Origin of the sequence: Rubripirellula obstinata (assembly GCF_001642955.1) — a bacterium.
GTDB lineage: Bacteria > Planctomycetota > Planctomycetia > Pirellulales > Pirellulaceae > Rubripirellula > Rubripirellula obstinata.
Genome location: NZ_LWSK01000006.1, coordinates 57,672 through 113,743 on the forward strand (window position 1 = coordinate 57,672; position 56,072 = coordinate 113,743).

Genomic DNA, 56,072 nt, shown 5'->3' on the forward strand with positions numbered 1-56,072 from the left:
TTCTGGTGCCGCGTGGGGTTCTGGTGCCGCGTGGGATTCTGGTGCCGCGTGGGATTCTGGTGCCGCGTGGGATTCTGGTGCCTCAGTTGCCCGAGGCCTCACGGCCAGCGGCTCACCATTTTCGCCCTCGAATTGCCCGCCCTCGAATTGCCCAGGAGCGTCTTGGCCAGTTTGCTCGACGGCACCGCGAATCAGCTCGATCAGGTCGTACCCGAACTGCTCGATCGTCGCCGAACCAATTCCAGACACCAATTCCAGCTCGCCCGTCGTGGTTGGTTTCGCATCCGCCAACCGCTCGATCGTCGCGTTGGTCAAAATCCGATATGCCGGAATCCCCAACGCCGCTGACGATTTGCTGCGCCAACGCTTGATCACATCGATCAGCTCTGACAAAGCTTGATCGTCCTGCGAAAGCGGCGCATCGGGCTGGGCATTATCAGTACCCGCCGATTCCGTTTGCACATCAGCGGCTTCCAGTTTAGCCACCGACATCGCCAACTTTTTCGCCAGCGGAAACGACATGCGAATCGAAGCAGGCAACTCCGTTCCCTCCAACATCAGTTGACGACCGGCCGCCGTGACATGCAACGTCGGCCGCCGATCATCCACCTCTTTCTGTTCCAACATTCCACCTTCGGCAATCGCCTCCATCACCGAAACCACTTCGCTTTGCCTCAAACCCGAAAGCAGCCCGTAAGTGCTTAGCTGATTCAATCGCCATTGCTGCAACTTTTTGTTCTTCGACCCACACAACATTTGCGCCACAAGCGTTTTCCCAAACCGTCCATGCATCCGAGTCACGCCGCTCAGCACCACCCGGACTCCTCGCAACAGCGCGGCGTTGTCCACGCCTTTCAGCGGAGTTCCCAAGGAGACATCTGACCCGCGACCTAAACTTCCGTCAGCCGGTTTGCATCGATCGCAAGTACCGCAGTTGTCTGAATCGGTTTCGCCAAAGTAATCCAGGATGACGCGTTGACGACAGCCGGGCGTATTGGCCAGCCCAATCACGGCTTCCAACTTTCCAAATTCAGCTTTTTTGCGTCGTTCCAGTTCCTCGAAATCGATGTCCAGTTCGTCAAACGAACGCTCGCGATCGATAAAGTGAACGGCTCGACCGCGAAACGGCGGAACGTAATCAAACGATCGTAACCGCCGCAATTCTCGCAGCGTTCGCGCCAATTGTTCGCGATCAACATCCGCCAACTGCATCAACCGTTTCGGTTGGACATAGACATCTTCATTTCGACGACGGCCGACGACTTTTTCAATCGCCAGCATGACTCGGCGTCGCACCCGAGCTTCTTTGGGCAGAAAATCCAGCAGCGTCGGTGCCTTGGAATCAATTCGCACCATTGCCTTGCCGGCACTGGAATCGAGTCGCCGAATCACGCCCGCACGCGCCAGCAAGGTTTCCGCTGTTCCGACCGCTTCGCTGCCCTCTTTTAAGCCTGCTCCTTCCTTGACCTGATCGAGCGTCAATTCAATCGGATCTTCTTCGCGAGAGAGTAAATACTGATGCACCAAACGAACTGCTTCCCGCGATGGATAGCGATTTTCGATAAAGAACTCTTGCACGTAGCGATCTTGGTATGAAAACAGTAACTCACAATCGCTGTTCTTTCCGTCACGCCCTGCCCTGCCCGCTTCTTGATAGTACGCTTCCAAACTGCCGGGCATGTTGTAGTGAACGACGAACCGAATGTCAGATTTGTCGATGCCCATTCCAAAAGCATTGGTCGCGACGATCGCCGACAACTTGCCCGACATGAACGCTTCTTGGACTTGATGCCGTCCCACCTGATCCAATCCAGCGTGATAGACGCCGATCGGCTTATCCACTTTCTCTGGCAGCCATTCACCAATTTCCTCGCATCGTTTTCGAGTCGCGGCGTAAATAATTCCAGCACCCGTTTTTCCATCCGCGTTGTGCGAGTTGATGATGGAAATCAATCGTTCTTGCTTGGCCGAATCCGTTTTGGCGTGCGTGACACTGAATCGCAAATTGGTTCTTGCGAAACCAGTCACGAAGGTTGCAGGTTTCTTCAAATTCAAAAGCGAGATAATGTCATCGCGAACGACCGGTGTTGCTGTTGCGGTCAAGGCAATCGTTTGGACGTCGTTCAAATACCGCTGACGAAACAGTCCCAATCGCGAATAGTCGGGCCGGAAGTCGTGGCCCCATTCGCTGACGCAGTGGGCCTCGTCAACGGCAAGCAAACTGATGTTGGCGGACTCGGTGGCTTCTAAAAATCGGCTGTTGCGAAGCCGCTCGGGCGCGACGTAAACCAAATCCAATTGACCGGACGCCATTTCTGACATGACCGCGGATTGTTCGCTCGCGGACAGGCTGCTGTTGATCAGTTTTGCGTTAATCCCTAGCGCTCGTAGCGTATCGACTTGGTCCTTCATCAACGCGATCAGCGGCGAAACTACGATCGTGGTCCCCTCACGAGCCAAACTGGGCAACTGATAGCATAAACTTTTACCGCCGCCGGTCGGCATCACGCACATCACGTCCGCACCGCTGGCAACCGCTTCGATCACGTCACCCTGGCCGGGGCGAAAGGACTGCAAACCAAACCGCGACAAAAAAGTTGCCGGGTCGGCCGCAGTAGATTGCTTGGTGTGGTCAGCCATGACGTTACACTGATGCAAGAGGAGAACGAAGAACGGGAAACCGAGTGCCGGTTTTTACTCAAAACGAAACGTCAGTATAGGTTCCGTATCATGCAAGACGAAGTGACCTACATTTGCGACGCCTGCGGCGAAGAAATCGTCATCCCAGTCGATCCAGCCGGCGGAAAAACGCAAAAATACACCGAAGACTGCCCTGTCTGCTGCAATCCAAGTGTCATCCATGTTGACTGGGACGAAGACGAACCAAGAGCCTGGGCTGAGGCTGAACAAGATCGGTTCTAACATCGCAAAGCGGAAATCAAGCCTTCCAAAAATGAATTTCAAGAAACCGCAACCGCCATCGCCACAGCAGGTTCGCGAGAATATGCAGCGGTGGTACGTCGCGATGGAATCGTCACACGAAATGTTGATGGCCGGGCTGCGTCACAAAATCGGCCCCGATGGCGACCTGGGCGAGGCCTACCGCCAATGGAATGCGGACCGACGCGAAAGAAAGATTCGCGAATACGAAGAAGCCTACCGCAGACGTCAGCAACGCGGGGCTAACAATGCCTCCTAGCGTTCTAATGCGCTCGCTCCAAAAAATCTGGCCCCAAATTGACGCTGCCGGCATCCCCGTTGCGATCGCTGGTGGAATCGCCATGTCGTTTTGGGGACATCCGCGAAGCACGCAAGACATCAACTTACTCTCCGTCTGCGCTGACTCAGAAAACCTAACCAACTTGCTGCGAAAGATTGGATTGAAAAAACTTTCACCCGCGGCGAAAGACCTGGGGCTTTGCCAATTGTCAACTTGGTCTCTGTCGATGGACGAAGATTACATGGATGTTGAAATCGACACGTTGACTGGCAATTCGATCTACTACCACAACCTGGTGAAGCGATTTGTTGAAGCTAATATCGATGGAATGCAAACAACCAGTCGCGTGATTTCTCGAGAAGACTTGATTCTTCATAAGCTCTATGCCGAACGTTTAATCGACCAAGCGGATGTTATCAGCCTGACCGAGAGCCACGGGGCTGAATTGGATCAAGTTTATTTGTCTAAGTGGATCGAGGAACTTGGACTGCAAGAAAACTGGAACGAAATCCAACGACGCATGGGCTGACGCTTCCTTGATTCACCCCCGCCGGTTTTATTGCCCATGTTTATTCACCAATCCAAGCTTCCGCATGTTCTGCTGCCGGAACACTACTGGTCAGCAGAACTTTTTGACCAGGAACAGGCAAAGCTTTTTCGGCCCCAGTGGCATTGGGTTGGCAGTCTAGCGGATCTGCCCGGTGAAGGAGATTTCTTGACCAAGGACGTCATGGGCACGCCGGTTTTGATTCGCAAATCGAGCGGGACCGTCCATTGTTATTTGAACGTTTGCCCACACCGTCACAGCATGCTGTCGCATCAGCCCAGCGGCAATTGCGAAACGATCAAATGCCAATACCACGGCTGGGAATTCACCGAGTCCGGCAAAACGGGAAAGATCCCGGATGCGAAAAGCTTTCGCCCCATGCCCGGTGGTCCGGAGTGTTTGACGAAGTTCAAAACATCGCTTATCGGTCCATTGATCTTTGTCAACTTGGCCCCTGATCCCGATCCGATTGCAAACCAATTAGGCGTCACCCAAGCTGTCCTGGAACAATACGCGGCCGACCGTTGGCGTCGCGTTGACCACTGGGATTTCGACTTTCCCGCGAATTGGAAAATCGTCGCCGAGAATACGGTTGAATCGTATCACTTGGATTCGGTGCATTCCCAAACGTTGCAGGCGGCCGCGTGCGAAGAAGACATCGAACACGAAATCCACGACAGCGGAACGGTCATGCGATCAACGACAATCGCACCCGCGTTCTACAAGCGATTGGCCGACTTTGTTCTGCCCAGACTGCAACCCGGATGCGACCATCAGTATCAACTGCATCATTGTTTCCCCGGTTTGTTTGTGATTCGCATCGACGCGATGCTGCAAGTCATGTCACTGACACCGATCACCGCCACGTCATGCCACATGGATGTTTCCGTTTTCATTCTTCGCGCTGAAAAGGAAACCGCGTTTACGCGTTTGCTAACGACGATGTGGGGACGACTGAAATCTTCCGTCATCAGAAAAATTTTAGCCGAAGACGCAGCCATCTATCCTGACCTACAACGCGGCATGGAAAACAGCCCCTTCAAGGGAAGCATCAGCACACGCGAGGAGCTGGTGTTTGCGTTACAAGAATACGTGGCCCGAAATTGCGGACTCGATCATCTGATCGACAAAACAGATGCATGAATCGGAGTCACAAACTGCCATTCAAGAGCTTCGTGAATCTCGACTTGGCAAGTCATTCTTTCAGGCGACTTGTGAACAGGTCGCAGAACGATTGACATTTCTCGGTGAACGCCACCATTTAGGTTCCTGTAAGTTGCACCCAGAGCGTATTTCCCGAGGTATCCCACCCAACGCCGTGAAGGGTTTTTAACTGTTTAACCGCGTGAGCATCGCCCCGCGCGTTCGGGGCCGGGGGACGCGCGACGCGCGGGGCGATGCCCAACGCCGTGAAGAGTTTTGGTCCAGTAAAACACGGATTAGTTCGTTTAGCCGCGTGGGCATCGCCCCGCGCGTTACGCCCCGCATGGACGCGCGGGGCGATGCCCACGCGGTTAAACGATTTAGAAACCCTTCACGGCGTTGGGCGATGCCCACGCGGCTAAACGAACGAACACGTGTTTTCCGGGACCAAAACCATTCAAGGCGTTGGGTACAGCTTCTGGTGGACTGAACCCTGGCGGGCCCAGCTACGAAAGGATTCGCCAAAGACGGAACTTGTTCAGGACAGTTCCTCTAGTAGGGCCTACTTCCTAAAACTGCCAACCACTGATGTCTAACTGTCCGCCAAACGGCACTTCGTTCAGAATGGGAACGTCGCCGAATCCTTCGATTTGTTTGGCGTTGGAAAGGCAAGAATCATGGACTTCATCGCTCGCTTGATTTAGCACGATGCCGGACAAACTGATACTGCCCTGCTTTGCCGCCGCGATGGTGGCTAGCGTTTGATGAATCGTGCCCAGTCGGTTGGCCGACACCAAGATCACGGCGTCGGCTGCGATCTGTTTGGCAAAATCGATGTTCAGGATCGAGTCGGCTAAGGGGCTCATCAGTCCGCCAGCACCTTCGACGATGCAGACATCGAAATCGGCATCCGTCCAAACTTTCAGTCCGTCGATCATTGCCTGAGCATCAACCGATGTGTTTTCGGCGCGGGCGGCTTCGTTGGGCGCGAGCGGGGCCAGGAATCTTTGCGGACAAACTTCGTTGAGCGTCCGCGGACGACCGGCGGCTTCCCAAAGTGCGACTGCATCGCTCGCGATTCGGACGCCGTCTTTGTCACGGCAATCGCTGGCAACCGGTTTGTAGACGCCGACTCGTAAACCCGATTCTCGAAAGCTCTTTGCGGCCAACGCGGCGATGTAGGTTTTGCCAACATCCGTGTCGGTGCCTGCAAAGAAGATGACTTTTGTCTTAGGATTAAGCTGGGGCTTTTGTTTAGGCTGGGTGTCGGAAATCATGATCAGGCGTAAATCGGAAAAAGGTAATGACTGTGGCTCGAAATGTTCGCGTATCCGTAGTGCAAATGAAAGATGCCGGCAGCGGCGTGTCAGCCGATGGAGTCGTTGATCCGAATTGTCGGCAAAAGAATGTCGATGCGGCGATCGGTTGGATTGAAAAGGCCGCCGCCGATGGGGCTCAGGTCATTTGTTTGCAGGAATTGTTCACCGGGCCGTATCCCTGCCAAGCCGAAGACCATCGGATTTTTGATCTGGCCGAAGCGATTCCCGGTCCATCGACTGATCAACTTTGCGAGGTCGCGAAGAAGCACGAAGTCGTCATCGTCGCACCGTTGTTTGAGCGTCGCGCGGCGGGTTTGTATCACAATTCCGCGGCCGTGATTGACGCCGACGGCAGTATCGCGGGGATCTATCGAAAGATGCACATTCCCGACGATCCGTTGTTCTACGAGAAGTTTTATTTCTCGCCCGGCGATCTCGGTTTTCAACCCATTCAAACACGCTACGCAAAATTGGGCGTCGGCATTTGTTGGGACCAGTGGTATCCCGAAGCCGCTCGTTTGTTCGCGCTGGCCGGTGCGGAGATTCTGTTTTACCCGACCGCGATCGGTTGGATCGACGAAGAGAAAGACGAATTCGGGGCCGGCCAGCAAGACGCTTGGCAAACGACCATGCGGGCTCACGCGATCGCCAACGGAATCTGGTTGGCGGCTCCCAATCGCGTCGGCGTGGAAGGTCGGCTGGAATTTTGGGGATCTTCGTTCATCGTTTCGCCGCGTGGCGAAGTTGTCCAGCAAGCCGACGCGGCTAGCGAGTGCGTTGTTTCGGCCGACTGTTCGATCGACGAGATTGATGTCGTGCGAACTCATTGGCCTTTCTTTCGCGACCGCCGAATCGACGCGTATGACGGGCTGACGAAGCGTTGGATTGATTGAGAAATCGCCCGAAATTGTCGCGAGATAACTTCACGAGGTTGGACTACACCCGAATCCCAACCCGAACGCGTAAGCGAGTGATTTCGGCGTTAAACAAGATCCCTCGCTTACGCGTTCGGGTTGGGAAACCGGGAAGTTGTTTCGGGACCGTTCCTTGGGCCGAAGGTTTGGCAAACCTGATCGGTGGTGGTGATTGTGAGGCCGGGAATGAAATCGGTCACTTTTGCTAGCAATGCGGGCCGATAACACTTTGGCAGGTGCGTTCGGTTCCCCTTCCCAAGTTCAATAGAAACAGCTCAAAAGAAACCATTCTTATGTGGCGATCCATTTTTCTTGCGCTCGGCATCATGGCAATTGTCATCGGTGCTGAATGTCTGATCATCGATAGTGCGAGTCTGTATTCGGCGGCAGAAACGCGGGCATCCAGCTTTATGAACCCGGCGGGCGACCCGTCCGCAAACTCGCGGGTTTGGCGTCCAAAAGAGCATCTGCCTTGGCTTTTGATGGCGGCTGGCACGATCACCGTTCTGTACTCATTTACACTGCCTCAGCGGTTTCGCCGCCGTGAAATGGCCTGAAATAGCGTGAAATAGCCTGATCGGGTGTGACGAACGCCGATCTGACTGAGCTGACTCTTGACCTATCCGCGGGCAGACTCTAACCTGCGATTGATGGATTTTATTCTAGGGAAGGGATTATTAGGCCTGCTAATGCTGGTCGCAGCGTTTTTCTCGCCGGGTTCTCAGATTGCAGCTCCGAACACTCGAACTTTTCTGCACGATCGCCGAGCAGCGTAGCTTTTCCAAGGCTGCGGCGGTTCACGATATGACACAGAGTGCCGCCAGCCAGGCGATGCAGCAGCTTGAGGATTCACTTGGTGTTTCGCTGATCGATCGGTCCAAGCGACCGTTGGTTTTGACTACCGAAGGCGAAGCGTACTTGCGTGGTGTGCGGGGCGTTTTGAAAAGCTATGAACGGATCGAAGAAGAGGTCCGCGGTATCGGTAATCGATTGAGCGGGCAGATCACGATCGCCAGCATCGTTTCGGTCGGACTCAGCTACATGCCGGCGGCGACGGAAGCTTTTCAGCGACTGCAACCCCAGGTCGATGTTCGTTCTCAATTCGGTCCGGTGGACCGAGTGGTGGAGATGGTGGCCGAGGGTGAAGTTGATTTTGGTCTGGTCAGTTTTCCAAAGAACACCAAATCAATTCAGTGCATCGATTGGCAACGCGAACCAATGAGATTGGTCTGTTCGGCGGATCATCCGTTGGCCAGCCAGAACGAAGTGAGTTTGAATCAGTTGCGAGGGATGGAAATGATCGGTTTTGATCGTCGCCTGACCTTGCGGCAAGAAATTGATCGGACAATGGCCGCAGCAGGCGTGGACGTGGATGTTCGGATGGAATTTGACAACGCAGATTCGATGATCCGTGCAATTCAGGCCAACCGCGGCATTGGAATTGTTCCCGAGGCAGCGGTTCGCCGCGAAACGGCAACGGGTTCGCTGAGAGTCGTGGCGTGTCGCGAATTACGAATGACCCGTCCGCTGGGGATTATTTTCCGGCGACCTGGTCGGTTGAGTCAAGCAGCGAGCGAGTTCGCTTCACTGCTGCTTGGCAAATCTGTCAATTTTGAAACGAAAAACCGATCCGGCAATCGCAAGCTAATGGTCGAGACAAACACAGGCATCAGTCAGTCATCGCCGATTCACGCTTGATGCAGACTGAAAATAGAAACAGATACCAAGACAGCAAAGCTAGGAAAATAAAACTATGACATTGAATCAGTATCATCTGCCGCCAAAGCAAGGCTTGTACGATCCCGAGTTCGAGAAAGAGAACTGCGGCGTCGGCTTCATTGCCCACATCAAGGGCAAACCAAGTCACCAAAATGTGCTGGACGCGTGCGAGATCCTGATCGCAATGGATCACCGCGGCGCTTGCGGTTGCGAACCCAACACGGGCGACGGCAGCGGAATCATGTGTGGGCTTCCGCACAAGTTTTTGAAGAAGGTTGCCAAGCGTGACTTAGGCATCGATCTACCCGAACCAGGTAAGTTCGCCGCCGGCAACGTGTTCCTGCCGCCCGATGACGCAGAACGGGCTCATTGCAAAGAAAAGATTGAGCAGTTGATTGCCGAATCGGGACAAACGCTGCTCGGTTGGCGTGACGTTCCGCAAATGACAGATGCGGCTGATGTCGGACCGACGGCTCGGAACAGCGAACCGGTCATGGAGCAATTGTTTGTCGCAGCCAACGGTGTCGAAGGCGATGCGTTCGAGCGCAAGCTTTACATGATTCACAAGCAGGCCAGTCACGCACTGCGCGGCAGCGAGACTCTGACGCAAGCGTTGGTTTTTTACATTTGTTCGCTCAGTACCAAGGTCATTATTTACAAGGGAATGCTGACGCCCGATCAGGTGCTTCCTTATTATCCCGACTTGCAAGACGAAGATTTCGAGACGCACTTGGCGATGGTTCACAGTCGGTTTTCGACAAACACGTTCCCAAGCTGGGACCGCGCGCAACCGCTTCGGTTTATGAGCCACAACGGTGAAATCAACACGCTGCGCGGCAACAAAAACTGGATGCGAGCCCGTGAAGGGTCCGCGTCTAGCGAGTTGTTTGGCGACGATTTGCAGAAGCTGTTCCCCGTCGTAGAACCGCATTGCAGCGATAGCGGCACGTTCGACAACGTGCTGGAATTCCTGCTGATGAATGGGCGAACGTTGCAGGAAGCCATCATGATGATGGTCCCTGAAGCGTGGCAGAAACACGAAACGATGGACGAAGCCAAGCGAGCGTTCTACGAGTATTTTTCCTGCATGATGGAACCTTGGGACGGCCCAGCGTCGATCGTCTTTACTGATGGTCAATGCATCGGCGCGACGTTGGATCGAAACGGTCTGCGACCGAGTCGTTTTTACATCACCAACGACGATCGAGTAATCATGGGTTCGGAAGTCGGCGTGTTGCCGGTCGATCCAAGCATTGTGGTTTCCAAGGGGCGCTTGCAGCCTGGCAAAATGTTCTTGATCGATTTTGAACAAGGACGACTGATCCCCGACGAAGAACTGAAAAGCACGTTTGCATCAAAGCGTCCGTACGCTCAGTGGCTAAAAGAGAACCGAATTCGTTTGTCGGATTTGAATCCGGAATCTGAACCCCATGGTTTCGATCCAGACACGTTGCTGCCGCGGATGCAAGCGTTTGGTTACACAGTCGAAACGATGAAGTTCATGCTGCGACCGTTGGTCGAACAATTGCGTGATCCAGTCGGTTCGATGGGCAACGACAGTGCGCTGGCATGTTTGTCTGACAAGCCGCGGATGATTTACGATTACTTCAAGCAGTTATTTGCCCAGGTGACCAATCCGTCGATCGATTCGATCCGCGAAGAAGTCATCATGTCGCTGGAATGTTACATCGGTCCAGAGCAAAACCTGTTGGCGGCAACGCCCGAGCATTGCCATCGTTTGATGGTGGACCACCCGATTTTGACCAACGAAGAAGTCGCGGCGCTGAAGCACATTAACTACACCGGTTGGCATAGCAAGACGATCGACATCACGTTTGACCGCAGCGAGGGGAAAGCTGGCCTGCAAAAAACGCTCGATCGAATTTGTGCCGAGGCCGAACAGGCCGCTGACGAAGGCATTCAAATTGTCGTCTTGAGCGATCGGGAAGTTAGCCACGATCGCGTTCCCGTTTCCGCGCTGCTTGCGACCGGTGCCGTTCACCATCACTTGGTCAGCAAAGCCAAGCGAACTCAAATCGGTTTGGTCTTGGAAACCGGCGAAGCTCGCGAAGTTCATCATCATTGTTTGTTGGTCGGGTACGGTGTCGATGCGATCAACCCCTACTTGGCATTCGAGGCGCTTTGGCAGGCACATGAAGACGGTTTGCTGCCCGAAGAGATGACCGACGACAAGGTGGTTGCTGCCTACCGCAAGGGTGTCGCCAAGGGCATGTTGAAAGTCATGGCCAAGATGGGCATCAGCACGCTGCGTTCGTACAAGGGTGCTCAGATCTTTGAAGCGTTGGGGCTCCGCGATGAGGTCATTGCGAAATGCTTTGTTGGAACCGCGAGCCGGATTCAGGGCGTTTCCTTTGATGTGATCGCCGAAGAAGCCATGCGTCGTCATTCGCTGGGTTTCCCGGAAAAGAAAAGCGACCAACTTCCGCAGCTTCCAAACCTGGGTGAATACCACTGGCGTGCCGAAGGCGAAAAACACACGTGGACACCGGAGTCGCTTTCCAGCTTGCAAACGGCAGCTCGAAACAACGACGAAGACGCGTATTGGAAGTTTGCCCACACGATCAACGAGGACAATAAAAACCGTTGCACGCTACGCGGATTGCTGGAATTCGATGAAGACGATACTAAGTCGATTCCGTTGGACGAAGTTCAACCTGCCAAGGAAATCGTCAAGCGTTTTTGCACCGGTGCAATGTCACTGGGCAGCATCAGTGCGGAATCGCATGAGACGCTCGCGATCGCGATGAATCGTTTGGGCGGAAAGAGTAATACCGGCGAAGGTGGCGAAGATCCGGTTCGTTTTAAGCCTATGGAAAACGGCGATTCCAAGCGAAGTGCGATCAAGCAAGTCGCGTCGGGCCGGTTCGGTGTGACGATCGAGTATCTGACCAATGCCGACGAGATTCAAATCAAGATTTCGCAGGGTGCGAAGCCTGGCGAAGGTGGCGAATTGCCCGGTAAGAAGGTCGATGATTACATCGCCAGCATCCGTTACAGCACGCCAGGTGTTGGACTGATTAGCCCGCCGCCTCACCACGACATTTATTCGATTGAGGATCTAGCGCAACTGATCCACGATTTGAAGAACGCCAACCGTGCGGCCAGGATTAGCGTCAAGCTGGTTTCCGAAGTCGGCGTGGGCGTGATCGCATCGGGTGTGGCGAAGGCTCACGCGGATCACATTCTGATCGCGGGTGACACCGGCGGTACGGGTGCATCGCCGCTGACCAGCATCAAGCATGCTGGTTTGCCATGGGAATTGGGCATCGCTGAAACGCATCAAGTGTTGGTGCTGAACGATTTGCGCAGCCGCGTTGTCTTGCAAACCGATGGCGGTCTAAAGACTGGTCGTGACGTCGTGATTGCCGCGTTGCTGGGTGCCGAAGAGTTTGGTTTCTCAACCGCGCCGCTGATCACACTCGGGTGCATCATGATGCGTAAGTGTCACTTGAACACTTGCCCGGTCGGCATCGCGACTCAGGACCCTGCGCTACGTAAGATGTTCAAGGGGAAACCTGAACACGTCGTCAATTATCTGTTCATGGTGGCCGAGGATGCTCGTCGAATCATGGCCAAGTTGGGCTTCCGTTCGATCGACGAAATGGTCGGGCACAGCGAAAGGCTTAAGACTGATTTGGCGATCAAGCACTGGAAGTCAGACGGCTTGGATTTGACCAGCGTGTTGATGCCAGCGAAGCGGCCTCATGAAAACGTCGGCGTCATTTGTGGCATGGACCAAGATCACGGGTTGGAAAAATCGTTGGACATGACGGTGCTTTTGGACGCCGCCAAACCTGCTCTTGAAAACGGTGAAAAGGTGACGATCAAATCGCCTGTCATCAACATCAACCGAACCGTTGGCACAATTCTTAGTAATGAAGTCGCCAAGCGATACGGACAAACCGGATTGCCCGACGACACGATCAACATCGAACTCACCGGTTCGGCTGGTCAAAGCTTGGGTGCGTTTTTAGCTCATGGGATTACGATCCGATTGAGCGGCGACGCAAATGATTACGTCGGCAAGGGTTTGTCGGGTGGCCGCATTGTGATTGCACCGCCGCCGGTTAGCTCGTTTGCGTCCGAAGACAACATCCTGGTCGGTAACGTGTGTTTGTATGGTGCGACCAGCGGTGAAGCGTTCCTGCGAGGCCGTGCGGCGGAGCGGTTCTGTGTTCGCAATAGTGGTGCCAATACGGTGATCGAAGGCGTGGGTGATCACGGCTGCGAATACATGACGGGCGGACGTGTTGTTTGTCTCGGCCGAACCGGCCGCAACTTTGCCGCCGGTATGTCGGGCGGGATTGCTTACATCTTGGATGAAGACGGCGACTTCAATCTGAACTGCAATTTGGCGACGGTCGAATTGGAAAAGATCGATTCGCCTGAAGAAGAAGCTCTTGTGAAGTCGCTGATTCAAAAGCACCACGATCACACCGGCAGCGTGGTCGCGGCAAACGCACTCGCCGATTGGAACGGGTTCCTATCCAAGTGCGTCAAGGTGATGCCAACCGATTACAAGCGAGTGCTTAACCAACAGAAGGCACAGTTGGCCGCTGTTTGATTGTCACTGCTACGAAAAACATACCACTACAACACCCTCAAATTATCAGGCATCATCATGGGTAAGCCCACCGGATTCAAAGAGTACGATCGCAAAAAAGTGCCATGGCGTTTGCCAGTGGTTCGCGTCAACGACTACGACGAAATCTACACCGAACCTCGCGTCGAGCAGTTGAAAGAACAGGGTGCGCGTTGCATGGATTGTGGTGTTCCGTTTTGTCAGTCATCCACCGGTTGTCCGATCGATAACTTGATTCCTGAATGGAACGACTTGGTTTACAACAATCGCTGGAAGGAAGCGAACGAGCGATTGCACAAGACCAACAACTTCCCCGAATTCACCGGACGCGTCTGCCCCGCCCCGTGCGAAGGTTCATGCGTGCTGGGGATCACCAGTCCACCGGTCACGATCAAGAATATCGAAAACGCGATCGTTGACCGTGCTTGGGCCGAAGGTTGGATCGTTCCCGAACCACCGGAAACTCGTACTGATAAAAAAATCGCGATCGTCGGTAGCGGTCCTGCTGGATTGACGGCCGCGGATCAGTTGAACAAAGTTGGTCACACCGTGACGGTGTTTGAACGCGCCAGTCGCATTGGCGGGCTGCTGCAGTACGGCATTCCAAACATGAAATTGTCCAAGGAAGCGATCCAGCGTCGTATCGACAAAATGACTGCCGAGGGCATCATTTTCAAGACGAACGTTGATGTCGGCAAAGACATTCTGCCCGCTGATCTGCAAAAGGATTTTGATGCGGTGTTGTTGGCGTGCGGGGCGACGAAGCCACGCGATTTGCCGATTGAAAATCGTGATGCAAAGGGCGTCCATTTTGCGATGGAGTTTCTAACCGCGAATACTCAGCAAATGGTCCACTCGGATTCGCTTGGTGATGATTTCATCAGCGCCGAAGGCAAAGATGTGATCGTGATCGGTGGTGGTGATACGGGCACCGATTGCATCGGCACGTCGCTTCGTCACGGTTGCCGCAGCTTGGTGAACTTTGAATTGTTACCCAAACCGCCCGCCGAACGTGCCGACGAAAATCCTTGGCCGGAATGGCCGCGTGTCTTCCGCGTCGATTACGGTCACGAAGAAGCGGAGGCAAAGTTCGGTAAGGATCCGCGTGAGTATCAAGTCCTGAGCAAGGGTTTCTTGAAAGACGAACAAGGAAACTTGTCGGGCATCAAGACCGTTCATGTTCGCTGGGAAAAGAACAGCGATGGTGGCTGGGCAATGACCGAGGTCGAAGGCAGCGAGAAGGAATGGCCAGCGCAGTTGATTCTGCTGTCGATGGGATTCTTGGGGCCGGAACAGTACGTCGCTGAATCGTTGAAGCTGGAAGTCGATCCGCGTAGTAATTACCAAGCGGTCCACGGAAAGTACACGACCAACATCGAGGGTGTTTTTGCCGCCGGTGATTGTCGTCGCGGACAAAGTTTGGTTGTGTGGGCGATCAACGAAGGCCGCGGTGCAGCCAGGGCGATCGATACTTTCCTGGAAGGTCACAGCAATTTGCCAGCACCAGGTCAGACCCAGGGAACGTCCATGGAAATGGCCTGGTCGTAGTTGCTTGCGGTCGAAAAGTAGAAAAGTGGGCCGGAGCATGCGAAGCGCAGTTCCGGCAATCCAAGGCTGGACATTGCAATTGCCGGAACTGCGTTTCGCTTGTTCCGGCCTACATCTACATCAACATTTCCGACGGGCGGTCACTGTTCATCGACCCATAGGATATCGCCATGCGAATCGATGCTAACTTCATTTTGCCGTGGTGCGGGTGACACCGTCACCATCGGTGGCCACCAATCGTTTTGGCGATGGTCCGCAAATTGATCGCTACCCAAAACGAACAGCCCGGTTGCACACGCGTCGGCATCGGTCGCGCTGTTCATGATCACGGTCAACGAAAGCAGGTCTCCAGCGGGCCAACCGCTGCGTGGATCGATGACGTGCCCGAAACGTTTTCCACGGTGGTGAAAGAACTGTTTCCCTGACCCGCTCGTGGCCAGCGACTGGTTCTTCAGCCAAACGCCAGCGATTCGGTCTTTCGGTTTGGTCGGGTGGGCAATTCCCACCGCCCAGCCTGGATTGGTTTCGTCCGTTAGCTCATCTTCAAACTGGCTGCCGTGGAATTGATTTCCGTGCGCGATCACACTGCTGTTTCCGCCATGGATCAAGAAGTGTTCCACGCCTGCGTGCAGCAGATACCGCTTCAATGAATCCAGTGCGTCGCCTTTCCCGATCGCGCCCAGGTTGATCGACATCCCCGGTCGATGGAAACAAACCGTGCGGTCTTCGGCCGATAATTCGATGTGTTGGAATCCGACCCGCGACAGCGCTTGATCGATCTCGGCCTGAGTCGGTTTGCGTCCGGACCGCTCGGTGAATCCCCAGGCCTCGACCAGCGGGCCCGCCGAAATGTCAAAGGCTCCGCTGGTTCGCTCGGACCATGCCAGCGCCCGCTCCAGGACTCGAAACGTGTTGGTGGAAACTCGCACGGGCCCGTTCGCAGCCTCGCGATTGATCTTCGACACTTCGCTGCTGGGGCGGTAAACCGTTAACCGAGATTCGATTTCATCGAGACTCTCCAGAGCCTCCATCACCGTTTCGACGCGGTCGGCCTGATGAGCGGGCAACAGAACCACAAAATCGGTCGCCATCGCTCGATGCGACACATGCGTCACGAGAGAATCCTTGGCGGATTGACCAGCGATGTGAGCCCCAGGAGACGCGATACTTTTTTGAAAATCAGGCATGTTTAGAAAACATTCTAGGTCCATTGTCCCCAATTGATAACACGATCGCATCGGCCGCCGCAGAGACAATTGGCCAGCACCAAAAAGACCGTGAACCGGAGAGTCCTAAAACGGGTCAATAAACGCGAAAAGTCGTGGGTTGCGTTGAAGCGATGTTTCTAGCACAATCTCGGCTCGAGCAATGACTGGGCCTGATTTTCAGGGCCAGCCACGGAGCGGTGGCTGAGTGGTCGAAAGCGCCGGATTGCTAATTCGGTGATGGGGTCAAACCTATCCGCAGGTTCAAATCCTGTCCGCTCCGCTTTTCTAGACTTCTTGGTTGACTCGGTCGCCGTTTTACGGTTTCCAGGTTAACCAACCGAGGGTGTAGCTCAGTCGGTAGAGCATTCGACTTTTAATCGAATGGTCCAGGGTTCAAGTCCCTGCACCCTCACTTCTTTTTTACGGGGTTTTCAGAGACGCCGCCATTTGCGGCTTGGTCTGTTTTACCCCAGAATGGACTGAGTTTCGTACCGAGTGGAAACTTGGGTTTTTGCTTCTGTATCCCGCCAGTGTCTAACGGCCGAGCCAGTCGCTTAAAAATTGACTTTCTAGGTGTTTCGTGCCAGGGTAAACTGTTGAAAACGAAATCCTTGGAGCATCTATGAATCTTGATTTGCCACCGTCCACCGAAGAGGTGTTACGCGAGCAAGCTTTTGCATTGGGCATGAGCCTTGAGGAATTCACTGTTAAGACTCTCACCGAGATGGCTAAGACCGCCACTCCGGTAAGTAAGCCTCATCGCGATCATAAGACGTGGATGAATGATGTGCGGGAGTGGTCCGAGAGCCATCCTGACACCTCCCATTTTGTTGACGATAGCCGTGACAGCATCTACGAAGATCGTGGCTTGTGAGGGTATTGCTCGACACCAGTGTTGTCGTCCGGCTTGCCCAGCCGACGACACCTTCGTGCAAGGCTGTTCTCAACACGCTTGATGAATTAGGTCAGCAAGGATACGAGTTTTGCATTGTCCCGCAGGTGATATACGAATACTGGGTTGTGGTGACGAGACCGCTTGCGAATAACGGACTCGCTTTCTCAGCAGACGACACCACACTCGAAATTGCTAAACTTGCTAGCCTGTTTACGGTGCTGCGTGATGAGCGCACTGTATTCGAGCATTGGCAACAGCTTGTGACGAGTTATAAAGTCATTGGGAAGAATGCTCATGATGCACGTATCGTCGCGGCTATGCATCGTCACGGAATCAACGACTTGCTCACACTCAACCCAAAAGACTTTCGGCGTTACGCCAAAATCAACCTGCTTGGTGTCTTGCCAACCACAGGCAACTAACCTCGGTTACATCGGCCGATGCACACCAAGTATCGGAATTTCCCACCACCGTTGCAGATTTTGAATTGCTTGCTTGTTGACAAAAGTTTCCAGGTTCTCATGGCCAGCCCACTGTAACCGTCCAACAGAACCGTTGTAGACGCGTGGTTTAGCGTGGTGGGTTTTGTTTCGTTTCCCCTAAACGGAGAAAGCCCAAGTCGCAATCTGAAGCCGCTCAGCGTTGGGAAGAGCGATTGCAGCGTTTTGAAAGTTCCCCATGCACCGTCGCTCAGTTTTGTAGCGAAGTAGGTGTCTCGCAGCCCACCCGTTACAAGTGGAGGCGAATGCTGCGCGGGCCGGCCAAGCCGAAAGGTCCATCGGCGAGGTTCCTTCCGGTGGCGCTGGATCCCATTCCCGGTCCTCAGCCCGATCGACCGCAACCGGGAATCACAACGCGATCCGCCCCGTACCACCATCGATCTGCCCGGCGGAGATCACACGTTTGAGAACCGCGAGGAAACTGACAGTGTTGAGATTGTTGTCTCGTTTCTTCCGATGGCTGGTTCATTGCGAACGTCCCACGTTCCGGAGACACTAAGGCGAAATACGTCCTTAAATGCCAAAGCTGTTCAGCCAGTCTTGTTCGTGGCGTGACTCGTGTGCCGATAGCTGAGCATGAAGCTGACCACAAAATAATTATCCCTTTAACGCGTGGACAAAGCAAAGTTTTTTCAAGGAAGAATGAAACCTGCTTACTTTCAGTTCTCTGTACAGATAGGACAGCGGCGGCGTCCTTAAAGGACACTTAGCCGTGTGTTCGTAACTAGGCCCCGACGAGTTCGGTGACGCGGACGCAGAAGTTGTCGTTCAGCACCAGAACCTCCGCTCGCGCAATCAAACGCCCGTTCACGAAGACATCAACAGGGTCGCCAGCCAGCTTGTCCAAAGCGACAACGGATCCGCTTCTAAGTTTCAGCACATCTTCCAGGAGCATGACCGTTCTTCCTAGCTCGATTCGCAGGTCCAACTCGACTTCGCCTAGCAAATCGATCGGCTGGCTTCCGCCTTCTTCGGCCGAAAGTTCCTGCAGGTTAAAAGCGGATGCGCCATTTGCGGAAGAAGCTTCGGCACTGGTGGCCTGATTGAGCGAATCGGTGGCCTGATCCAGTAATGCTTCAATGTCGTCAGTTTTCAGCGGACCTTCCTCGGTCGCCTTCGCTGCATCAGCCGCCATCGCCGCGGCCATTTCCTTTTCGATGTCGTCAGCCCCCGATTCGGCGGATGTCGCTGCATCTGAAGCCATGGCAGCAGCCATCTCCTTTTCCATGTCGAGATTTTCGTCGTCAGCCATGCTGATGTCCTGCGGGGACCAATTTTTGTTGTAGTGATCGATGAATCATCCGCAAACACGATGGTTTCCAGCAAGCCCAAAACATTTGATGTCTAGCGGACGAGTGGACACAGAAAATTGTGCGGCATAGGCGGCGCATCGTCGCCGCATCGTCGCTGTGGAGCCTTTGGCCGAATCGAGCCGCCGGAACTTTGGGACTGTCCCGAAACAACTTCCCGGTTTTTCCTGTCGCTGGGCCCGCCAGAGTTCAGTCCATCCGGACCTGTACCCGACGCCGTGAAGAGATTTGGTCCAGCAAAAACCATTGATTTGTTAAGCCGCGTGGGCATCGCCCCGCGAGTTTCGCCCCGCGTGGACGCGCGGGGCGATGCCCACGCGGTTAAACAATTTAGAAACTCTTCACGGCGTTGAAATGTACCCGACTGAACCCTGGCGGGCCCAGCTACGAAAGATCTCGCTAAATACAGAACTTGTTTCAGAACCGTTCCTTAGATCATCAAGCAGCTTCGATATCCAAACGAGCCGAGCGTGCGTCCAGGGCTAGAAACGTTGTCATCAAAAGCGTTGCTAAACAACTGATCGCAAGCAGTCCGGTCAGGAACACGGACCACCCGTAGTGCTCGGCGATCGAACCGCCAAAGAAATTGAATAGCATCGCGCCGCAGTAGCCGAACACGTCGATCAGGGAAACGAGCATGCCAGAATGCTTGCCGCCAAAGCGGACCGAAAACACGCTCATCGGAACGTAGTAAGCGGGCGAGATACTCAGTCCCAATAAAAACAAGACCGCGATCGCAACCGGGCTTCGAATCGATTCCGAAACGAAAGCCAGATTGCTAAGCGCGATCACGCAGCCACACCCCAGCGTCAGCATTCCGCCCAGAGCCCAAACCAACGTACGCTTGGAAAGATTGTCGTAGACGAAGCTGGTCAGCAACAAAGCGGCGAACATGCCTGCGGGAAACGAACTGCCAGCCATCGACGCCGCACTGCCGCTGATGCCCAGCGATTCGGAAAGGTAGATCGGGATGAAGACAAGGAAGTCCATCATGATCGTCAAAAAAACAATCCCGAATCCGATCGACCAAAACCGTCCGCTTCGCGCGAACGCTGTTAACGCCTCGTGCCAGTTCGCTGAATCCAACACATGGTCTGCACGCGAAGCGTTTGCGTCGTCGCCCAGTGACTTTGGTTCGGCAAGCCGGGACTTTGGTTCGGCAAGCCGGGACTTTGGTTCGGCAAGCCGGGACTTTGGTTCGGCAAGCCGGGACGTTGGTTCGGCAAGCGGGGGCGTTGGTTCAGCAAGCGGGGGCAAGCCAACGTCGGACGGTTCCTCTTTTAGAAAGAAGAATAGAACGGCAACGACCACCAGCGTGATCGCCGCGGAAAGCAAAAAGATCGATCGCCAGGAAACTAAACTGAGTGCGAATCCGAGGACCAGCCCCGCGCCGATCGTTCCCACGCGAGAACTCGTGCTGATCAGACTCCACACTTGGCCGTAGCGGTGCTCGGGATACCAACTGCCCACCATCTTGGTCATCGCGGGCCAACCGCCCGATTTCGCAAACTGTCCCAAGAAGTTCATCAAGGCAAAGACGGCGAACGAACCACCAAAAGCAAAACCGACGTTCGCCATCGCAGTCAGCGAAAGTGCCAGCAGGAACATTCGGCGACCACCAAGCCAATCGGCACCGGGACCGGTGACCAGCTTTCCCGCGATCGCGCCAGCGGAATGCCAACTCATCAAATGCCCAAAGGACTCCTTGTCCAGATCCAAGCTAGGGTCCAGCATCATCGCGGCGCTGGACGAGATTAGCGTGTTGCGGCACAGCATGAATGCGGCGTAGCCGGCATACATCGATGCCAGTATCGTTAACTGCCACTCGACGAATCGTTTGGTCTTCGATGGTGATTCATCCGCGGTGAACTCCGGTTCAACCATCGGAGTTCGCCATTGGCATATTCACTTCGACCGCTGCGGGGAATTCGATCTCCAGCATTTCGTGCATTTGACGATTCACCGCCGTCATGACCGGATCTTCGTCCGACCCTCGGGTTCGCTTGGGGCTCACCTCAATCGCCTCGCCAACCTGGATCGTTGCCGACATCGGGCGGTGGATTCGGCATTGGTCGGTTAGGTCTTCCTCGAACCGTTCGATGGTTTCGAGTAAACGTTCGGGCGTGGGATCGGATCGAATGTAGTCGGGCGGGTAATGACTGATCTGCTGGGCGATGTACATGTCCGCCAAGTGCCGCCAGCGACGCGAGCGCTCCGTTTCGTCGATGTCGCCATTGATCATGTCCTGCAGAATTTCAGTTCGCAAACGCTTCACTCTTGCAACGACATTTCCCTCGCCCGGTTCGCCAAGCCATTCTCTTTCCAGCGGCAACAAAATCCCGTCCAGAAGATTGGCCACACGCGGGGCGATCTCCCCTTGATGGACCTCGCCGAAGTATTCCATTTCCTTTAACCCCAGCAGCGTTTCGCCCACTCGCCGAATCCGGTCGCGGATGTCCGCATCGCGACGAGGTTGCCACGAAAGTCGCTGCTCGATCTGGTCGAGCGTTTGGTGGATCGCTTCCTCGATGTCACCGTGGAAGTGGTACCGGATCGCGATTGGATGCACGACGACTTTCCCGCCGGATGAACTAGTCTGGTTGGTTGAGCTGTCTTTTTTAGCCGCCCGTTTTTTTGCAGCGGAGCGAGCGATAAAGGACACGCCTTCCATCATCGCAATCAATCGATCGTTGGTCCGCGTGATGACTCCCTCGGGGAACACGACCAAGGGGCGTTTGCCTGCCTGCAAAATGTCGATCGCTGCCTGCAATGATTGGCGGTCGAGTCCCTCGCGATAGACGCTGAACGCACCTAAACGCCTAAGCAAGAATCGTTGCCATTTGCTTTGCATGAAAATATGCCAGCTCGCCATCGTGAACGGCACCACACCGACTTGGCGACACAGTTCATTGACGATGGCAGGATCCGTCGGTCGGCAATGATTGGGTGCCAGTAAGACTGAATGTCCCGCCGACATCGAATCACGCAACCGGTCCAGGTTTTCAAAGTGGAGTGATTCGATTCCATACTCACGTCTCAATTGCCGTCGAATCAGACGTTGCAACGCAGAAGGCCAAAGACGCCCGTGATAAGGAGGCACGAACTGGTAGGGCTGATCGATAACGACCGAATGCATAGATACGAAACGCTTTGCAAGGAAATCAGGCTGACAGTAAAAGAGCTGACAGCAAACAGGCTAACAGTGTAACGGAGCCCGTCGCTTAGGAGCCATCGCGAGTATAATCTTTCGCGAGCGTCCGCTACTTAGGAACGAGCGACCTTTTATAGTCGCCTTTCGCTCCGCGAAAGCAGCGGATTCGCTACTTTCGCGGAGCGAAAAGCGACACTAATTTCCCGCTCGCCACTTATTGTTCGGGCGTTCCCCGTTTTGTTGCCAGGAAATCCAGTGCTTTGGTGTGAGCCATCGAGCGAAGCTGGTCGTTCTCGAACCCGAGGCTGTAGTCACGGAATCGTAGTAGTGGATCGGCTTCCAGGTAGTTGAATCCGAATTGGCGTGGGTCTTGGTCGGCTTGGTTTAGCATCAAGGCGATCGCGACATCACGAACTTGGGTTTGAATCTTGATCTTGCGATCCGCGATCAATTGCCAGACGTGTGCTGTTCGATTGTCGTCGACAAAATCACTCAACTTCTGACTGGTTTGGTTTAGCTTTGCTACGACCAACATTGCCGTGACGGTTGATGCGGCTGGACTGTCCGGGACGCTCAACACGTTTTCAGCAATCGCCAAAGCGGTTTGATCACAATCGTAGCGAAGGGCCACGCGAATCGCTGTTCGACGATCGATAATTGTGTCGTGTTTCGCGAGCCAGCGGGTGACCAAACGGCTGAAGATCGTCCCGCATCCATCCGATCGATCCGCCACCGCATGCAGATCAAGCCCCATCGTTGGTTGGCTCAGCGACATTGCGATGCGAGAACTTTGCGTTGCGGCTTGAGTGTCGAATTCATTTCCAGAATTGGGGGAATTTAGTTCGGACAACAGCAGCAGAACCCAGCCAACACCATCGTCGGTGTTGATTTGAAATGGATTGGTGAATTCAGCGTGTGCGTTGCTGACGGATTTGATCGATGACAATCCTGTGGGATGCCTGCGACACAGGGCAACAAAGGCGCGCCGTGCTTCCATATCGTTTCCTGCTACTAACGAAAACTCTTTCCAACCGGTTGAGGTCAGTTCGTCGCTCGGTACGTTCGGGTTAGAAACTTGTTGCAGTTGGTCGCCGAATTCTTGTTGACGAATCATCCCCAGTATTTCGGCGACCGTCGATCGGACTTCCAACGAGGGATGTTTGAGCCCTTCACGCAATGAATCGGCACTGCCCGAATTCGCCAACGTAATCAGATCTGCTTTGGCTGCTTGCCGAGCGTGATATTGATCGCTATTTAGCTGATCAATCAAGTCGTCGATCGACTGGGATACCGCGACCTGGTTGCATAGCCCGGCAATGATCAACGAGAACAGAACGTTGGATAGATTCATAAAACGGCAATAAGAAAGGCTTGGTTTTCGCTGGCTGATCGAAATTAAGTGAACATCCAGCCTAGTTCGCGACTCGTGAATCCAGGCGTCATGAATCTGAATCGAGTGGGCTGAGATTGGTTGGCAAAAACGATTAAACTGAACAACCGTTACGACCCGACGCCACGCGAACCCCGCCACCGCGACTATTTCCCATGCCGATGACCATCATTGCCTTTGAAGATTCCAAGGCGTCTGATTTGCACCCCATCACGATCGGCCGTCCTGCGTACGCGATCACGTGTGCTGGGCTTCGGTTGGTGGATTGGTTGACGCGATTGAGCGAATCGACTGGCAGCGGGCTGCGGGGACAGATTCGGCCTCACCTAAAACTGATTCAGAAGCTTGATTTTGAAATCGAGTCGTTGCCGCCCACATTCGACGACGAAGATTGGAACGATTACGAAGACGGATTGCTGCTGGTCAATGCTCGATTGAGTCCAACGGTTTCAGTGGGAGAAGCGTTGTTGCAGGCCGCCAAACACGGTCAGTCCGGTGTCATCATCGATCAGCAGGATCAATCGATCTTGGTCGCTCGGGTGACTGGCAAAGATCTGCATGCGATTCGCCAAGCGGCAATGGCGAACGCAAACCCTGACGCAAGCCCAGACGCAGGTACAACCGGCCGTGATGCCTTTGAAGTTGTCTTGGAAGCTGCCGCGAAGTTCAGCCCGATCGGCGAAGCGGTCAACAGCAAACAAATCGGTGTGTTCCGATGGCCGCACGATGTGGTGAAGTGCCACATGACTCAAATGGAGTCTTCGATGAATCATCGTCTGACGTTGGCGGATTACACCGAAACGTCCGATGGCGTTTTTGTTGGAAAGAATGTCAAGATTGGACAGTATGCGGTGATCAACACTGACGATGGCCCGATCATCTTTGAAGACAACTGCAGCATCGGGCCGTTTTGTTATCTATCGGGTCCGATCTATGCCGGGGCGAACGCCAGAGTGATTGAACACTCGGCATTGAAGGACGGAGTGGCTTTGGGGCACACTACCAAGACTGGCGGCGAGGTCGAGGCGTCCGTCATCGAGCCCTACACCAACAAACAGCACCATGGATTCTTGGGACACAGTTATCTAGGCAGTTGGATCAACCTGGGGGCGGGGACGTGCAACAGTGATTTGAAGAACACGTACGGAAAGATCAATATCAACTACGGCGATGAAAAAGTTGCGACTGACATGCAGTTCTTAGGCTGCTTTATTGGCGACTATTCCAAGACTGCGATCAACACCAGTATCTTCACTGGGAAAGTCATCGGCGTTTGCAGCATGATGTACGGATTCGTAACGTCCAACGTTCCAAGCTACGTCAACTATGCTCGGCTGTTCGGACAGACATCCTTGTTGCCGACCGATGTGATGATCAACACTCAAAAGCGAATGTTTGCACGCCGGAAAGTCCAGCAGCGTGAATGCGACATGCAACTGATTCGCGACATGTATCAAATCACTGCCGCCGAACGTAGCGCTGAACCCGACATTTTGTAAAACCACCTCTGTTCGATTGAATATGAAAACGAATCCACCTATTCGCGTTGGCATCATCGGTGCCACCGGTTACACGGCGTTGGAAGCTGCAAGGTTATTGCAATCGCACCCCGGTGCCGAACTGGTTGCCGCAACCAGCCGCGCTGATGAAGGAAAGCCGCTAGCCGAAATTCATCCATCATTGGCTGGGCGATGCAGCGTCGCGATTGAGACCTTTGACGCGGAATCAATCGCGGCCAAGTGCGACGTTGTGATGTGCTGCTTGCCGCATGGTGCATCCGCTGAAACTGTCCGCCAGTTGGTTGATACGGGAGTTCGCGTGATCGATTTCAGTGCGGATTTCCGGCTTTCCAGTTTGGAAGTTTACGAGAAGTGGTACGGCGTGAAGCATCCGTGGCCCGAGCGGATTGGAAACGTGGCCTATGGCATGCCCGAGTTCTTTGCGGCGGAGATTGCCAAGGCTGATGTGGTCGCCAATCCGGGCTGTTATCCAACGTCAGCGATCTTGCCGCTTGCGCCGTTGGTCAAAGCGGGTTTGGTCGAGTGCGACGACATCATCATCGATTCAAAAAGCGGTGTCAGTGGCGCGGGGCGAAGTGCGAAGGTGGCAACGCTTTACTGCGAAACGAATGAATCGATCGCGGCTTATGGTGTGGGAACGCATCGCCACGGTCCTGAAATTGATGATCTTGTACACCGGATCGCGGGTTCAGAAGTTTCAACGATCTTTACGCCGCATTTGACTCCGATGGATCGCGGGATTTTGTCGACGATTTATGTTCGTCCTAAATCGGCGTCCGCTGATGCTGTGATGCAGTGCTGGCAGGAAGCGTATCGCGATCATCCGTTTGTATCGCCGGTCGATCACTTGCCAGCGACCAAGCATGTGGCGGGAACCAATTTTGTGCAGATGTCAGTTCGCGTTAGCGGAGATCGACTGGTCCTGGTTTGCGTAATCGATAACTTGGCTAAAGGAGCCAGTGGAGCGGCGATTCAAAATATGAATGTGATGTTTGGTTTGGAGCAAACGATCGGTTTGAATTAAGAGTTGTCTCGTCAGGCGAATTTTGGACAAAACGATGGAGGGGCAAAAGCGATGGAGGGGCAAAAACGATGATGCGCGGTCGGTTGAGGCGAACCAAAAATCGTTTTGCCGCTGCATCGTTTTGCCCATCTTCAGCATGGAAATTAGCTTGATGGATTTGTGCTCGCGTTATAGTGGGTTTTGCGTTTTGTATAATTTGTTTCTTGTTGTTTGAGCGGGCTGATTGATGGAAGAGCCAAATCCATATGCGAATTTCGACGCGCCGCAGCCTGAAATGCCGCAGCCTGTCGAGATTTTGCCAACGCCGCGATATCGGTTGTGGACCGTGTTTGCGATTGTGCTCGCGTCAATCGCGACGTTCTTTTTTGCCAGCGTGGTATTCACCTTCGTCGCGATCTTTGTCGTTCACGGCGAACTGAGCTTGGAATTGCTGGGCGATACGTCGAAAATCTTGGAAGTGTCGCGTGATCGTCTGGGGTTGTTCATTATGGTTGTGCTGCCGCAGTTTGCCTTGGTGCTTCCTGCGATCATTGCCGCCCGGTTATCGCCGACACCGTTGATGCAGCGGCTATCGTTGGTCCGTGGGCATTGGCCGATCTGGGTTTGGTTTGCCGCGGCATTGGCAACGCCGCTGGTCGGGTTGGTGTCCAGCATGGTGTGCGGGATGTTTTTGAATGAGAGCGAGAGCCTGAAAGAGATGAGTCAGATTTTTCGCGACCACGGTGCGTCCGGATTTCTGATCCCGCTATCGATGATGATCGGTTTGACACCTGCGGTTTGCGAGGAATTGCTTTTCCGTGGCTACATTCAAACTCGATTGGTTAAGGCCTGGCATCCGATTATCGGAATTCTGATTGCATCGTTCCTGTTCGCGATCTTTCACATGGATTTGGTGCATGTGATTGCGGTCTTTCCCATGGGCGTTTTTCTGGGGTGGGTCAGTTGGCGAAGTGGTTCGCTGATCCCCGCGATGATGGGTCACTTCGTTAATAATGTCATCAGCGTGGTTGCGGTCGTGATGGCACCGGAAGGTGAAGCCGACGTGTTGGCCGCGCCGGTGATTGCAGTCTCGTTGGCAATCATTGCCTTGGGGATCGCGGGCATGTCGGCGACCGTCACAGCATCGATTGCATTTGGGCCACCACCGGCAGACGAATCGGCTGGCGTTGTGGCAGAACCGGCGGTAGTTTGAGCGAGCTGGCATTTGATAGACTGTAGGTAGGGCCGGTACCCAACGGCCGATGACAGATTGGCTGGCACAAACTGGCCGGTGAGAACCGAACCTACGAGAATTTCAATGACGCCTTATCGCCTCGGTTTTGATCATCCGGCTTATCTTTGGTTGCTTGCTGCACTGCCATTGATTTGGTGGGTTGGGTTTTCTCGGTTGGCGGCGCTCGGGAATTTCCGACGCGTGGCGGCTCTTTTGTTTCGCACGGCAGTATGGTCGGCGATTGTGTTTGCGCTGGCGGGTGTGCAATTGGTCCGCGTCAGCGATCGGGTGACGGTGATGTACTTGCTGGATCAAAGCGAGAGCATTCCGCAGGCAAAGCGTCAGGTGATGTTGGACTTTGTCATTCGCAACGTTCGCCGGCATCGCGATCGGACGCGTGAAGATCGCGCGGGCATCGTGGTGTTTGGTCGTGACGCGGCGATCGAAATCCCGCCTTTTGATGATGACATTCCTGCACTGCGTCGGCTGGAGAGTTTGGGCGGCCGTTTGGACGCGACCAATTTGGAATCCGCCATCGATCTGGCCAAAGCGTCGATGCCAGAGGACACGTCGCGGCGGATCGTGATCGTGACCGACGGGAACGAGAACATTGGTACCGCCAGCGGCATTGCGACGCAGGTTGCCAAGTCGGGGATCGGGATCGATGTGGTTCCGGTGTTGTTGGAAGCACAGAGCGAAGTGTTGGTCGAAAAAATCGACCTGCCCAACAACATTCGCAAAGGGCAACCGTTCGAGGCTAGGATTGTGGTCAACAATTACTCGGACGCTGAAAAAACGGAATCTGTCCGAGGAAAGTTGCGAGTCAAACAGCAAGTCGGTGGCGAAGAAACGTTGTTGCTGGAAGAAGACATCACGCTGGATGCTGGAAAGAACGTCTTTCCGTTGCGGCACCAAATCGAACAACCAGCGGCCTACGTCTATGAAGCTGAGTTTGTCCCTGACACCGACGACGATGACGGGTTGTCGCAAAACAATCAAGCGACCGCTTACACCTACGTTCGCGGGAAGGGACGTGTGTTGTTGGTGGAGGAGCGATCTCGCAATGGTGACTTTGATTTAATGATCGAGGCGCTGCGGGACAACAACATCGAAGTCGTCACGCAGCCGAGTGATGAACTGTTTGGATCGCTGGCGGAACTGCAAGCTTACGACGCGGTCATCTTGGCGGGCGTTCCCAGGGTGTCTGGTGAAACGAGCGATCAGATTACTTCGTTTTCGGATCAGCAAATTGACATGTTGGTCAGCAATACCCGGCAATTGGGCGCTGGGTTGTTGATGATCGGTGGACCCGAAGCGTTTGGTGCCGGTGGATGGACCGGGACCAAGGTTGAAGAAGCGATGCCGGTGGATTTCAAGATCAAGAACACCAAAATTCAAGCCGTCGGGGCGTTGGCGTTGATCATGCACGCCAGCGAAATGGCGGATGGAAACTATTGGCAAAAAGTGATTGCCAAGTCCGCGATCGAACAACTTGGCCCAGCAGATTATGCCGGTGTTTTGCACTGGACCATGCGAGGCGATGCGTGGATGTGGGGTGGCCGAAATGGGTTGCTGGAGGTCGGTACCAACCGCAAGGCAATGCTGGCGGCATTGGGCCGAATGTCGCCCGGCGATATGCCGCAATTTGATCCGGCGATGCGAATGGCGGTTACGGGGCTGACGCGAACGCCCGCGTCAGTAAAGCACTGCGTCATCATCAGCGACGGCGATCCAACCGCGCCGTCGCCGTCAACGATTAGCGATTTCAAAAAGAACAATATCACGATCAGTACCGTCGCCGTGGCGTCCCACGGCTTGTCGGATTCACAGCGACTACGACAGATCGCAACCACGACTGGCGGCAAGTATTACGCAGTTGCCAGCGGGCGTGCATTGCCAAAGATTTTTCAGCGGGAAGCTCGTCGAGTCGCCAAGCCGTTGGTTTATGAACCGCCTGGTGGAGCGATTCCCGAGGTCGTGTTTCCGCATGCTTTGCTGGATGGAGTCGATCGGGTTCTGCCCAACGTCAACGGCTTCGTTTTGACTCAGGTCAAGGACAGTCCGTTGTCGCAGGTTTTGATTCAGTCGCCCAAGCCGGAATCACCTGAAAATGCAACCATCTTGGCTGTGTGGACTTACGGTTTGGGACGCACCGCGGTGCTAACAACGGACAGTGGTGCCAGGTGGGCAGGGGATTGGAACGAGTGGGCGGGCTACGACAAGTTTTATTCTCAGTTGGTGCGTTGGTTGATGAGACCGACTGGTGATACGGGGAAGTTTTCCATCGCGACTTCGGTTCGTGAAGGAGAAGTCCAGGTTGTGGTCAACGCGCTCAGCCAAGACGACGCGTTTTTGAACTTCTTGGATATGAACGCGACAGCGTTGGGACCGGATTTGAAACCAATCCCGCTGCGGATGAAGCAAGCAGCGCCGGGACGCTATGTCGGTTCGTTCCCCGGTGACCAAGCCGGAAGCTACTTTGTCAACGTGCTGCCCGCCGCCGGCGAAACTCCGCTGACAACCGGTGTTACGGTTCCCTACAGCGAAGAATACCGAGTGCGTGAGAGCAACGAAGCGTTGATGCAATCGCTGGTGTCTTTGAAACCAGACGGTGGTGAAGCAGGAATGATGACGCCGCCGCTGAGATCGCAGCCGTCCGAAGAATTGATCGATTCCGATTCGTTCCGCGGTGGTTTGCCGCTGGCACGCAGCATTCGTGACGCCTGGCCCTGGTTCGTGCTGCTCGGCTGCGTCACTTTTCTCGGCGATGTCTTTGTGCGGCGGGTTTCGGTGGACTTGGGTTGGTTAGGAAAGGCAGTCGAAAAGGTTCGCGGCAAAGTGAGCGATCAAGACGTTACCACCACGGCTCGGCTGGACACGCTGCGGCGAAATAAAGAGGCGATGGGTGAATCGATCGAGCGACGTCGGGCAAGCGTCCGATTCGAGTCCGAGAATGTGAACACGGATTCCGACACGACGCTGGACCAACCATCGACTGGGGCGGTTTCTAAGAAGCCAGCCAAGCAGGTCGATGCTGAGGATCAAAAAAGCTATACCGAACGGTTGCTGGAGGCCAAGCGGAAGGCGAAAAACTCGAAGAAGAGTTAACCACGGATGGCTTTCGCGGAACCACGGATTTTTCGCACGACCTCTACACCTATTTCTCCGCCCACAACATCCGTGGTTCCGCGAAAGCCATCCGTGGTTAACTTTTATCTATAGGTGGTATCAGTGGTCCGCGAATTGCTTGATAGCGTATAGTTACCGAGACCCCGCCATTTTGGCGTTCCACACCCGAATAGGAATTGATTGATGGGCCTGTTGATTTTGCTGATGATTGTGCCGATGGGCCTGGGTTTTTACGCTCAGTGGAAGGTGAAGTCGTCGTTCGCCAAGATGAGCAAAGTGCCGGCTCGGATGAGTGGTGCAGAGGCGGCGCGGCAAATGCTAGACAATGCCGGGATGCAGTCGGTGGGGATCGAACCGATTCAGGGTCACCTAAGTGATCATTATGATCCTCGTGCCAAGGTGCTGCGATTGAGTCCTGACGTTTACGGTGGCCGCTCGATGGCGGCGTTGGGTGTTGCCTGCCACGAAGCCGGACATGCTTTTCAGGACGCTCAGAATTACGCTCCGCTTGTGATTCGCAACGCTGCGGTTCCTGCGGCAAATTTTGGCAGCGGCATCGGCATGTCGATGCTGTTCTTCGGGATCATGATCGGGCTGACGCCACTGGCATGGCTCGGGGTTATTTTCTTCTCGGCAGTGGTGTTCTTTCAGATCATCAACTTGCCAGTTGAATTTGACGCCAGCAGTCGTGCAAGAGAGGAACTTGTTTCACAGGGACTGATCGCACGTGACGAAGAGAGGTATGTTGCCAAAGTGCTCAATGCAGCAGCGCTGACCTACGTTGCGGCGACGCTTCAGTCGGTCATGACGCTTGCGTATTACTTGTTCATCTTGTCGGGCAATCGGCGGTAGCGATCACACCGCCACCGGTGCCTTGATCGCGGGATGGGGATCATAGTCGAGCAGCTTGAAATCATCGTAGGTGAAGCCATCGATGGAATCGGGCGTTGAAGTGATTTGCATCTTGGGCAGTGGCCGCGGGTGCCGGGTCAGTTGCAGCTTGGCTTGTTCAAAGTGATTTCGGTACAGGTGCAGGTCGCCCAACGTGTGAACGAACTCGCCCGGTTTCAGACCTGTGACTTTCGCCATCATCATCGTCAACAACGCGTAGCTGGCGATGTTGAATGGAACGCCCAGGAACATGTCTGCGCTACGTTGGTACAACTGGCATGACAGTCGATCGCCTGCGACGTAAAACTGAAACAACAAGTGGCATGGAGGCAACGCCATCCCGGGAACGTCGGCGACGTTCCATGCCGACACGATCAATCGTCTGGATTTCGGATTGGTGCGAATTTCGTTTTGCACCCATGCGATTTGGTCGATCGTTTCGCTGGGGCCTTCGCCGTCCTTTGTTTTGCCGGCTGACCAGCTTCGCCATTGGTGGCCGTAGACTGGCCCAAGGTCGCCATTCTCGTCGGCCCATTCGTCCCAGATTTTGACTCCGTTCTCTTGAAGGAATCGAATGTTCGTGTCGCCTTTTAAGAACCACAGCAGTTCGTAAATAATCGATCGAACGTGCAGTTTTTTGCTTGTCAGCAAGGGAAACCCTTCGCTGAGATCAAACCGCATTTGTCGGCCGAACAAACCACGGGTGCCAACACCGGTGCGGTCGTCGCGATCAAGCCCATGATGAAGCACTTCGTCGAGCAGTTGCAAATAAGTACGCATCGTTTGAATTCTTAACAGCAGAGAAGGTGTAAGCGTTTTGCCTGATGATTCCGCATGCCATCGTTGGCATCGCGCAGATTGTAGAGTGCTTTGGGCGGAAGTTGTACCAGCACAAAAAACAGGATTGCGCCACGCCTATTTTGCCAGCGAGGAGTTTTGTCGGTATTGTCTGTTTAAAATTCAGCACAAAGAACGAAGACAAGATTCCGGCAGGGCAAAATGAAACAGCGTCTGATCCAATACAAAGACTCCTTTTCTTTCATCGGATTGATGGTGGCGGCGTTGTTCTTTGCCGCTTCGGTCACGCCGTCGTTGCTGCCACGAACTTATCTGGTTCAGGGAATCTTGTCGGGCTTTGCGTTGGCGATCGGTTATTGCGTTGGCGTGGTGCTGGTTTGGATCTACCAGTTTTTTGGATTTCGCGAACCCGGCGGTCGCACCCAAACGATTGCCAAACGCATCACTGCCGGTGCAGTGGCGGTCTTGTTTGTTGGCTTCGTTTGGCGAATGACGTATTGGCAAAATTCAATCCGCGACCTGATGGGCGTGGACGATTTGGAAACCACCTATCCCTACCGTACCGCGATCATCGCAGTCTTGCTGGGAGCGATCTTGGTGACGTTGGCCCGGTTGTTGGTTGCTGCTAGCGGATGGTTGGCCGACCGCCTGGATCGGTTCTTCCCGCGCAGGGTCGCCATCACGATTGGGTTCATCATCGTTGGTGCGGTGGTGCTGTTCCTTTCCAACGACCTTGTTGCGAAGAACTTGTTGTCAGCGGCCGATTCGTTTTTCGCCAAGTTGGATGAACGAAGCGATGACGATGTCGAACCGCCAACCGACGATGCGAAAACCGGCAGCGAAGCGTCGCTGGTCAATTGGGATTCGATCGGACGTCAAGGCAAAAACTTCCTGGCCCTCGGTCCAACCGAGGCAGAAATCACGAACTTCATTGGCGAAGAAGCTCAGCGACCGATTCGCGTTTACGCCGGCGTTAGATCTCGCCCGACAATGCAGGGCCGAGCCAAACTGGCGGTGGACGAACTCAAGCGAGTTGGCGGCTTTGATCGATCCGTGTTAATCGTCGCCACACCGACGGGCACGGGTTGGCTGGATCCGTCGGCGGTCGACACGGTCGAGTACCTGCATGGTGGCGACACCGCGATCGTCAGCATTCAGTATTCGTACTTGCCCAGTTGGATCACGATCTTGGTCGACCCGCAGCGTTCGATCGATTCGGCGAGAGCTTTATTTGACGAAGTCTATGGGCATTGGAAAACACTGCCCAAGGACGACCGTCCTCGACTTTATTTGCAGGGTTTGAGTCTTGGTTCGTTGGGATCGGAAGAGTCCGCTGACCTGTTGACGATTTTTGAAGATCCGATCGATGGTGCGTTGTGGAGCGGGCCGCCGTTTCCGAGCAAGCAGTGGAATTCGGTCGTTCGCAATCGTAATCCGGACAGCCCGGCGTGGTTGCCGACGTTCCGCGACGGAAGACTGCTGCGATTTACCGCTCAGGAAAACTCGTTGCAGCCCGAAAAGGAGTGGGGGCCGATGCGTGACGTGTACATCCAGTATTCGAGCGATCCGATGGTTTGGTTTTCGCCTAGCTTGGCGTGGAATCGCCCCGCGTGGTTGACCGATCCGCCTGGCCCCGACGTCTCGCCGCATCTTCGTTGGTATCCGATCATCACGTTCTTGCAAATCGGATTCGACCTTCCGATGGCGACGACCGTGCCGATCGGACACGGCCACAATTACGCTCCATCGAGCTACATCGACGGTTGGGTCGCGGTGACGCAGCCCGAATATGGATCGCCCAAACAAGTTGAAAAGCTAAAAGAGATTTTTCGTCTAAAAGTCGCACCGAAACCGTAGGTGCGAAACCCAACACCGTGAAGAGTCTTGGTCCCGGAAAACACGTGTTGGTTCGTTTAGCCGCGTGGGCATCGCCCCGCGCGTTTGGTTCCGCGTGGACGCGCGGGGCGATGCCCACGCGGTTAAACAATTTGGAAACTCTTCACGGCGTGGGGCGATGCCCAGGCGGATGAAACAAATCGTCCCGAAGGATGACGCGTCATGGCGAACGGACAATTAAGAGATTTGCCTACGGGCGTTTTTTTAGACGATGTTTAGTGATTCGGTTTGGTCCAGTCGATCGTCCAATGGCGATCGCTGGTCATCACAACATTCTCATTTGAGATTCCCAGACCTTTCGCGATGCTGGTGATCTCTTCAAGCGTCAGCGCTGCATGAAGTGATTGACGCAGCATCTGTTTTGCATCGTTGTTTTCATTGCCAGCGTGCAGGGCGACCAGATCTTCAACCTGTGCGGCAGTCTCCGGGCGATACAGATCTCGGATAAACAAACGTCCGCTCGGTTTCAATATCCGTACTGCTTCAGCCATCCCTTTGACGGGATGATCCAGATGATGCAGGAACGTGTTGGAGATGACTGTATCAGCCATCGCGTCATCAAAGCCGACCAGGTTGGATGCGTCGGCTTGTTCAAGAATGATCTGGCCGATCATGCCCGCGAAGTCAATTTCCTCTTTTGCGATCGTCAGCATCTCAGGCTCGAAATCGATGCCCATGACTTGAACATCCTGTTCCAGTTCCTGACCGAGTTCCTGAATTCTGGTCACCAGTTTGATCGGGATGTCGGCCGGTCCACAGCCGAGATCGACAACATGTTTGCCGACTTTTCCTGCGGAGAGTAAGTCGCTGACGAAGCGACCGTTGACGTCATTGTGGTCCATTTGACGATACAAATCCGATTCCGCTTTGGGATCGGCGATAGGTTCAGGGGTGCGGGGCAATGTCACGATTTTGGACTCTTGATGGTGCGTAGGTCAAAAAACAGTTTGAATCAAATTGATTTGCTTGCAATAAGAGGGAAAAGACCGCCCCTAGAGTGCAAAACCAGCCCGATCAGGCGTCATTGGCAGAAAAATCTGCGCAACCGGTATCAATTGACACCCCTGGGCAACTAAAACATAGGGCGAAACGATGCTTTGAGCGGTAGAAAGTCTTGGGCTTGGGGCACAGCGGATTAACTTAGGGACAATTGTTCATGCTTCTCTAGAAGAATTTCTTTGGAAGAATCAGTTCCTGCTACCAACGCTTTTGTCGAGTTCAACGATCATGGATCAAAGTCACACATCACCTGAGTCCTGGGCGACGGTCACACCGGCGGACTTGGTGCGTTCTATTTCCCGTCGCCTGCCCAGCGTTTTAGTGACGACGCTGTTGGTGATGCTGTTGATCGGAGGCTTATTGTTAGCTTGGCCGAACCAGTACGCGAGTGACGGTTTGTTTTACGCTCGGCTCGGTCGCGGTGCGGTTTCGATGGATCCGACGACAGAACCAACTCGATCAGTATCGCTTCAAGAGAGTCGCAGTTCAGAAGTGAATTCAATTTCACAGATGCTGACCAGCCGAGAAATCATGGACCGTGTCGTTCGGAAGGTTGGGGCTCGTGAAATCAATCATCCGCGAAACTGGATCGAAAAAGTTGGCAACTTAGTCAGCTCCAACGAAGCAAAGGAAGCGACCCAGCAGAGCGAAAGCAATAACGACCGAATTGAAACTGCCCAGCAACTCGCTCACGAAGTTGCGGTTAAGAAAGTCGCGAAGGCTGTCACCGTTACGGTTCCCAAGGACAGCTATACGATTTCGGTGCTGGCCAAGGGTAGCGACCCGATGCTGGTTCAGGAAATCGTTCAAGCAATTTTGGATGAGTATGGGGCCTATCACGTCGAGGCTCACCGATCTAACGGTTCGCTCGACTTCTTTGAACAGCAGTCTAAGGACAGTCGTGGTGCAGCGCTTGCGTCGCACGAAGCATTGCAGCAAGCTCGTCAAGACATGGGTTGGATGAGTGCTGAGTCGGCCGAAAAGGCGATTCAGGAACGAATGGTTGAGTTGGAAATTGCGCTCGACAAAGCCGAGAGTGATTTGGCGGATTCGGAAAGCCGAACCAAAGTCTTGAAACAGCGACTAGCCGGAATCAAAGAATGGATCCCGATGGAAACGATGCAGGTTGCCAACGAAGCAGCCGACCTGATGCGAAGTCAGCTTTATGAATCACAGCTCAACGATGGCGAAAAACTGGCGAAGGTCACCACCAGCCACCCTCGTTACAAACTGCTTCGCGAAAAAATGAGTTCCGGTGCAGAGATTGTTGATTCGGTTGGAAGCGAGCGTCAGCAGAGTACGGAGGCCATCAACCCGATTCGAGTCAAGTTAGAAACTGATTATGAAGTTGCCATGGCAAAAACAGCCGGGCTACGCAGCCGCCGCGATTCCGTTAGCCGTAGTTTGGCAGCGGCCAAACAGGACGCCAAGCGTTTGACGAAGGACGCGGTTGTCTTGAACGAGTTGGCTTGGAAGGCGGAAATCGCTGAAAACATTTACCTGGATCACTCGGAAAGTCTTGAATCAACGCGTCTGATGCACGAATTGGACATGCAAGAGATGTCAGACGTTTCCGTGATTCAAAACGCTTCGCTTAACCTGAAGAAAGTCGGTCCACCACGAGCGATCTTGTTTGGCCTGGGCGGTTTGCTAGGTCTGTGTGTCGGTGTCCTGCAAGCCTTGGTTCGTGACAATCCGGTAGGGTCAAAGGTCAGTTCCAACCGTGATTCATCAGGTCGCCGCAAATCAGACAAAATCGTCGTGCCTATGGAAGCCGCTGACGAAGCGGACTCGTATTCCACGGCAGATGGCTTGACGCATGTTTCGTCAGATCAAGAGGAAGAAGAAAGAAGCTGGGTGAAGGTTCCTCGCTAACGGGATAGCATCCTGTTGCAGAGTTAGCTGATCACCCGATTGTTGTTGCATCCTGTTTTTACATCCATCGATCCGTCAAGACGACGGTCAACATTTCATCTCAAGCCAACTGCGAAAGTGAAGGTCTCACTACCGCTTGGCGATAAGGTTATAGCGAAGTGCTCGGAGCATTAATTCCCTATTGGACTGATCGGCTTAAAGTCAACGGTGTTCGTGACCCGTTGTTGTTGACGGCTGGCCAATTGAACCGCGAAGTCGCTCGCGAACGATTGCGTGCGACGCGTCGTGCAATGCCGTTTTGTGTCATCACGATCGACGTCAAATCGGTCCAGCGACGCCGTCGGCAAACCCGATTGCTGATTCGTCTGTTGCATCGGAATCTGCGGATGACCGATCAGAAAGCGTTCCTGGGAGGTTCGCGGTTTGCGATCCTTTTGGTGGATACGCCAGAAATGGGTGGCCGAACCGTCATCGATCGCTTGACTGGTTTAGCCGCCGTCAAAGGATTGAAGGTGACAATGAAGCTTCAGGTCCACGATCCCAATGGGTTCAACGATTCGCCCGATGACGACGATTCGAACAACGGCGGAAATCGTGTTGACCCCGGTCACAAAAACGATGGCCGGCGTCGCGGTGACGATGTCGAAGTTCGCTGGTTGCCGGTCAACGGGGAAGTTCAGGTCAGCTCAGAAGACGCTCTGGTTCCCCAGCCCAAATATCGAATGGCAGTCAAGCGAACGCTGGACATTGTCGGTTCGTCGGTTGGGTTGGTGGTTCTTAGTCCAGTCTTGGTTGCGGCGATCGTTGCGATTCGACGCGGCGATGGACAGCCCGCAATGTTCAAGCAGACTCGCGAGGGCAAAGGCGGAAAGCCGTTCACGATTTACAAGCTGCGAACGATGGTCGTCGATGCTGAAAAGTCTCAAGCCGCGCTACGTGAGCAAAGTCATCGCGACGGACCTGCGTTCAAGATTAGCCACGATCCACGCGTGACGCCGATCGGGCACCTGCTTCGTAAAACTTGCGTTGACGAGTTGCCTCAGCTTTTGAATGTTTTGCGAGGAGAGATGTCACTGGTTGGCCCTCGACCTTTGCCTTGGCACGAAAGTAGAGCGTGCGATGCTTGGCACCGTCGTCGGTTGGACGTCCGTCCAGGGATGACTTGCTATTGGCAGGTCAACAAATCGAGCGTAACGACTTTTGATGATTGGATGCGTTTGGATCTGCGTTACCTGGATCAATTCAATGTCTTTGAGGATTTGAAATTAATCGCAAAGACCGTTACGGTTCCTATGTTGGGACGTGGGAGCGAGTAACCGGTGCCGTTGACTGAACAATCGCAACTGAAAGCCAACGGATCGGTAAGAAAAAAACAACAGGCAGTCACCTCGTTTGAGTACCATGATGCCTTGCTCAGGCATCTTGTGGATGACGAATCAGTGATAGACGCTCGTGTTGTATTTTTGACGCATTACATTCCGCTTTATCAAGTGAGAGTGCTGCAGGCGATTGCCGCGCGGGTTCGAGATTTTCAGATCTTGCTAAGCACCCCGATTGAACCCAATCGCGATTTTCAACCCGATTGGTCGGGCTTAAATGTGACCGTCCAGAATTCGTGGACGCTTCGCCGAAGGTGGCGGCATCCCGATGGTGGTTTCGATGACCAACTGTACGTTCATGTACCGTATGACACCTCCGCTCGTTTACGTGAACTGAAACCGGATGTCGTCATGTCGCTGGAACTCGGTGCTCGATCCGCCGGTGCTGCACTGTATTGTCGCCGCCATCCGGAAACCAAGTTGGTTCTTTGCACTTACATGAGCGAGCGGACCGAGCAGGGACGCGGCTTCGTTCGCCGGAAACTGCGGCAGCGGTTGCTGCGGTCCGCCGATGCGGTGACCTACAACGGGCCATCTTGTAAGGACTATTTGAACGGCTTTGGCGTTCAGTCTGATCGCATGTTTCATCTGCCATACGCAGCAGATGATCGAACCGTTTATCAAGGACCGACCGAGCGAGATGAGGCGGATTGCCGGCATCGAATGCTGGTTGTGGGACAGCTTAGCCAGCGCAAAGGCGTCGATCGACTTGTCCGACAAGTGGCTTCGTATTGCCGAGCCAATCCGGACCGAAAGATTGAAATCGTTTTCGCCGGTGATGGCCCGCTCCGTGATGAGCTGAAAACAATCGAAACGACGGCCAACTTAAAGGTCAATTTACTGGGGAACGTCCCGGCCGAAGAACTGGCCGTTTGGATGCTTCGCTGCGGCGTGCTATTGGCACCGACGCTTGCCGATGAATGGATGCTGGTTGTCAACGAAGCTCTGCATGCGGGCGTTCCCGTGATCGGCAGCATTCACGCACAAGCAGTGACCACGTTGGTCAAAGAAGATGTGAATGGTTGGACTTACGATCCGATGGAAGATGGGTCAATTGATCAAGCACTAGATACTTACTTTGATCAATCGGACCAAGACCTCAGTGACATGCGTGTGGTGTGTCGTCAGTCCGTCGCCAGTCGCAGTCCGGCATGGGCTGCTGACGGAGCGATTCGTGCGATCAAGCATGTGTTGCCGCTAGACCAAGATGGTTCGCAATGAGTTTGCCGATTGCAAGTCTGTCCCTGGATTTGGACAACAAATGGGCTTACCTGCGTGCTGCGGGCCGCGAAGATTGGGAAAGCCGCCCAGGCTATTTGCCGATGGCGGTTAACCGCATCACTGAAATGCTGGGCGAACTCAATTTGCCGCTGACCGTTTTTACGGTCGGACGTGACTTGGTCGAAGAAGAGGATTGCCAAGCGATTCAATCGTTTGATCGGCTGCCACGATGGGAACCAGCAAACCACTCGCTCAATCATCTGCCGTGGATGCACACGATGGATGAGGCTGAAATTGCCGACGAAATCGAAATCACGGACGCCCGGATTCGCGAGGTAACTGGCCGACGTCCGTTGGGTTTCCGCGGTCCCGGTTTTAGTTGTCCCGACGAAGTGCTTCGCGTGCTCGCCAAGAACAATTACGCTTACGATGCGTCCATTTTCCCAACGTCCATCGCACCGATCGCTCGGGCGGTGTTCTTGATGAAGACTGACTTGAAAGGTCAGGCAAAAGAGAACGCGAAAAAGCTGTACGGTGGTTTTGCATCATTGCGGCAACCCAATCATCCGTTTCAGCGAAACATTGGCGACCAACAGTTGTGGGAGATGCCGGTCACGGTCATGCCGCTGACGCGAACCCCGATCCATTTCAGCTACTTCACTTTCCTGGCTAGCTTTTCGACGTTGGCCGCCAAAGCCTATTTCCGTAGTGCACTTTCGCTCTGCAAGCTAACAGGCACCTCGCCATCCTTGCTGTTGCATCCACCTGATTTTCTAGGCCAGGAAGACGACAGCGACATGGCTTATTTCCCAGGAATGAAAATGGCTCGGCAAGACAAGTTGTCGATCGTTCGTTGGGGCTTAAAACTCTACAGCGAAACCTTCGACGTTCGTTGCATGATCGATGCACTTCGATTGATTGATCCTGATGTCGATCCGGATCTTGCCAATTTGCCAACCAACACTCCCATCAAACAACCAGCGACCTGTTGAATTTATGATCGATCTTGGCAAGAAAAGTATTCTGGGCATCGGCGTCAACGCAATTGACTACGAAGCGGCGGTCGCAAAGATCATCGCGGCGGGTCGTGTACGTCAATCGATGTCAGTGACGGCGCTTGCGGTTCATGGTGTGATGACGGGTGTCAGTGACAAAGACCACAAGTATCGATTGAACCAGTTCGATTTGGTTTGCCCTGATGGTCAACCGGTTCGTTGGGCACTGGATCGTTTGCATGGCGCTGGTTTGAAGGATCGTGTTTACGGCCCAGAGTTGACGTTGCGATTGTGTGAAGCGGCGGCCAAGGAAGAAGATGTCCCGGTTTACCTTTTTGGTGCAACCGAAGAGATGCTAGATCAATTTGCGAATCGACTTTGCGAAAAGTATCCCGGGCTGCGAATTGCAGGAAAGAAGGCATCGCGTTTTCGGACACTTTCGGTGGAAGAACGCGATGAGCTGGCGGCTGAAATCAATGCCAGCGGTGCGGGGATGTGTTTCGTTGGACTTGGCTGCCCTCGGCAAGAAGTGTTTGCGTACGAAATGCGGAACCGCTTAAAGATGCCTTTGATTGCCGTTGGTGCCGCGTTCGCATTTCACGCTGGCATGCTGGAACAAGCACCGCCTTGGATGCAACGAAACGGTTTGGAATGGGCATTCCGACTCTCACGAGAACCCGGTCGATTGTGGAAACGCTATTCGACGACCAACCCAGCTTTCGCCACCCTGACAATGCTGCAAAAGCTAAAGCTCTACGCCGCCCGAACTGACAACGGAACCCAGCCAACCGACGAAGTCATGTTTGGCTAAGGAACGTGCGACTTTTTATAGTCGCCTTTCGCTCCGCGAAAGCAGCGGATTCGCTACTTTCGCGGAGCGAAAGGCGACACTAATTTCCCGCTCGTTCCTAAATCGAATCGCGTTTATCAAGCAGTGATCGGGTATGCTAGATGCGTTCTGTTCTGGCCCTCTTTCTGATCCGGTATTGCGATGCAAAGTCCCGCTCGAATGACGATTTTTGCAATCGTCTTTGCTGTCTGTTGTTCTTCAATCGCGATGAAGGTTGGCGATCCACCTGGTTTGCAGATGCAGGCCTTTGCCAAGTCCTTGATCGCTTCGCTGGATGAAGAACAGTCTGGCGCTGCACTGCTGCCCTTTGATTCGATCAATCGAGTGGACTGGCATTTTATTCCCAAGAAAGACCGCAAGGGATTGATGCTTGGTCAGATGAATGATGCCCAAGCAGTCGCTACTTTTCGATTGCTACGCGCGGCACTTAGCGAAGCGGGATACGACAAAGCCAACAATGTTATGATGCTTGAAAATACACTGCGTGCCTTGGAAGCAAAGAACGGGAAGTGGGAACGAAACCCGAATAAGTATTACCTGACATTTTTTGGTGAACCGTCGGACAAAGGCTCATGGGGTTTAAGTTTTGAGGGCCATCACTTGTCGCTCAACTTTGTGTGCCGCGACGGCAGGATGGTTGACAGCACGCCCCAGTTTTTCGCCGCCAATCCGGCAATGATCATGGACGATCTAACGACGTCTGAAACATCGAAGGAATCGAAAGAATCGAAGAAATTGGGACGCTCGACTGATGTGTTGCTTGGGAAAGGAACACGCGTGCTTCGTGACGAAGAAGAGTTTGGATTTGCGTTGCTGAATTCTCTTGACGACGAACAGCAGCAACAAGCTGTGATCGCGCCGGACGCTCCCCGCGACATTCGCTTTGCGGGACAACCACAGGCGGATGTTGGCGAACCCGAGGGCATTGCGTATGCCGACTTGGACGCACAGCAACGGCAGATGCTGGAGAACTTGGTGGAAGTTTACGTCGGCGCGGTCGCCGATCCGATTGCGGATCAAAGGCGTCAATTGATTGAAGACAATGGCTGGCAACATGTCCATTTCGCCTGGGCCGGTGCAAGCGAGCCGGGGATTGGTCATTACTACCGAATCCAAGGCAAAAGCTTCTTGATCGAATTCGTGAATACTCAACCCGACGCGGCCGGAAACCCGGCTAACCACATTCACGCAGTGCTGCGAGATCTGACAGGCGATTTTGATTTGACGCCCTGAGCTTGACCAAAGTCATAAACTACTTTGCAGCTCAATTACGATGTTGAATCAGAAAACCCCGATCGGAAACCTACGATGCTTTCCTTTGTGAAGCACCTCGCCAAACGCTGGAATGATTGGTGTGGCGACGCTGATATGGAAAAATCCATTCGCAATCATCTCACCGATAATGGCTACTTTGGCCAGACCGCCAAGTTGACCAATGTGCGACTGGTCGCGGTGCAGCGTCCAGGCTGGCTGCAAGTTTTTCGGTTCGAGGCAACCGCTAGGATTCAGCTTCCCGAGCAAGAAGACGGCCCCGATTCAGATCCTGAGTACAGCGAGCTGTTTGGTTTGGTCAAAGACGACATTCGCCACAACATCAACACCATTCGTGTCTTCAGCGAAGAGGCCGAACGCAAAGAACTGTTCGGGCGATGGAGCGATGAACTGATCTGTTTGCGTGGCGCACAGGGACTGAAATAAGAACGTAGGCCGTAGCGAGCTTCAGCGAGTTACGGCAGATCTTCAGATGCGATTCTTGGGTCGGAAATGCCGTAACTCGCTGAAGCTCGCTACGGCCTACAACGGTTTGCCAGATAGGATAACCTTAGGCATAAATTGTTTTGGAACTGTTCTTCTTTCCTTCCGATCGAATCGACGATGAATCGAAAATTGTTGACCGTTTGTTTTTTTGCGTGCCTAACCTGCCATGTCGCTGTGGCGGATTCGCCCGATTCGGTGAAGCCGACGACCCAGTCGCTGCTTCTGTCTGAAACGCGGCAGATTACCTTTGAAGGGCGCAGGGCTGGTGAGGGGTACTTTAGTGCCGATGGAAAGCAGATGGTGTTTCAGAGCGAACGCGATCCAGCCAACCCGTTCTATCAGATCTATTTGACGAATCTGGAAACCGGCGACATTCAGCGAGTCTCCACCGGCACCGGGAAAACGACCTGCGCGTGGATTCATCCTGATGGTGATCAAGTTTTGTTTGCCAGCACGCATGCGGATCCTCAATCCAAGCAAAAGCAGGACGAAGAACTTGAACTTCGTGCCACTGGGAAACAGCGGCGCTACTCGTGGGACTACGACAAGGCCTACGAAATCTACTCGGCTGATTTACCAAGCGGCGAAGCTGTTCAACTAACCGACGCAGTAGGTTACGACGCCGAGGGCAGTTACAGCCCCGATGGTAAGCAGATCGTGTTTGCATCGAACCGCGAAGCCTATTCCAGAGAATTGACCGAACGTGAAGCGGCGTTATTCGAGGTCGATCCGGCCTTCATGATTGACCTGTACATCATGAATGCGGATGGGTCAGACGTTCGACGATTAACGGATGAACCCGGATACGACGGCGGGCCATTCTTTTCCAGCGACGGAACAAAGATTTGCTGGCGACGGTTTTCTGAAGATGGAGCGACCGCGGAAATCTACACCATGAATTCAGATGGTAGCGGTGTGAAACGTTTGACCAACATCGGTGCGATGAGTTGGGCTCCGTATTTTCATCCCAGCGGCGATTATCTGATTTTCACAACCAACAAACATGGCTTCGCAAACTTTGAACTGTATCTCGTGCGTGCCGATGGTGTTGGTGAACCGGTTCGCGTGACAGAGACCGATGGCTTTGACGGACTGCCAGTCTTTTTGCCAGATGGCGACCGCTTGTCGTGGACGTCCAATCGAACGAAAGAAAAACGATCGCAGATTTTTTTGGCAGATTGGAACCACGACAAGGCCTTGTCGCTGTTGGGGTTGAGAGACGACCAAGAGTCTGAATCCGACGAGGACCGCATCGCTGCTTTGGCCAATTCGCAGAGCAGCGCACCAGCGTTTTCGCCAGCCGACGTCATGCGACATGTGGACTATTTGACTCGGCCTGAACTTGGCGGACGGCTAACCGGAACGCCTGGTGAAAAAAGAGCGACCGCGTATGTTGCGGCTTATCTTGAAAGTCTGGGATTTGAACCAGCGGGACAGAACGGGACGTTCTTTCACGAATTTGATTTTCCAGCGGGATCGAATTTGGCGGACGACAATTCGATGAAGGTTGGTGATCGAGCCCTAGAGCTCGGCAAGGACTACCAACCGTTGTCATTTTCCGCCGATGGTCCGATCGATTCGACGGGAATCGTGTTCGCTGGTTATGGAATGCAGATTCCCGGAACCGACGGGACTGATGAATACGACAGCTACGTGCATTTGAACGTGTTGGATCAGTGGGTGATGGTGTTTCGTGATCTGCCGCAAGAGATTAAGCCCGAAGTTCGGCAACGAATGGCTCGCTACAGTTCGCCTCGGCGAAAGGCGACGATCGCGCGGGATCTGGGAGCCAAGGGCATTATCTTTGTTGCCGGACCGACCAGCAAAGTCCAGAATCAATTGATCCGTTTTGATCGGAATGCATCGCAAGCCGGGGTCAGCATTACGGCGGTCTCGGTCACCAACGCGGTGGCTGAAAAGATGTTGGCGGGCAGCGAAGAAAACTTGCAGGATTTGCAATCGAAGCTGGACGACGGTTCGATGATGATGGGCTTTCAAATCGAAGGTGCCGATGCTGAAGCCAAGGTTGAGATTCAGCGAAACCGCGGAGTCGGACGCAATGTGATTGCTCGATTGCCGGCGGCGGAAACGGTAAAGATGGATCAGCCAGTGGTCATGTTGGGCGCGCACATCGATCACTTGGGCGTCGGTGGCGGCAGCAATTCATTGGCCAGGGATGATGAGCGTGAACAGATCCATGTTGGTGCAGATGACAACGCATCGGGTGTTGCTGCGATGTTGGAAATTGCACAGTACTTGGCCGCAGAAAAACGTGCTGGCCGACTGCAAGCCAAACGAGATTTCGTGGTTGCTGGATGGAGCGGCGAAGAACTGGGGCTGTTCGGGTCACAGTCGTTTGTTGACTCGTTTTATCAGCTCTACCCCGATGCTCCCAAGGCAGACGTTGATGAGAAAGCTGCGGCGGCAGCCGCGGCCCATGGAATGACAACCGAATCAATGCCACTGACCGATGCGATCGCTGTCTATTTGAATATGGACATGGTCGGACGACTTCGCGAGAAAGCCATTATTCAGGGCATCGGTTCTTCGCCAGGATTCGCGGGCGAAGTAAGTCGTCGCAACCTACCGGTTGGTTTGGATTTGGAACTCGACAAAACCAGCACCCGGTTGCCAACCGATGCATCTGCGTTTGTCAGCCGCGACGTTCCGATTTTGTCGGCGTTTACGGGGGCTCACGAGGATTACCACACGCCACGGGACACTGCCGATAAATTGAATTACGAAGGTGTCGCCAAAATTGCGAAACTGTTTGGTTTGTTGACGCGCGGGTTCATGGTCGCTGATTCGGCGCCCGAGTTTAAGTTGGAAGAGGGGCAAGCAAACAATGATGCAACACCCGTCGCTCGGTTGACCGCTTACTTGGGCACGATTCCAGACTACGTTTCCACCGGTGGCAAAGGATTGAAGTTATCGGGTGTGTCGAAAGGCGGGCCAGCGTTTAAAGCGGGTCTTTTAGGTGGCGATGTCGTGGTGGAATTGGCTGGAAGGAAAGTCGAAGACATCCATGATTACACCTACGCCATCGAAGCCTTAAAAATTGGTGAAGCTGTTGATGTTGTGGTCAAGCGAGACGGAAAAGAGGTCACCTTAAAAGTGACGCCGACTTCGCGGGACTGATCGCGACATCGGGCACCGTCTCGGTTGCGATGCTAGACTTAAGGGATGGCTAAACCAGAATTGACGATCGAGCAGCTTCAGGTGGAAGCGGCCCTGTTTGCGGCGGATCAATCAGTTCACGTCGAACGTGAGCTCTACGGTGTGACCGACGGCAAAGCGATCGGGACTCTGATCGAACGAAGGTTCCACGACCATTTATCAGCCAAGTACAACCACGTTCGCGGATCGTCATCGTCGGGGCGCGACTTGCCGGCGCTGGACGTGGACCTGAAAGCCACCCGTGCCAGCCAGCCTCAGTCGTCTTGTCCCTACCGATCGGCGACGCAGAAAGTCTACGGTCTGGGGTACTCGTTGCTGATCTTTGTCTATGAAAAGAAGGATGACGACATCGCCGATACAGGACAACTGTTGATCTTGGATACGGTGTTTGTTCACAAGTCCAGAACGGCCGATTATCAAACGACGATGGGGATTCGAAGTTTGATCAAACAGAACGCAGGGGTAGATGAGATCATTGATTTTCTGGAAGAGAGGCGATTGCCAGTCGATCCGCCAGAAGCACGACGGTTGGCGAAGCGAATTTTAAAAGAGCCACCAGCGATCGGTTACTTGACGATATCGAATGCGTTGCAATGGAGATTGCAGTACGGACGCGTGGTTGAGATGGCGGGAACCGTTGACGGCATCAATGACGTCAACCTACTGAAAAAATCGACGCCGTGAATCGAACAGCAAAGAAGCTTTCTAGGCAATTTGGTGATTACCAAACGCCACCGGATTTAGCGAATCAGTGTTGCCAGGTCATGCGCGATCAGCTCGGTGACTATCCAACCATGGTCGAGCCCACCTGTGGCGTCGGCGGCTTTTTGGTTGCGGCTTTGGACGTTTGCAAGCCAAAGCAAATCTATGCAATGGAACAGGATGCAAACTATGTGCGAGCGGCGCGTCGAAACATTAGCCGAGCGGAAGCCGCATCGAGCGATCGGGTAAAAATTCGCAAACAGAATTTCTTTGACTTTCAGTGGGACAGGTTCCGTGATTCGTGCGGGGAACGTGTTTTGATTTTCGGCAATCCGCCCTGGGTCACCAGTTCAGAAATCGGCGTCCATTCGGGTGACAATCTGCCTAAGAAACGGAACGTTCTGTCTGATCGCGGCATTGATGCCATCACTGGGAAGTCAAATTTCGATCTTGCCGAGTCGATGCTGCAAACATTGCTGGGCGTGATGCGTCCAGGCAAGGATTCGCTGGCAATGTTGGTGAAGAGTTCGACCGCGCGAAGGTTGGCTCAACATGCTTGGAGTGTCGATCAACAATTCGCAAAGCTGCATTTCTACCAAATTGATGCCAAGGAGCATTTTGGTGCGTCGGTCGAAGCTGGTTTGTTGCTGATGCAATTGAAGGATCCAGGATCGACGAGGAAAAGGTCTAGGCAGCCACAGGCGTGTCGGTTTTTTCAGGATCTGCGGGCAAAACGCAGTACGATTGCGTTTGGAAATTTCAATGGCAAACTTGTGAGCGATCCTGTTAGGGCGAAATCGACAGAGCACTTGGTTGCGTCAGAGCAGGTCATGTGGCGAAGTGGAGTCAAACATGATCTTGCGAGTGTGTTGGAATTGGTGGTCCATGATGGCGAAGTCTTTGATCGAAATGGCAAGGGCTTGGACATCGAATTCGAGCACTTGTATCCTTTGGCGAAAGGTTCAGATGTTGCGTCGGGAGAAGCCAGGACTTCCAACCGAGTCATGTTGTTACCGCAGCGATCGGTGGGGCAATCAACCTCCGAGATGAAAAACACGGCACCGAAGACTTTTCACTATCTGACCCAAAATCTGGATTCGTTTAACGCAAGAAGATCGTCGATTTATCGCGGGCGTGATCAGTTCGCGATTTTTGGCGTGGGTGACTACACGTTTTCGCCATGGAAAGTCGCAATTTGCGGTCTCTACAAAAAACTTACGTTTACCGTGTTTGGGCCAGCCGTGTTTGGGCCAGTGCAGAAGAAGCCCGTCGTTTTTGACGACACGGTTTATCTGTTGCCGTTGAAAACGCGACGGCAAGCGTTGTTGGTAAAGCGATTGCTGGAAAGTGAAGCGGCAGAAGATTTTTTGGAATCGCGAATTTTCTGGGAAGCAAAGCGACCGATCAATGCGTCAGTGCTGCGTAGTCTGGATTTAGGTCGTATCGCTAGCGAAGAAGGGTTGGAAGATCCAACTCTTTGACCTTCGTTTCGCTGATCGCTGAGGAACGGTTTAGATTGTTTAACCGCGTGGGCATCGCCCCGCGCGCTGTGCTGGCCCGAACGCGCGGGGCGATGCTCACGCGGCTAAACGATTTAGAAACTCTTCACTGCGTCGGGTACGGCTCCGGACGGACTGAACCCTGGCGGGCCCAGCTACGGGAAAACCGGGAAGTTATTTCGGGGACAGTTTCTGAACCGAAAATTGGTCGGAGTGGAATGTAACGATTGTTCCGATCAATCTGGTAATTCTGGAATCACGCGTCGCAGTGATTGTAAAGATCGTCCTAGCCAGAATTGTTAAGAAACGAATCGATAACCCCGGCGGTGAGGATTCTGCAGGCATCGAGCATGCAATTGGCCGATTCCCCTTAACTAGTGCTATGCGATTTATTGGCACAGCAAGGAAAGCAGGGCAGGGCAGGATGCCTAACGCCGGCTACTGACGGTCACCCAGACCATCGCTGTAATCAACAATACCAAGGAAGGTATTCTTTCATGACAATCTCTAAACAGACAGCGCGGTTTGCTCTGTTGACAATGCTTGGTGTTGCAGTCACCAGCTTTTCGGAATTGACAAGCCCAGCCTTTGGGCAAGATTCCGGTTTCAAGTTTCACGACGGCTCACTCGTGGAACAGACTTCGTTTGCCGCTAGTTTCATGCAGGATTCGGGCGACGATGCCTCTGAGTCCGAATCAGCAGAAGAGGATGCAGAAGAAGATGAAGAGTCATCGGAAGATGAGCAAAGCGAACTGGAATCGTTGACCAGTAAGTTCGAGGAGTTGGAAGAGAAGCTTGCGAAGATGGAAGAATCGATTGACGAAGTTGCTGAGGAAGCCGGCGATCCAACGATCGTTCACAGCGGTACAGGTAAGTCGACGATGAAGATGAGCGGTCGGGTACACGCCGATGCTTGGGGGTTCGATCACGATGACAACATCGACCAAATCGCCGCCAACAATACTGACGAAGCGAATCGTCTTGGATTCCGGCGATTGCGATTTGGTGTCAAAGGCAATATCCAAGACAACATGGTCTACAAGATCGAAATGGAATTCGCCAACGGCAACGATGCTGAATTTCGTGACGCATATCTTGGCTGGTCTAATCTGGCCGTTCTGCAAAAGGTTCTGCTTGGGAATCAAAAGCGACCCTACGGCTTAGATCACCTGAACAGTTCGCGTTACAACGTGTTCATCGAGCGGCCGTTCGTGATCGAAGCATTCAACGAAGATGCTCGTCGGTTAGGCTTGCAGTCCTACGGTGTTTCGGACGACGAAGCTTGGAATTGGCGTTACGGTGTGTTCAACAGTCGTAACCTGCAAGACGAAGGCAACTACGTCGGCGACCATTTGCAGTTAGAAGTTGCGAGTCGTTTGGCGAATACGATTTGGTACGACGACGTTAGCGGCGGACGCGGTTACGCGCACTGGGCACTCGCGGGTGCTCACTCGGACGTGACCGAGAATCAGGACGCAAATGAAGGTGCTGTTGCCGAAAGCCGATTCCGAACACGCCCCGAGGCTCGAACCGCGGGGACACGATGGTTGGACACTGGCCGGATTGCCGGTGCAGATTACTACAATCTGCTTGCTGTCGAAGGTGTCGTGAACGTCGGAGCGGTGCAGTTTGTTGGCGAATACCAACACAATTGGGTTGAACGCGATGGGTTCAACGATGTTCAGCTCAACGGTGGATACGTGTACGCAAGTTACTTTTTGACTGGTGAGCACGTGCCGTGGGATCGTTCGAGCGGAACGATCGGACGCGTGAAGCCGTTTCAAAACTTCTGGTTGGTCAACAAATGTAATGGATGCACCGAGTCTGGATGGGGTGCATGGCAAATCGCCGCTCGCTATTCGGTTGCCGACTTCAGCGATGAGGACGTCGCAGGCGGTGAAGCAGAGGCTCTAACGATTGGCTTGAATTGGCACTGGAATGACAATTCCCGGATGCAATTCAACTACATCACCGGCGAGATCGACGAACGCACCGATCTGGTCGGAACAGGAAACTACGACATCTTTGGTGCAAGGTTCATGGTCGATTTCTAAGTCGTCAAGGAATCTGGAAACGAAGAGTTCATCCATCAAAATTCAACAGCCCAATCGAAAAAGGGTACAAACTTATGAAACCGTTATTGACCACCGCAGCATTGTCGATGTTTGCCTTGACGATGTTCGCGATGCCGACACCAACAGCACAAGCTGGTTGCTTAAAAGGCGATAAGTGTTGCAAAAAGGCATGTTGCCCCAAGTGCAGCCATGAATGTCAAACTTGTAAGCTTGAAGCAGAGCTTGTTGACGTCGAAAAGAAATGCTTTGAAGTTGAGACCAAGACAATCTGCATTCCAAGGGTGGTTTTCCCTTGGCAAAAGAAGCAATCGAGCTGCCATTCATGTAAAGGACGTGGTTGCACCAATTGCGTTCACAACGGTGCAAAGATTCGCACGGTTAAGGTCTTGAAGTCTAAAAAGTACAAGTGTCCCGAATGCGAATACACCTGGACGCCAGAAGAAGGCTCGGCTTGCTGCAGTAGCAACGGTGGGTGCGGCGATCGTTGTGGAAACAATTGTGGCTGTGGCAAAACCGATTGCGACAGCGGATGCTGTGATTCAGGCTGCGATTCGGGGATGCTTTTTATGGCCCCACAACCAATGGTTTCAGAACCAATGGTTTCACAACCGATGGTTTCAGAACAGCCGCTCTATGAGAGTAGTGATCAGCACTATGGTGACCAGTACTCGCCTATGCCTGCCGAAGACTACGGTTCAGCACTGAGCCCGGTGGAAGTGCAGCCCGCGCACTGATCGGGAAAACAGTGAATCGGGAAAACAGTGAATGCGTTCGCGTTTCGTAGAATCGAACGAACGCAACTTCAGCAGCACTGCCATTGATGAAAGCGGAGCGATTGTTTAGATCGCTTCGCTTCCTCTTTGGCCGGTTCGGATTCGGACGCAATCGTCCATCGGTAAGACGAAGATCTTGCCGTCTCCGATTTCGCCACCTTCGCCGCTACGTCCACCTTCTGTGATGGCGGCAACCGTCGGGGCGACAAACTCTTCGTTGACAGCGATTTGAAGCTGCAGTTTCGGCAGCAAGTTCATGCCGGCATTATGCGTTCCAATTCGGCCGGTTTGTCCTCTTTGACGCCCAAAGCCTTGGCAGTCTAGCACGGTCAAACGCACCACTTCGACTTGGGTCAGCGCCTGTTTGACGGATTCCAGTTTTCCAGGTTGGATGATGGCAATGATAAGTTTCAAGAGACAAGCAGCAAGCGAAAGTGGTTGCGAGATAACAAACCGGAGACAAATGCTAATCCAGATGCTTTGAGGCATCCGCACGAAGTTTAGGGATTCTAAAGCATTTCGCTGAATAGTGTATCGGGCCATAAAAAAAGCTGGTCACCGCATCAACGCGACAACCAGCCTTTTGCCTCAGTTGTAGAAACCCAAGCCTGGGCAAGCGAGGCGGACGCCTACCCAGGTTGGGCATCTTCTGGCCCAGGCAAGAGCCGAGAAGATTCCTTTGATGTTTTTCTTCAGAAACATTCTTCCAGAAACACCGGGCACCCCGCCGCCTTGGCCGAAGCCATGACGACGGGGTTGCGGTGGGTAGATCAACTAGGAGGTGACCTTGGCACCGGCATCCGCTGGGTAAGCGTGCATGCCGTGCTCCGAAATATCCAAACCTGCTTGCTCTTCTTCTGGTGAGACTCGCAGAAGTCCGATCGCCTTCAAGACAGCGAAGACAATCGACATGGTGATGAATGCCCAGGCACAAATCACAACGGTCGAGATCGCTTGGACACCGATGAAGGCACCCACGGTTTCAATGCCATCGGGAAGATCACCGAAGATGCCGGTGGAGATACCACCCCAAACTCCGCAGAGACCGTGAACAGGCCAAGCACCGACTGGATCATCGATCTTCAGCTTGTCCAACATCACGATACCGATCACAACCAAAGCACCACCGACAGCACCGATGATCATCGCTTCGACCTGAGTAATCCGATCGCAGTTTGCCGTGACCGAAACCAATCCACCAAGTACACCGTTGAGTGCCATGGTCAAATCAGGTTTGCTGAACATTCCCCAACCGAGTACCAGCGCTGCGACAGCACCCGCCGCGGCACCGATCGTCGTGGTGACAGCGATATAGGTTGTGGCTTCTGCGTTAACGGCACCTGAATAGGTCAACTGGCTACCGGGGTTGAAACCGTACCAACCGACCCAAAGAATAAACACACCAAGTGCGGCGAAGGCAATGTTGTGACCGGGCAATGGAACGCTTTTACCGTCGGCCGTGTACCGCCCCAGACGAGGCCCGAGGAATATCGCACCGGCCAATCCGGCGAAACCGCCGACCGCGTGGACGACAACACTACCGGCAAAGTCTTGGAAGCCCATCGCGTCCAGGAATCCTCCACCCCACTTCCAGCTACCGCTGATGGGATAGATCAAACCGGTCAGGATTGCACTGTAAACCAAGTAAGCACCAAACTTCATCCGGCCTGCGACTGCACCCGAAACGATGGTCGCTGCGGTTGCAGCAAACGCGACCTGGAACAGGAAGTCAGCCGAGTTACTAGCGTAAGCCCCATCGGAGTAAGCAGGAGCGGAAGCCCATACTTCGGTTCCATCAACGGTTTCGACTTGAGCGTCTCGTCCGATGAACGAAGAAGGTGATCCAAGATAACCTTCCGAGATCCAAGTGCCCGGATACATCAGCGAGTATCCGATCAACAGGAACAGCAGCACACCGACTGCCAAGTCCATCACGTTCTTGGACAGAATGTTGATCGTGTTTTTGGCAGAGTTCAGGCCGACTTCGACCATCGCGAACCCAGCCTGCATAAAGATCACCAAAACGGCACAGACGAACATGATCAGGGTGTTGATCGCGTAATCATTTGCGTCGTCATAGGACAGATCGGCAACGGCATCGCCGTCGTTCCAACCCGCTGGGTTTGACTCGTCTTCGACCGCCTCTTCTGCGGCAACTTCTTCGGTTGCGGCAACAGTATCTTCTTGTGCGTAAACAGCAGGCGATGTCGCCAAGCTGATCCCAATCGCTCCGGTTAAAATCCAACACGTGAGCAGAGGGGCTCGTAGCCAATCTAGCATTCTTCTTTCACCTTAATCTTTGAGATGTTGAAATCACAACGATCGATGTCTGACACACTGCCAGGATCAAATCAATCATCCAAGCGAACTTGATCACTGCATCTCCATTACTCCTATACTCCTGCCCGGGCCATCTAAGTAGTCGCTCGAGAGTTGGAAGGAATCAAGAATCGGATGTCTTGCTCGCTCGCTACGCCGTGGAGCAGGAAGCGAGCCAAAGAAGAGCTGCAGCTTTCATTTTGCCGCGCAAACCGTTGAGACAAAAAGGATTAAGAAATCTGGAAAATTTCCGGTTGTGCAGCTTTGCGCGAATATCCAGCGTCTGCTTGCCTAGTCCTTGGGCAGTCAGCACGGGGGGGATGACTGCATTGCTAGCAATCACTGTATTGTTAGCAAGCCCTGTACTGTTAGCAAGCAACGGGTTCGCAATGCGAATCCACGAAAAAAGGGCGAGCCGATCATTCGGCTCGCCCTTCGGTTTTCAGAAATGTCCTGCAACGGAATTCATTCCGTCGCTTCATCACGCATCGGTTGCAGTCAACGGAATGAACCGGGTTCTAAGTCCGCCCAAATCGCAGTCTAGAAGGTGATGATGGTGTCGATTCCAAAGGTCGTTTGACGACTGGCGTTGTCTTCGAGCAGCTCGATCCCTGCGGCTGACAAATCGGCGCGATTTCCATCGACCCAATCCCAACGAATTTCGGGACGGAAGATCAGGTTGGCATGTGGTCGCAGGTTCGTTCCCAGCGTCAACGCAAAGACATCGAAATCGCCTTGCATGACCGGGACATTGTTTCCATAGAAACCTTGGCTGGCCGAATCAACGTTCCACCATTCAAACCGGGCACCCAGTCCAAAACAGTCGCTGAGTTGCTTAATCAGATACTGATTAATTCCAAAGGTCTTGCGGACCGTGGCACCATCGGCGTCTTCGGTATCCAAAATATCGGTTTGGAAAATGTAGCTGGTGTCATCGGTCAACTGGACGTTGGCAACATTGGACTGCATGAAACCATTTTCGATTCCGCCGATCGCTCCACCATCGAGCACTCGATTCGCGTTGGCATCGTTAAAACGGCCAGCGACCAAGGTGGAGGTGAAATTGATATCGTCAGTCAACTGAACACTACCACCGGCCAGCACTGCATCGCCGTTGTCCTCGAATCCACTGTCCCACCCCATCACGTAACCGCCAAAGATATCGATGTCTTCGGTCATGTTGTAAGTCGCCACCGCACCGGTGTGAGTGAAGGGTTCACTGTTGTACATCGTGTAAGCGTGGCTGTAGAAGAAGTTGTCGGGTGCGGCAACGACTTCGTAACCGATCAGCGTGTAGAAGTGACCAAACTTGACTGAGAAATCACCATAGCCAGCTTCGCCGTAGACCTGGGGAAGCGCGTGCCCGTAATCTGATCCGTTGTCCCACTGGTTATCCCAGTGACCATTGGCGATTCCAAATGCTTGAGTGTCAGGACCATCGGTTCCGTACAAGTAATCGACACGACCACCGAGATCAAAACCGTTTGAGGTGTCGATTGCTTTTTCGGCGTAGACCCAAGCTTGTTGCAATTGAAGATCATGCTTGCGGCTGTTGAAGAGCTGCAAGTTCCGGTTGTGGTATCCAAGTTGGACCCAACCGCCGGCTGAGTATCCACAGCAATCGCCTAACAGCGAAATGGGTTCACCCAGATTGCACCCGAAGCCATCCGAAAAGATGCCGCCGCCGTCGCAGCAAGAATCGTCGCTGCAAGTATCACCACATCCGCTATTGCAGCCACCGCCGCAACTAGATTCCCCGCAACCGCAGCCATCGGACATTGGGACCGCATCGCAGCCGCATTCGTCCATCCCGCAATCGCAATAGCTGACTTGCGAGACATAACCGTTGTTCATTTCTTGAGCGGAAAGCGTTCCGCCGGCTGCCGAACAACAGATTGCGGCCATCAGGGCCATTTTTTTTAGTCTCATCGCTCGTAAGCTCCGTCCAATTGCCGAGCCAACGTGGTTGGCTCAGTGGGTGTTTCGGCTGTGGGTTTGCATTTCGCTAACCAACCTATCGGCGTTTTCTGCCCGCAAACTTGACCAGACCCCGAAGACCCAAACCTCCCGAAATACCCGGATTAACCGGCAGTGTGAACTTGTACCGGTTGTTGGGTCCAGGGTGAATTTGAGAATCTTAGATTCTCGGGAACTGCGGAGCGTTGGAGACTGCTGACAGCAAGCCACTCACCCCTGATCGCCAGCATGCAGGAATTAGATGTAGGCCGTAGCGAGCCCCAGCGAGTTACGGCACTGTGCGACCGCCGTAACTCGCTGAGGCTCGCTACGGCCTACTTTCTGAAACCTGACGGAATCAGCTACGTTCTAAATTAGATGTAGGCCGTAGCGAGCCCCAGCGAGTTACGGCAATTTGTGCACAACGCCGTAACTCGCTGAGGCTCGCTACGGCCTACTTTCTGAACCCTGGCGGGATCAGCTACGTTCTAAATTAGATGTAGGCCGTAGCGAGCCCCAGCGAGTTACGGCAATTTGTGCGCAACGCCGTAGATCG

The 56,072-nt window shown here is 53.7% G+C and carries 41 protein-coding genes, 2 tRNA genes and 1 pseudogene (1 of these 44 only partly in view); 32 read left to right on the forward strand and 12 right to left on the reverse strand.

What is annotated here, in order from left to right; translation table 11 throughout:
* Window positions 1–2,640: the 5' portion of a RecQ family ATP-dependent DNA helicase gene (locus RC85_RS03355; RefSeq protein WP_068258641.1), read on the reverse strand. The gene continues 297 nt to the left of window position 1, outside the view; only the first 2,640 of its 2,937 coding nucleotides appear in the window; its start codon is at window positions 2,638–2,640; its stop codon lies beyond the left edge, outside the window.
* Window positions 2,641–2,730: 90 nt separating this feature from the next.
* Here RC85_RS03355 and RC85_RS03360 point away from each other — a divergent pair, with 90 nt between their 5' ends.
* Genes RC85_RS03360 through RC85_RS03375 form a run of 4 tightly spaced genes read left to right on the forward strand, consistent with a single transcriptional unit; the run spans window position 2,731 to window position 4,910 of the window.
* Window positions 2,731–2,922: a CPXCG motif-containing cysteine-rich protein gene (locus RC85_RS03360; protein ID WP_068258643.1), complete on the forward strand. Its 192-nt coding sequence runs from the start codon at window positions 2,731–2,733 to the stop codon at window positions 2,920–2,922.
* A 31-nt stretch (window positions 2,923–2,953) separates the two neighbouring features.
* The gene (locus RC85_RS03365) at window positions 2,954–3,199 is read left to right on the forward strand and encodes a hypothetical protein (protein WP_068258645.1); all 246 of its coding nucleotides are present in this window, start codon (window positions 2,954–2,956) and stop codon (window positions 3,197–3,199) included.
* A gap of 7 nt (window positions 3,200–3,206) precedes the next feature.
* Entirely contained in the window at window positions 3,207–3,749 is a 543-nt protein-coding gene (locus tag RC85_RS03370) for a hypothetical protein (RefSeq protein WP_068258647.1), read from the forward strand.
* A 36-nt stretch (window positions 3,750–3,785) separates the two neighbouring features.
* Window positions 3,786–4,910: an aromatic ring-hydroxylating oxygenase subunit alpha gene (locus RC85_RS03375; protein ID WP_068258649.1), complete on the forward strand. Its 1,125-nt coding sequence runs from the start codon at window positions 3,786–3,788 to the stop codon at window positions 4,908–4,910.
* A 569-nt stretch (window positions 4,911–5,479) separates the two neighbouring features.
* Here the strand turns inward: RC85_RS03375 and bioD are convergent.
* Window positions 5,480–6,187, reverse strand: a complete 708-nt coding sequence (gene bioD / locus RC85_RS03380) for a dethiobiotin synthase (RefSeq protein WP_068258651.1) — start codon at window positions 6,185–6,187, stop codon at window positions 5,480–5,482.
* A 32-nt stretch (window positions 6,188–6,219) separates the two neighbouring features.
* On the opposite strand from bioD, the gene RC85_RS03385 reads away from it, so the two are divergent.
* From RC85_RS03385 to RC85_RS03410, 5 genes are all read left to right on the forward strand, one after another.
* Window positions 6,220–7,122: a nitrilase-related carbon-nitrogen hydrolase gene (locus RC85_RS03385; protein ID WP_149753110.1), complete on the forward strand. Its 903-nt coding sequence runs from the start codon at window positions 6,220–6,222 to the stop codon at window positions 7,120–7,122.
* A 314-nt stretch (window positions 7,123–7,436) separates the two neighbouring features.
* Window positions 7,437–7,700, forward strand: coding sequence for a hypothetical protein (locus RC85_RS03395; RefSeq protein WP_068258657.1), 264 nt, complete (start codon window positions 7,437–7,439; stop codon window positions 7,698–7,700).
* 169 nt (window positions 7,701–7,869) lie between these two features.
* Window positions 7,870–8,841 carry a LysR family transcriptional regulator gene (locus tag RC85_RS03400; protein WP_068258659.1) on the forward strand — a complete coding sequence of 324 codons (972 nt, stop codon included), beginning with the start codon at window positions 7,870–7,872 and terminating at the stop codon, window positions 8,839–8,841.
* A gap of 55 nt (window positions 8,842–8,896) precedes the next feature.
* Window positions 8,897–13,447, forward strand: coding sequence for a glutamate synthase large subunit (gene gltB, locus RC85_RS03405; protein WP_068258661.1), 4,551 nt, complete (start codon window positions 8,897–8,899; stop codon window positions 13,445–13,447).
* 57 nt (window positions 13,448–13,504) lie between these two features.
* Window positions 13,505–15,013, forward strand: coding sequence for a glutamate synthase subunit beta (locus RC85_RS03410; RefSeq protein WP_068258663.1), 1,509 nt, complete (start codon window positions 13,505–13,507; stop codon window positions 15,011–15,013).
* Between the two features lie 140 nt (window positions 15,014–15,153).
* Here the strand turns inward: RC85_RS03410 and RC85_RS03415 are convergent, their stop codons facing one another.
* On the reverse strand, window positions 15,154–16,200 hold the full coding sequence (locus tag RC85_RS03415; protein WP_084422315.1) for an FAD:protein FMN transferase: 1,047 nt from the start codon (window positions 16,198–16,200) through the stop codon (window positions 15,154–15,156).
* Window positions 16,201–16,412: 212 nt separating this feature from the next.
* On the opposite strand from RC85_RS03415, the gene RC85_RS03420 reads away from it, so the two are divergent.
* From RC85_RS03420 to tnpA, 5 genes and pseudogenes are all read left to right on the forward strand, one after another.
* Window positions 16,413–16,501, forward strand: a tRNA-Ser gene (locus tag RC85_RS03420).
* 59 nt (window positions 16,502–16,560) lie between these two features.
* A tRNA-Lys gene (locus RC85_RS03425) sits at window positions 16,561–16,633 on the forward strand.
* Window positions 16,634–16,843: 210 nt separating this feature from the next.
* Entirely contained in the window at window positions 16,844–17,095 is a 252-nt protein-coding gene (locus tag RC85_RS03430; protein WP_068258665.1) for a hypothetical protein, read from the forward strand.
* A gap of 5 nt (window positions 17,096–17,100) precedes the next feature.
* Window positions 17,101–17,538: a type II toxin-antitoxin system VapC family toxin gene (locus RC85_RS03435; protein ID WP_160148112.1), complete on the forward strand. Its 438-nt coding sequence runs from the start codon at window positions 17,101–17,103 to the stop codon at window positions 17,536–17,538.
* A 224-nt stretch (window positions 17,539–17,762) separates the two neighbouring features.
* Window positions 17,763–18,023 (forward strand): annotated as a pseudogene (tnpA, locus tag RC85_RS28975) (IS66 family insertion sequence element accessory protein TnpA); the annotation flags it as partial.
* Between the two features lie 317 nt (window positions 18,024–18,340).
* On the opposite strand, the gene fliN reads toward tnpA, so the two are convergent.
* The 4 genes from fliN to RC85_RS03460 form a co-directional block, all read right to left on the reverse strand.
* Complete coding sequence (gene fliN / locus RC85_RS03445) at window positions 18,341–18,868, reverse strand: flagellar motor switch protein FliN (protein WP_235033263.1); 528 nt, start codon at window positions 18,866–18,868, stop codon at window positions 18,341–18,343.
* Window positions 18,869–19,364: 496 nt separating this feature from the next.
* Window positions 19,365–20,810, reverse strand: coding sequence for an MFS transporter (locus tag RC85_RS03450; protein WP_068258670.1), 1,446 nt, complete (start codon window positions 20,808–20,810; stop codon window positions 19,365–19,367).
* Window positions 20,803–22,062: a 1-acyl-sn-glycerol-3-phosphate acyltransferase gene (locus RC85_RS03455; protein ID WP_068258672.1), complete on the reverse strand. Its 1,260-nt coding sequence runs from the start codon at window positions 22,060–22,062 to the stop codon at window positions 20,803–20,805. Before RC85_RS03455 ends, RC85_RS03450 begins: the two co-directional genes overlap by 8 nt.
* A gap of 229 nt (window positions 22,063–22,291) precedes the next feature.
* Window positions 22,292–23,428, reverse strand: coding sequence for a HEAT repeat domain-containing protein (locus tag RC85_RS03460; protein WP_068258674.1), 1,137 nt, complete (start codon window positions 23,426–23,428; stop codon window positions 22,292–22,294).
* Between the two features lie 194 nt (window positions 23,429–23,622).
* Between RC85_RS03460 and RC85_RS03465 the strand changes: the two genes are divergently transcribed.
* The 5 genes from RC85_RS03465 to RC85_RS03490 all read left to right on the forward strand — a co-directional run bounded on the left by RC85_RS03465 (window position 23,623) and on the right by RC85_RS03490 (window position 31,205).
* The gene (locus RC85_RS03465) at window positions 23,623–24,966 is read left to right on the forward strand and encodes a putative sugar nucleotidyl transferase (RefSeq protein ID WP_261340464.1); all 1,344 of its coding nucleotides are present in this window, start codon (window positions 23,623–23,625) and stop codon (window positions 24,964–24,966) included.
* Between the two features lie 22 nt (window positions 24,967–24,988).
* Window positions 24,989–26,011 (forward strand): N-acetyl-gamma-glutamyl-phosphate reductase, encoded by a 1,023-nt coding sequence (gene argC / locus RC85_RS03470; RefSeq protein WP_068258676.1) that lies wholly within the window; start codon window positions 24,989–24,991, stop codon window positions 26,009–26,011.
* A gap of 226 nt (window positions 26,012–26,237) precedes the next feature.
* Window positions 26,238–27,203: a type II CAAX endopeptidase family protein gene (locus RC85_RS03480; protein WP_068258681.1), complete on the forward strand. Its 966-nt coding sequence runs from the start codon at window positions 26,238–26,240 to the stop codon at window positions 27,201–27,203.
* 105 nt (window positions 27,204–27,308) lie between these two features.
* Window positions 27,309–30,332, forward strand: a complete 3,024-nt coding sequence (locus RC85_RS03485) for a VWA domain-containing protein (RefSeq protein ID WP_068258683.1) — start codon at window positions 27,309–27,311, stop codon at window positions 30,330–30,332.
* A 204-nt stretch (window positions 30,333–30,536) separates the two neighbouring features.
* The gene (locus RC85_RS03490) at window positions 30,537–31,205 is read left to right on the forward strand and encodes a zinc metallopeptidase (RefSeq protein WP_068258685.1); all 669 of its coding nucleotides are present in this window, start codon (window positions 30,537–30,539) and stop codon (window positions 31,203–31,205) included.
* Window positions 31,206–31,208: 3 nt separating this feature from the next.
* Here RC85_RS03490 and RC85_RS03495 read toward each other — a convergent pair whose 3' ends face one another.
* The gene (locus RC85_RS03495) at window positions 31,209–32,024 is read right to left on the reverse strand and encodes a thymidylate synthase (RefSeq protein ID WP_068258687.1); all 816 of its coding nucleotides are present in this window, start codon (window positions 32,022–32,024) and stop codon (window positions 31,209–31,211) included.
* 219 nt (window positions 32,025–32,243) lie between these two features.
* Here RC85_RS03495 and RC85_RS03500 point away from each other — a divergent pair, with 219 nt between their 5' ends.
* Complete coding sequence (locus RC85_RS03500; protein ID WP_068258689.1) at window positions 32,244–33,899, forward strand: alpha/beta hydrolase; 1,656 nt, start codon at window positions 32,244–32,246, stop codon at window positions 33,897–33,899.
* Between the two features lie 254 nt (window positions 33,900–34,153).
* On the opposite strand, the gene RC85_RS03505 is transcribed toward RC85_RS03500, so the two are convergent.
* Window positions 34,154–34,846, reverse strand: a complete 693-nt coding sequence (locus RC85_RS03505; RefSeq protein WP_068258691.1) for a class I SAM-dependent methyltransferase — start codon at window positions 34,844–34,846, stop codon at window positions 34,154–34,156.
* 319 nt (window positions 34,847–35,165) lie between these two features.
* On the opposite strand from RC85_RS03505, the gene RC85_RS03510 reads away from it, so the two are divergent.
* The 12 genes from RC85_RS03510 to RC85_RS03565 all read left to right on the forward strand — a co-directional run bounded on the left by RC85_RS03510 (window position 35,166) and on the right by RC85_RS03565 (window position 51,202).
* On the forward strand, window positions 35,166–36,812 hold the full coding sequence (locus tag RC85_RS03510; RefSeq protein ID WP_068258693.1) for a GumC domain-containing protein: 1,647 nt from the start codon (window positions 35,166–35,168) through the stop codon (window positions 36,810–36,812).
* A 158-nt stretch (window positions 36,813–36,970) separates the two neighbouring features.
* Window positions 36,971–38,128, forward strand: coding sequence for a sugar transferase (locus RC85_RS03515; protein ID WP_235033264.1), 1,158 nt, complete (start codon window positions 36,971–36,973; stop codon window positions 38,126–38,128).
* A gap of 3 nt (window positions 38,129–38,131) precedes the next feature.
* Entirely contained in the window at window positions 38,132–39,412 is a 1,281-nt protein-coding gene (locus RC85_RS03520; protein WP_238383086.1) for a glycosyltransferase family 4 protein, read from the forward strand.
* A complete protein-coding gene (locus RC85_RS03525) occupies window positions 39,409–40,404 on the forward strand; it encodes a polysaccharide deacetylase family protein (RefSeq protein ID WP_068258695.1) in 996 nt (331 codons plus the stop codon). Before RC85_RS03520 ends, RC85_RS03525 begins: the two co-directional genes overlap by 4 nt.
* Before the next feature lie 4 nt (window positions 40,405–40,408).
* Window positions 40,409–41,218, forward strand: coding sequence for a WecB/TagA/CpsF family glycosyltransferase (locus RC85_RS03530; protein WP_068258697.1), 810 nt, complete (start codon window positions 40,409–40,411; stop codon window positions 41,216–41,218).
* 180 nt (window positions 41,219–41,398) lie between these two features.
* Window positions 41,399–42,490 carry a DUF3500 domain-containing protein gene (locus RC85_RS03535; protein ID WP_238383087.1) on the forward strand — a complete coding sequence of 364 codons (1,092 nt, stop codon included), beginning with the start codon at window positions 41,399–41,401 and terminating at the stop codon, window positions 42,488–42,490.
* A 75-nt stretch (window positions 42,491–42,565) separates the two neighbouring features.
* A complete protein-coding gene (locus tag RC85_RS03540) occupies window positions 42,566–42,955 on the forward strand; it encodes a hypothetical protein (protein WP_068258732.1) in 390 nt (129 codons plus the stop codon).
* Between the two features lie 177 nt (window positions 42,956–43,132).
* Complete coding sequence (locus tag RC85_RS03545; RefSeq protein WP_068258701.1) at window positions 43,133–46,153, forward strand: M28 family peptidase; 3,021 nt, start codon at window positions 43,133–43,135, stop codon at window positions 46,151–46,153.
* Between the two features lie 45 nt (window positions 46,154–46,198).
* On the forward strand, window positions 46,199–46,876 hold the full coding sequence (locus RC85_RS03550) for a type II restriction-modification system restriction endonuclease (protein WP_068258702.1): 678 nt from the start codon (window positions 46,199–46,201) through the stop codon (window positions 46,874–46,876).
* The gene (locus RC85_RS03555; protein ID WP_149752730.1) at window positions 46,873–48,375 is read left to right on the forward strand and encodes an N-6 DNA methylase; all 1,503 of its coding nucleotides are present in this window, start codon (window positions 46,873–46,875) and stop codon (window positions 48,373–48,375) included. The genes RC85_RS03550 and RC85_RS03555 overlap by 4 nt, the downstream gene beginning before the upstream one ends.
* 515 nt (window positions 48,376–48,890) lie before the next feature.
* Window positions 48,891–50,447 carry an OprO/OprP family phosphate-selective porin gene (locus RC85_RS03560; RefSeq protein WP_084422316.1) on the forward strand — a complete coding sequence of 519 codons (1,557 nt, stop codon included), beginning with the start codon at window positions 48,891–48,893 and terminating at the stop codon, window positions 50,445–50,447.
* Between the two features lie 74 nt (window positions 50,448–50,521).
* A complete protein-coding gene (locus RC85_RS03565; RefSeq protein ID WP_068258708.1) occupies window positions 50,522–51,202 on the forward strand; it encodes a hypothetical protein in 681 nt (226 codons plus the stop codon).
* 105 nt (window positions 51,203–51,307) lie between these two features.
* Here RC85_RS03565 and RC85_RS03570 read toward each other — a convergent pair whose 3' ends face one another.
* From RC85_RS03570 to RC85_RS03580, 3 genes are all read right to left on the reverse strand, one after another.
* The gene (locus tag RC85_RS03570) at window positions 51,308–51,655 is read right to left on the reverse strand and encodes a P-II family nitrogen regulator (protein ID WP_068258733.1); all 348 of its coding nucleotides are present in this window, start codon (window positions 51,653–51,655) and stop codon (window positions 51,308–51,310) included.
* A 360-nt stretch (window positions 51,656–52,015) separates the two neighbouring features.
* Complete coding sequence (locus RC85_RS03575) at window positions 52,016–53,521, reverse strand: ammonium transporter (protein WP_068258710.1); 1,506 nt, start codon at window positions 53,519–53,521, stop codon at window positions 52,016–52,018.
* Between the two features lie 579 nt (window positions 53,522–54,100).
* Window positions 54,101–55,489, reverse strand: coding sequence for a porin (locus RC85_RS03580; RefSeq protein WP_084422317.1), 1,389 nt, complete (start codon window positions 55,487–55,489; stop codon window positions 54,101–54,103).
* Window positions 55,490–56,072: the final 583 nt, after the last annotated feature.

Coding starts and splice junctions, on each gene's coding strand:
- RC85_RS03360 (WP_068258643.1), top strand. CDS start 2,731: ATGCAAGACGAAGTGACCTACATTTGCGACGCCTGCGGCGAAGAAATC.
- RC85_RS03365 (WP_068258645.1), top strand. CDS start 2,954: ATGAATTTCAAGAAACCGCAACCGCCATCGCCACAGCAGGTTCGCGAG.
- RC85_RS03370 (WP_068258647.1), top strand. CDS start 3,207: ATGCGCTCGCTCCAAAAAATCTGGCCCCAAATTGACGCTGCCGGCATC.
- RC85_RS03375 (WP_068258649.1), top strand. CDS start 3,786: ATGTTTATTCACCAATCCAAGCTTCCGCATGTTCTGCTGCCGGAACAC.
- bioD (WP_068258651.1), bottom strand. CDS start 6,187: ATGATTTCCGACACCCAGCCTAAACAAAAGCCCCAGCTTAATCCTAAG.
- RC85_RS03395 (WP_068258657.1), top strand. CDS start 7,437: ATGTGGCGATCCATTTTTCTTGCGCTCGGCATCATGGCAATTGTCATC.
- gltB (WP_068258661.1), top strand. CDS start 8,897: ATGACATTGAATCAGTATCATCTGCCGCCAAAGCAAGGCTTGTACGAT.
- RC85_RS03410 (WP_068258663.1), top strand. CDS start 13,505: ATGGGTAAGCCCACCGGATTCAAAGAGTACGATCGCAAAAAAGTGCCA.
- RC85_RS03415 (WP_084422315.1), bottom strand. CDS start 16,200: ATGCCTGATTTTCAAAAAAGTATCGCGTCTCCTGGGGCTCACATCGCT.
- RC85_RS03430 (WP_068258665.1), top strand. CDS start 16,844: ATGAATCTTGATTTGCCACCGTCCACCGAAGAGGTGTTACGCGAGCAA.
- fliN (WP_235033263.1), bottom strand. CDS start 18,868: ATGGCTGACGACGAAAATCTCGACATGGAAAAGGAGATGGCTGCTGCC.
- RC85_RS03450 (WP_068258670.1), bottom strand. CDS start 20,810: ATGGTTGAACCGGAGTTCACCGCGGATGAATCACCATCGAAGACCAAA.
- RC85_RS03455 (WP_068258672.1), bottom strand. CDS start 22,062: ATGCATTCGGTCGTTATCGATCAGCCCTACCAGTTCGTGCCTCCTTAT.
- RC85_RS03460 (WP_068258674.1), bottom strand. CDS start 23,428: ATGAATCTATCCAACGTTCTGTTCTCGTTGATCATTGCCGGGCTATGC.
- RC85_RS03465 (WP_261340464.1), top strand. CDS start 23,623: ATGCCGATGACCATCATTGCCTTTGAAGATTCCAAGGCGTCTGATTTG.
- argC (WP_068258676.1), top strand. CDS start 24,989: ATGAAAACGAATCCACCTATTCGCGTTGGCATCATCGGTGCCACCGGT.
- RC85_RS03480 (WP_068258681.1), top strand. CDS start 26,238: ATGGAAGAGCCAAATCCATATGCGAATTTCGACGCGCCGCAGCCTGAA.
- RC85_RS03485 (WP_068258683.1), top strand. CDS start 27,309: ATGACGCCTTATCGCCTCGGTTTTGATCATCCGGCTTATCTTTGGTTG.
- RC85_RS03490 (WP_068258685.1), top strand. CDS start 30,537: ATGGGCCTGTTGATTTTGCTGATGATTGTGCCGATGGGCCTGGGTTTT.
- RC85_RS03495 (WP_068258687.1), bottom strand. CDS start 32,024: ATGCGTACTTATTTGCAACTGCTCGACGAAGTGCTTCATCATGGGCTT.
- RC85_RS03500 (WP_068258689.1), top strand. CDS start 32,244: ATGAAACAGCGTCTGATCCAATACAAAGACTCCTTTTCTTTCATCGGA.
- RC85_RS03510 (WP_068258693.1), top strand. CDS start 35,166: ATGGATCAAAGTCACACATCACCTGAGTCCTGGGCGACGGTCACACCG.
- RC85_RS03525 (WP_068258695.1), top strand. CDS start 39,409: ATGAGTTTGCCGATTGCAAGTCTGTCCCTGGATTTGGACAACAAATGG.
- RC85_RS03530 (WP_068258697.1), top strand. CDS start 40,409: ATGATCGATCTTGGCAAGAAAAGTATTCTGGGCATCGGCGTCAACGCA.
- RC85_RS03535 (WP_238383087.1), top strand. CDS start 41,399: ATGCAAAGTCCCGCTCGAATGACGATTTTTGCAATCGTCTTTGCTGTC.
- RC85_RS03540 (WP_068258732.1), top strand. CDS start 42,566: ATGCTTTCCTTTGTGAAGCACCTCGCCAAACGCTGGAATGATTGGTGT.
- RC85_RS03545 (WP_068258701.1), top strand. CDS start 43,133: ATGAATCGAAAATTGTTGACCGTTTGTTTTTTTGCGTGCCTAACCTGC.
- RC85_RS03550 (WP_068258702.1), top strand. CDS start 46,199: ATGGCTAAACCAGAATTGACGATCGAGCAGCTTCAGGTGGAAGCGGCC.
- RC85_RS03560 (WP_084422316.1), top strand. CDS start 48,891: ATGACAATCTCTAAACAGACAGCGCGGTTTGCTCTGTTGACAATGCTT.
- RC85_RS03565 (WP_068258708.1), top strand. CDS start 50,522: ATGAAACCGTTATTGACCACCGCAGCATTGTCGATGTTTGCCTTGACG.
- RC85_RS03575 (WP_068258710.1), bottom strand. CDS start 53,521: ATGCTAGATTGGCTACGAGCCCCTCTGCTCACGTGTTGGATTTTAACC.
- RC85_RS03580 (WP_084422317.1), bottom strand. CDS start 55,489: ATGAGACTAAAAAAAATGGCCCTGATGGCCGCAATCTGTTGTTCGGCA.